The organism is Thermoanaerobacter siderophilus SR4, assembly GCF_000262445.1.
Lineage (GTDB): Bacteria > Bacillota > Thermoanaerobacteria > Thermoanaerobacterales > Thermoanaerobacteraceae > Thermoanaerobacter > Thermoanaerobacter ethanolicus.
In genome coordinates this window covers 138,844-196,514 of sequence record NZ_CM001486.1, presented here as the reverse complement: position 1 = coordinate 196,514, position 57,671 = coordinate 138,844, and the positions used below count along the sequence as shown (strand labels likewise).

At 34.9% G+C, this 57,671-nt stretch carries 55 protein-coding genes, 10 pseudogenes and 1 riboswitch (1 of these 66 running past the window's edge); of the genes and pseudogenes, 50 read left to right on the top strand and 15 right to left on the bottom strand.

The annotated features are described in order from the left end of the window. Both THESIDRAFT1_RS01025 and THESIDRAFT1_RS01020 read left to right on the top strand, forming a co-directional pair. A protein-coding gene (locus tag THESIDRAFT1_RS01025) for a beta-mannosidase (protein ID WP_006569231.1) crosses the window boundary here: on the top strand, positions 1-2,198 show its 3' portion. It extends 274 nt beyond the left edge of the window; only the last 2,198 of its 2,472 coding nucleotides appear in the window; its start codon lies off the left edge, out of view; its stop codon occupies positions 2,196-2,198. Positions 2,199-2,244: 46 nt separating this feature from the next. Next, complete coding sequence (locus THESIDRAFT1_RS01020) at positions 2,245-3,585, top strand: GH1 family beta-glucosidase (RefSeq protein WP_006569230.1); 1,341 nt, start codon at positions 2,245-2,247, stop codon at positions 3,583-3,585. A 66-nt stretch (positions 3,586-3,651) separates the two neighbouring features. Here the strand turns inward: THESIDRAFT1_RS01020 and THESIDRAFT1_RS01015 are convergent, their stop codons facing one another. From THESIDRAFT1_RS01015 to THESIDRAFT1_RS00995, 5 genes and pseudogenes are all read right to left on the bottom strand, one after another. After that, positions 3,652-4,446 carry a metal ABC transporter permease gene (locus THESIDRAFT1_RS01015; RefSeq protein ID WP_004399780.1) on the bottom strand — a complete coding sequence of 265 codons (795 nt, stop codon included), beginning with the start codon at positions 4,444-4,446 and terminating at the stop codon, positions 3,652-3,654. After that, positions 4,439-5,203, bottom strand: coding sequence for a metal ABC transporter ATP-binding protein (locus THESIDRAFT1_RS01010; protein WP_006569229.1), 765 nt, complete (start codon positions 5,201-5,203; stop codon positions 4,439-4,441). The genes THESIDRAFT1_RS01015 and THESIDRAFT1_RS01010 overlap by 8 nt, the downstream gene beginning before the upstream one ends. Positions 5,204-5,208: 5 nt before the next feature. Then, positions 5,209-6,093 (bottom strand): metal ABC transporter solute-binding protein, Zn/Mn family, encoded by an 885-nt coding sequence (locus THESIDRAFT1_RS01005; RefSeq protein WP_006569228.1) that lies wholly within the window; start codon positions 6,091-6,093, stop codon positions 5,209-5,211. 25 nt (positions 6,094-6,118) lie between these two features. Then, positions 6,119-6,969, bottom strand: a pseudogene (locus tag THESIDRAFT1_RS01000) (metal ABC transporter substrate-binding protein). A gap of 50 nt (positions 6,970-7,019) precedes the next feature. Further along, positions 7,020-7,435 (bottom strand): annotated as a pseudogene (locus THESIDRAFT1_RS00995) (Fur family transcriptional regulator). Between the two features lie 191 nt (positions 7,436-7,626). Between THESIDRAFT1_RS00995 and THESIDRAFT1_RS00990 the strand changes: the two are divergent. The 4 genes from THESIDRAFT1_RS00990 to THESIDRAFT1_RS00975 all read left to right on the top strand — a co-directional run bounded on the left by THESIDRAFT1_RS00990 (position 7,627) and on the right by THESIDRAFT1_RS00975 (position 11,684). Continuing rightward, complete coding sequence (locus THESIDRAFT1_RS00990) at positions 7,627-8,559, top strand: AAA family ATPase (RefSeq protein WP_006569226.1); 933 nt, start codon at positions 7,627-7,629, stop codon at positions 8,557-8,559. A 25-nt stretch (positions 8,560-8,584) separates the two neighbouring features. Beyond that, complete coding sequence (locus THESIDRAFT1_RS00985; RefSeq protein WP_003869864.1) at positions 8,585-9,727, top strand: DUF58 domain-containing protein; 1,143 nt, start codon at positions 8,585-8,587, stop codon at positions 9,725-9,727. Then, complete coding sequence (locus THESIDRAFT1_RS00980; RefSeq protein ID WP_006569225.1) at positions 9,711-11,036, top strand: DUF4129 domain-containing protein; 1,326 nt, start codon at positions 9,711-9,713, stop codon at positions 11,034-11,036. Before THESIDRAFT1_RS00985 ends, THESIDRAFT1_RS00980 begins: the two co-directional genes overlap by 17 nt. Before the next feature lie 75 nt (positions 11,037-11,111). Continuing rightward, positions 11,112-11,684 carry a LemA family protein gene (locus THESIDRAFT1_RS00975; RefSeq protein WP_003867171.1) on the top strand — a complete coding sequence of 191 codons (573 nt, stop codon included), beginning with the start codon at positions 11,112-11,114 and terminating at the stop codon, positions 11,682-11,684. A gap of 119 nt (positions 11,685-11,803) precedes the next feature. Here THESIDRAFT1_RS00975 and THESIDRAFT1_RS00970 read toward each other — a convergent pair whose 3' ends face one another. Beyond that, complete coding sequence (locus THESIDRAFT1_RS00970; RefSeq protein WP_003869861.1) at positions 11,804-12,688, bottom strand: selenium metabolism-associated LysR family transcriptional regulator; 885 nt, start codon at positions 12,686-12,688, stop codon at positions 11,804-11,806. Between the two features lie 394 nt (positions 12,689-13,082). Between THESIDRAFT1_RS00970 and asrA the strand changes: the two genes are divergently transcribed. The 8 genes from asrA (at position 13,083) to THESIDRAFT1_RS00930 (ending at position 20,125) form a co-directional block, all read left to right on the top strand. Next, positions 13,083-14,135: an anaerobic sulfite reductase subunit AsrA gene (asrA, locus tag THESIDRAFT1_RS00965; RefSeq protein ID WP_006569224.1), complete on the top strand. Its 1,053-nt coding sequence runs from the start codon at positions 13,083-13,085 to the stop codon at positions 14,133-14,135. A 27-nt stretch (positions 14,136-14,162) separates the two neighbouring features. Continuing rightward, positions 14,163-14,954, top strand: a complete 792-nt coding sequence (gene asrB, locus THESIDRAFT1_RS00960; RefSeq protein WP_003869858.1) for an anaerobic sulfite reductase subunit AsrB — start codon at positions 14,163-14,165, stop codon at positions 14,952-14,954. Positions 14,955-14,970: 16 nt separating this feature from the next. Continuing rightward, positions 14,971-15,984, top strand: coding sequence for a sulfite reductase subunit C (gene asrC / locus THESIDRAFT1_RS00955; RefSeq protein ID WP_004399788.1), 1,014 nt, complete (start codon positions 14,971-14,973; stop codon positions 15,982-15,984). A 78-nt stretch (positions 15,985-16,062) separates the two neighbouring features. After that, complete coding sequence (locus THESIDRAFT1_RS00950) at positions 16,063-16,824, top strand: TatD family hydrolase (protein ID WP_004399789.1); 762 nt, start codon at positions 16,063-16,065, stop codon at positions 16,822-16,824. An 87-nt stretch (positions 16,825-16,911) separates the two neighbouring features. Further along, on the top strand, positions 16,912-17,238 hold the full coding sequence (locus THESIDRAFT1_RS00945) for a DUF2250 domain-containing protein (RefSeq protein ID WP_003867166.1): 327 nt from the start codon (positions 16,912-16,914) through the stop codon (positions 17,236-17,238). Positions 17,239-17,408: 170 nt separating this feature from the next. Then, the gene (locus tag THESIDRAFT1_RS00940) at positions 17,409-18,638 is read left to right on the top strand and encodes a cysteine desulfurase (RefSeq protein ID WP_006569223.1); all 1,230 of its coding nucleotides are present in this window, start codon (positions 17,409-17,411) and stop codon (positions 18,636-18,638) included. Further along, positions 18,635-19,048: a Fe-S cluster assembly sulfur transfer protein SufU gene (gene sufU, locus THESIDRAFT1_RS00935; RefSeq protein ID WP_003869854.1), complete on the top strand. Its 414-nt coding sequence runs from the start codon at positions 18,635-18,637 to the stop codon at positions 19,046-19,048. The genes THESIDRAFT1_RS00940 and sufU overlap by 4 nt, the downstream gene beginning before the upstream one ends. Positions 19,049-19,324: 276 nt before the next feature. Beyond that, positions 19,325-20,125 carry a TPM domain-containing protein gene (locus tag THESIDRAFT1_RS00930; protein WP_006569222.1) on the top strand — a complete coding sequence of 267 codons (801 nt, stop codon included), beginning with the start codon at positions 19,325-19,327 and terminating at the stop codon, positions 20,123-20,125. A gap of 60 nt (positions 20,126-20,185) precedes the next feature. Here THESIDRAFT1_RS00930 and THESIDRAFT1_RS00925 read toward each other — a convergent pair whose 3' ends face one another. From THESIDRAFT1_RS00925 to THESIDRAFT1_RS00915, 3 genes and pseudogenes are all read right to left on the bottom strand, one after another. Continuing rightward, on the bottom strand, positions 20,186-20,758 hold the full coding sequence (locus tag THESIDRAFT1_RS00925) for a Uma2 family endonuclease (RefSeq protein WP_003869852.1): 573 nt from the start codon (positions 20,756-20,758) through the stop codon (positions 20,186-20,188). A 147-nt stretch (positions 20,759-20,905) separates the two neighbouring features. Continuing rightward, a pseudogene (locus THESIDRAFT1_RS00920) lies at positions 20,906-22,343 on the bottom strand (IS200/IS605 family accessory protein TnpB-related protein). After that, positions 22,324-22,879 (bottom strand): annotated as a pseudogene (locus THESIDRAFT1_RS00915) (IS607 family transposase). The pseudogenes THESIDRAFT1_RS00920 and THESIDRAFT1_RS00915 overlap by 20 nt, the downstream one beginning before the upstream one ends. 96 nt (positions 22,880-22,975) lie before the next feature. Between THESIDRAFT1_RS00915 and THESIDRAFT1_RS00910 the strand changes: the two are divergent. The 24 genes and pseudogenes from THESIDRAFT1_RS00910 to THESIDRAFT1_RS00805 all read left to right on the top strand — a co-directional run. After that, positions 22,976-23,200, top strand: a pseudogene (locus THESIDRAFT1_RS00910) (class I SAM-dependent RNA methyltransferase); the annotation flags it as partial. 286 nt (positions 23,201-23,486) lie between these two features. Beyond that, positions 23,487-23,678, top strand: a riboswitch (cobalamin riboswitch). A gap of 116 nt (positions 23,679-23,794) precedes the next feature. Next, positions 23,795-24,742: an ABC transporter substrate-binding protein gene (locus THESIDRAFT1_RS00905; RefSeq protein WP_006569219.1), complete on the top strand. Its 948-nt coding sequence runs from the start codon at positions 23,795-23,797 to the stop codon at positions 24,740-24,742. A gap of 1 nt (position 24,743) precedes the next feature. Beyond that, complete coding sequence (locus THESIDRAFT1_RS00900) at positions 24,744-25,736, top strand: FecCD family ABC transporter permease (RefSeq protein WP_006569218.1); 993 nt, start codon at positions 24,744-24,746, stop codon at positions 25,734-25,736. Positions 25,737-25,740: 4 nt separating this feature from the next. Next, positions 25,741-26,540, top strand: a pseudogene (locus THESIDRAFT1_RS00895) (ABC transporter ATP-binding protein). After that, positions 26,533-27,915, top strand: coding sequence for a cobyrinic acid a,c-diamide synthase CobB (locus THESIDRAFT1_RS00890; protein ID WP_006569216.1), 1,383 nt, complete (start codon positions 26,533-26,535; stop codon positions 27,913-27,915). The pseudogene THESIDRAFT1_RS00895 and the gene THESIDRAFT1_RS00890 overlap by 8 nt, the downstream one beginning before the upstream one ends. Position 27,916: 1 nt before the next feature. Further along, positions 27,917-29,439 (top strand): annotated as a pseudogene (locus THESIDRAFT1_RS00885) (cobyric acid synthase). Further along, positions 29,439-30,377: an adenosylcobinamide-phosphate synthase CbiB gene (cbiB, locus tag THESIDRAFT1_RS00880; protein ID WP_006569214.1), complete on the top strand. Its 939-nt coding sequence runs from the start codon at positions 29,439-29,441 to the stop codon at positions 30,375-30,377. The pseudogene THESIDRAFT1_RS00885 and the gene cbiB overlap by 1 nt, the downstream one beginning before the upstream one ends. Further along, positions 30,374-30,860, top strand: a pseudogene (locus THESIDRAFT1_RS00875) (ECF transporter S component). The gene cbiB and the pseudogene THESIDRAFT1_RS00875 overlap by 4 nt, the downstream one beginning before the upstream one ends. A 3-nt stretch (positions 30,861-30,863) precedes the next feature. Then, positions 30,864-31,594, top strand: a pseudogene (locus THESIDRAFT1_RS00870) (AIR synthase related protein). A gap of 23 nt (positions 31,595-31,617) precedes the next feature. Then, positions 31,618-32,703, top strand: coding sequence for a threonine-phosphate decarboxylase CobD (cobD, locus tag THESIDRAFT1_RS00865; protein ID WP_006569211.1), 1,086 nt, complete (start codon positions 31,618-31,620; stop codon positions 32,701-32,703). Further along, on the top strand, positions 32,703-33,257 hold the full coding sequence (gene cobU / locus THESIDRAFT1_RS00860; protein WP_006569210.1) for a bifunctional adenosylcobinamide kinase/adenosylcobinamide-phosphate guanylyltransferase: 555 nt from the start codon (positions 32,703-32,705) through the stop codon (positions 33,255-33,257). Before cobD ends, cobU begins: the two co-directional genes overlap by 1 nt. A gap of 22 nt (positions 33,258-33,279) precedes the next feature. Further along, positions 33,280-34,032, top strand: a complete 753-nt coding sequence (gene cobS / locus THESIDRAFT1_RS00855) for an adenosylcobinamide-GDP ribazoletransferase (RefSeq protein WP_006569209.1) — start codon at positions 33,280-33,282, stop codon at positions 34,030-34,032. A 16-nt stretch (positions 34,033-34,048) separates the two neighbouring features. Further along, positions 34,049-34,333: a sirohydrochlorin chelatase gene (locus THESIDRAFT1_RS00850; protein ID WP_006569208.1), complete on the top strand. Its 285-nt coding sequence runs from the start codon at positions 34,049-34,051 to the stop codon at positions 34,331-34,333. A gap of 70 nt (positions 34,334-34,403) precedes the next feature. Further along, the gene (locus THESIDRAFT1_RS00845) at positions 34,404-34,955 is read left to right on the top strand and encodes a precorrin-2 C(20)-methyltransferase (RefSeq protein WP_006569207.1); all 552 of its coding nucleotides are present in this window, start codon (positions 34,404-34,406) and stop codon (positions 34,953-34,955) included. 14 nt (positions 34,956-34,969) lie between these two features. Next, the gene (gene cobM / locus THESIDRAFT1_RS00840; protein WP_039929069.1) at positions 34,970-35,713 is read left to right on the top strand and encodes a precorrin-4 C(11)-methyltransferase; all 744 of its coding nucleotides are present in this window, start codon (positions 34,970-34,972) and stop codon (positions 35,711-35,713) included. Then, positions 35,710-35,937 (top strand): hypothetical protein, encoded by a 228-nt coding sequence (locus THESIDRAFT1_RS14480; protein ID WP_279625009.1) that lies wholly within the window; start codon positions 35,710-35,712, stop codon positions 35,935-35,937. The genes cobM and THESIDRAFT1_RS14480 overlap by 4 nt, the downstream gene beginning before the upstream one ends. Positions 35,938-36,043: 106 nt before the next feature. Beyond that, positions 36,044-36,175: a hypothetical protein gene (locus THESIDRAFT1_RS14475; RefSeq protein WP_279625035.1), complete on the top strand. Its 132-nt coding sequence runs from the start codon at positions 36,044-36,046 to the stop codon at positions 36,173-36,175. 34 nt (positions 36,176-36,209) lie between these two features. Next, a complete protein-coding gene (locus tag THESIDRAFT1_RS13620) occupies positions 36,210-36,458 on the top strand; it encodes a hypothetical protein (RefSeq protein ID WP_244262782.1) in 249 nt (82 codons plus the stop codon). After that, a complete protein-coding gene (gene cobK, locus THESIDRAFT1_RS00830; protein ID WP_341853117.1) occupies positions 36,425-37,057 on the top strand; it encodes a precorrin-6A reductase in 633 nt (210 codons plus the stop codon). Before THESIDRAFT1_RS13620 ends, cobK begins: the two co-directional genes overlap by 34 nt. Beyond that, positions 37,038-38,225, top strand: a complete 1,188-nt coding sequence (gene hemA, locus THESIDRAFT1_RS00825) for a glutamyl-tRNA reductase (protein ID WP_006569205.1) — start codon at positions 37,038-37,040, stop codon at positions 38,223-38,225. Before cobK ends, hemA begins: the two co-directional genes overlap by 20 nt. A gap of 15 nt (positions 38,226-38,240) precedes the next feature. Then, on the top strand, positions 38,241-39,140 hold the full coding sequence (hemC, locus tag THESIDRAFT1_RS00820; RefSeq protein ID WP_006569204.1) for a hydroxymethylbilane synthase: 900 nt from the start codon (positions 38,241-38,243) through the stop codon (positions 39,138-39,140). After that, on the top strand, positions 39,140-40,633 hold the full coding sequence (gene cobA, locus THESIDRAFT1_RS00815) for a uroporphyrinogen-III C-methyltransferase (RefSeq protein ID WP_006569203.1): 1,494 nt from the start codon (positions 39,140-39,142) through the stop codon (positions 40,631-40,633). Before hemC ends, cobA begins: the two co-directional genes overlap by 1 nt. A gap of 14 nt (positions 40,634-40,647) precedes the next feature. Continuing rightward, a complete protein-coding gene (gene hemB, locus THESIDRAFT1_RS00810) occupies positions 40,648-41,622 on the top strand; it encodes a porphobilinogen synthase (RefSeq protein ID WP_006569202.1) in 975 nt (324 codons plus the stop codon). A gap of 61 nt (positions 41,623-41,683) precedes the next feature. Beyond that, on the top strand, positions 41,684-42,175 hold the full coding sequence (locus THESIDRAFT1_RS00805) for a precorrin-2 dehydrogenase/sirohydrochlorin ferrochelatase family protein (RefSeq protein ID WP_244262780.1): 492 nt from the start codon (positions 41,684-41,686) through the stop codon (positions 42,173-42,175). Here the strand turns inward: THESIDRAFT1_RS00805 and THESIDRAFT1_RS00800 are convergent. Then, positions 42,167-42,568 (bottom strand): PIN domain-containing protein, encoded by a 402-nt coding sequence (locus THESIDRAFT1_RS00800; RefSeq protein WP_006569200.1) that lies wholly within the window; start codon positions 42,566-42,568, stop codon positions 42,167-42,169. The genes THESIDRAFT1_RS00805 and THESIDRAFT1_RS00800 overlap by 9 nt on opposite strands. Then, entirely contained in the window at positions 42,549-42,833 is a 285-nt protein-coding gene (locus THESIDRAFT1_RS00795; protein ID WP_003867142.1) for an AbrB/MazE/SpoVT family DNA-binding domain-containing protein, read from the bottom strand. Before THESIDRAFT1_RS00795 ends, THESIDRAFT1_RS00800 begins: the two co-directional genes overlap by 20 nt. A gap of 122 nt (positions 42,834-42,955) precedes the next feature. On the opposite strand from THESIDRAFT1_RS00795, the gene hemL reads away from it, so the two are divergent. Continuing rightward, the gene (gene hemL / locus THESIDRAFT1_RS00790; protein WP_006569199.1) at positions 42,956-44,245 is read left to right on the top strand and encodes a glutamate-1-semialdehyde 2,1-aminomutase; all 1,290 of its coding nucleotides are present in this window, start codon (positions 42,956-42,958) and stop codon (positions 44,243-44,245) included. A 263-nt stretch (positions 44,246-44,508) separates the two neighbouring features. Here hemL and THESIDRAFT1_RS00785 read toward each other — a convergent pair whose 3' ends face one another. Beyond that, positions 44,509-45,282, bottom strand: coding sequence for a slipin family protein (locus tag THESIDRAFT1_RS00785; RefSeq protein ID WP_006569198.1), 774 nt, complete (start codon positions 45,280-45,282; stop codon positions 44,509-44,511). Further along, positions 45,275-46,603, bottom strand: a complete 1,329-nt coding sequence (locus tag THESIDRAFT1_RS00780) for an NfeD family protein (protein ID WP_006569197.1) — start codon at positions 46,601-46,603, stop codon at positions 45,275-45,277. Before THESIDRAFT1_RS00780 ends, THESIDRAFT1_RS00785 begins: the two co-directional genes overlap by 8 nt. Before the next feature lie 60 nt (positions 46,604-46,663). Here THESIDRAFT1_RS00780 and THESIDRAFT1_RS00775 point away from each other — a divergent pair, with 60 nt between their 5' ends. Beyond that, on the top strand, positions 46,664-47,008 hold the full coding sequence (locus THESIDRAFT1_RS00775; protein ID WP_006569196.1) for a YIP1 family protein: 345 nt from the start codon (positions 46,664-46,666) through the stop codon (positions 47,006-47,008). A 249-nt stretch (positions 47,009-47,257) separates the two neighbouring features. Continuing rightward, positions 47,258-47,776, top strand: a complete 519-nt coding sequence (locus tag THESIDRAFT1_RS00770) for a GrpB family protein (protein ID WP_003870852.1) — start codon at positions 47,258-47,260, stop codon at positions 47,774-47,776. Between the two features lie 30 nt (positions 47,777-47,806). Here the strand turns inward: THESIDRAFT1_RS00770 and THESIDRAFT1_RS00765 are convergent, their stop codons facing one another. Then, positions 47,807-49,018, bottom strand: coding sequence for an NADP-dependent isocitrate dehydrogenase (locus THESIDRAFT1_RS00765; protein WP_006569195.1), 1,212 nt, complete (start codon positions 49,016-49,018; stop codon positions 47,807-47,809). A gap of 399 nt (positions 49,019-49,417) precedes the next feature. On the opposite strand from THESIDRAFT1_RS00765, the gene THESIDRAFT1_RS14470 reads away from it, so the two are divergent. Genes THESIDRAFT1_RS14470 through THESIDRAFT1_RS00750 form a run of 3 tightly spaced genes read left to right on the top strand, consistent with a single transcriptional unit; the run spans position 49,418 to position 50,383 of the window. Continuing rightward, on the top strand, positions 49,418-49,648 hold the full coding sequence (locus tag THESIDRAFT1_RS14470; RefSeq protein ID WP_003867135.1) for an ATP-binding cassette domain-containing protein: 231 nt from the start codon (positions 49,418-49,420) through the stop codon (positions 49,646-49,648). Next, entirely contained in the window at positions 49,644-50,063 is a 420-nt protein-coding gene (locus THESIDRAFT1_RS14465) for an ATP-binding cassette domain-containing protein (RefSeq protein ID WP_341853116.1), read from the top strand. Before THESIDRAFT1_RS14470 ends, THESIDRAFT1_RS14465 begins: the two co-directional genes overlap by 5 nt. Before the next feature lie 59 nt (positions 50,064-50,122). Next, complete coding sequence (locus THESIDRAFT1_RS00750; protein ID WP_244262696.1) at positions 50,123-50,383, top strand: hypothetical protein; 261 nt, start codon at positions 50,123-50,125, stop codon at positions 50,381-50,383. A gap of 43 nt (positions 50,384-50,426) precedes the next feature. On the opposite strand, the gene THESIDRAFT1_RS00745 is transcribed toward THESIDRAFT1_RS00750, so the two are convergent. Further along, the gene (locus THESIDRAFT1_RS00745; protein ID WP_003867132.1) at positions 50,427-51,110 is read right to left on the bottom strand and encodes a rhomboid family intramembrane serine protease; all 684 of its coding nucleotides are present in this window, start codon (positions 51,108-51,110) and stop codon (positions 50,427-50,429) included. A gap of 208 nt (positions 51,111-51,318) precedes the next feature. Between THESIDRAFT1_RS00745 and THESIDRAFT1_RS12800 the strand changes: the two are divergent. The 6 genes and pseudogenes from THESIDRAFT1_RS12800 (at position 51,319) to THESIDRAFT1_RS00710 (ending at position 56,944) form a co-directional block, all read left to right on the top strand. Then, positions 51,319-51,898: pseudogene (locus THESIDRAFT1_RS12800) on the top strand (IS607 family transposase). Further along, positions 51,879-53,315 carry an IS200/IS605 family accessory protein TnpB-related protein gene (locus tag THESIDRAFT1_RS00730; protein ID WP_006569194.1) on the top strand — a complete coding sequence of 479 codons (1,437 nt, stop codon included), beginning with the start codon at positions 51,879-51,881 and terminating at the stop codon, positions 53,313-53,315. The pseudogene THESIDRAFT1_RS12800 and the gene THESIDRAFT1_RS00730 overlap by 20 nt, the downstream one beginning before the upstream one ends. Before the next feature lie 145 nt (positions 53,316-53,460). Further along, positions 53,461-54,453 (top strand): ABC transporter ATP-binding protein, encoded by a 993-nt coding sequence (locus THESIDRAFT1_RS00725; protein ID WP_006569193.1) that lies wholly within the window; start codon positions 53,461-53,463, stop codon positions 54,451-54,453. A 135-nt stretch (positions 54,454-54,588) separates the two neighbouring features. Continuing rightward, complete coding sequence (locus THESIDRAFT1_RS00720) at positions 54,589-55,260, top strand: ABC transporter permease (RefSeq protein ID WP_244262695.1); 672 nt, start codon at positions 54,589-54,591, stop codon at positions 55,258-55,260. A 3-nt stretch (positions 55,261-55,263) separates the two neighbouring features. Continuing rightward, positions 55,264-56,061 (top strand): ABC transporter permease, encoded by a 798-nt coding sequence (locus tag THESIDRAFT1_RS00715; protein WP_006569191.1) that lies wholly within the window; start codon positions 55,264-55,266, stop codon positions 56,059-56,061. Positions 56,062-56,266: 205 nt separating this feature from the next. Further along, complete coding sequence (locus THESIDRAFT1_RS00710; protein ID WP_006569190.1) at positions 56,267-56,944, top strand: sigma-54-dependent transcriptional regulator family protein; 678 nt, start codon at positions 56,267-56,269, stop codon at positions 56,942-56,944. Positions 56,945-57,671 lie beyond the last annotated feature (727 nt).

Genomic DNA, 57,671 nt, shown 5'->3' with positions numbered 1-57,671 from the left:
TTTATTTAAATGACATACACTTAGGAAGAACACAAAATATGTTTATACCACATGAATTCAACGTTAAGGATGCTATAAGATATGGGGAAAATATATTAGAGGTACATTTTGATTCACCTATAAAGACGATAAAAGCTGTGGAACAAACAAGTTCTGTAAAACTTGAATGGTCAGGAGAAAGTGGCAGGCCTTATGTGAGAAAAGCACAATATTCATTCGGATGGGATTGGGGTCCAAGGATAGTCCAGGTAGGTCTTTGGAGAGGCGTGTATTTGTCTTTAGTAAAATATGCAGAGATAAAAAATCCATATTTCCATACAGAAAAAATTGAGCAAAACAAAGCTTACGTGGCAATAAATGCAGAAGTTGAAAGTTATACGCAAAAAGATCTTGAAGCTAAAATAGAAATAATGCATAAAGACATTTCATATGGGAAGAAGCGAGTAAAAATTCAGAAGGGCAAGATAAAAGCCTCAATGATTATAGACAATCCTAAATTGTGGTACCCAAATGGATTTGGAGAACAGCCTCTTTATGAAGTGAAAATAACACTTTTAGCGGATGAAGAAATAATAGATGAAAAAAGTTTTAAAAGCGGAATAAGGACAGTTAGATTAATAAGAGAAAAAGATGAAGAAGGAGAAAGTTTTATTTTTGAAATAAACGGTGTAAAAGTTTTTGCAAAAGGAGCCAATTGGATACCAGCTGACAACCTATTACCTAGATTAACCAAGGAAGATTATTACGAATATATAAGACTTGCAAAAGAAGCGAATATGAACATGCTACGAGTATGGGGAGGAGGGATATATGAAGATCCAGCATTTTATAATGCCTGTGATGAGATGGGCATAATGGTATGGCAGGATTTTATGTATGCCTGTGCCCAATACCCTGACCAACTTGAATGGTTTCAAAAATTAGCAAAAGAAGAATCCGAGAAAGTCATATTAAGTCTTAGAAATCATCCTTCAATTGTATTGTGGTGTGGGAATAATGAAAACAATTGGGGATTTCACTCCTGGTGGGATAATGGAGATCCAAAATATTTGGGCAATTACATTTATAAGGAAATATTACCTAAAGTGTGTGCAAAATTAGATCCGTCAAGGCCTTATTGGGTATCAAGTCCTTATGGAGGAGAAGATCCAAATAGTGAAACTGAAGGCGATAGGCATCAGTGGAATGTGTGGAGTGGATGGGTAGACTATGAAGAGTACACAAAAGATAAGGGCAGATTTATTAGTGAATTTGGATTCCAATCAATGCCAGATTGGAAAACAGTGCTCTCCTATACAGCTCCTGAAGATAGAAAGATATTAAGCCCAGTTATGATTTCTCACAACAAAATGGTAGAAGGAATGGAAAGATTAGTAAGGTTTATGGTAGGACACTTAGGATTTCCTAAAGACCTTAAAAGCTTTGTTTACTTAAGTCAATTTAACCAAGCGGAGGCTATAAAAACAGGTGTAGAACATTGGAGGTCAAGAAAATTTAAGACAGCAGGGACATTGTACTGGCAGTTTAATGACTGCTGGCCTGTAGCTAGCTGGTCTTGTATTGATTATTACAAGAGGAAAAAAGCATTGTATCACTATTCAAAGAAATTTTATGCAGAAATTTTACCATACATAAAAGAGGAAGATGGGGGTATCACAATCTATGGCATAAGTGATTTGGTGCATGATAAAGAAGTAGAGGTAACTATAAAAGTTTTCAAACTAAATGGTGAAAAAATTGCAGAGAAACAGTTAAAAACGAGATTAATAGCAAATGACGTTACAAAAATAGCTCACTATAAAATTGAGGAATTAAATATTGGGTACAGTGTAAAGGAAATGCCTATAGCAATACCGGGGTGTACATTGCCAGTAGAGAAAAATGGAGAACTACTAGATAGTGTTATATATGTAGAAATAATTGCTGATGGCAAGACTTATGAGAATTATAAAGTGTTTGATAAATTTAGAAATTTAAGTTTAATAGAACCCAAAATTAATTATCAAATAAAAAATGATTTAATAGTCTTAACAACAGATGTTCCAGCATTTGGAGTGTTTATAGAGCCCGAAAATGATATAGATTTATCTGACAATTGTTTAAATATGATGCCAGGTAAACAATATGAAGTAAAATTTTCACAAAAACCCGAGAGTGTTGAAGTTTTTGACATTACTCAATTAGTAGCAAATATATAAAGTAAAAAAGTTTCAACAATTACCATTAAAGATAGGAGTGATAATATTGATAAAATTTCCAAAAGATTTTCTTTGGGGAACTGCTACATCATCATACCAAATTGAAGGAGCTGTAAATGAAGATGGGAGGACTCCTTCCATATGGGATACATTTTCAAAGACAGAAGGGAAAACCTATAATGGCCACACAGGAGATGTAGCCTGTGACCATTACCACCGCTATAAGGAAGATGTAGAGATATTAAAAGAAATAGGAGTAAAAGCTTACAGATTTTCAATTGCATGGCCAAGAATTTTTCCTGAAGAAGGCAAATATAACCCTAAAGGAATGGACTTTTACAAGAGGCTAATAGATGAATTATTAAAAAAAGATATAATGCCAACCGCGACAATTTATCATTGGGATTTACCACAATGGGCGTATGACAAAGGAGGAGGCTGGCTAAATAGGGAAAGTATAAAATGGTATGTAGAATATGCCACGAAACTATTTGAAGAATTAGGGGATGTAATACCCTTATGGATAACCCATAACGAACCATGGTGTGCATCAATATTAAGCTATGGGATAGGAGAACATGCGCCAGGGCACAAAAATTACAGAGAAGCACTAATAGCAGCTCATCATATACTACTTTCCCATGGAGAAGCAGTAAAAGCCTTCAGAGAAATGAATATAAAAGGGAGTAAAATTGGTATAACACTAAACTTAACCCCTGCATATCCTGCCAGTGAAAAAGAAGAAGACAAATTAGCAGCCCAATATGCTGACGGATTTTCTAACAGATGGTTTTTAGATCCAATATTCAAAGGCAATTATCCAGAGGATATGATGGAATTATATAGTAAAATAATTGGAGAATTTGACTTTATAAAAGAAGGAGATTTAGAGACTATAAGTGTTCCGATAGATTTTCTTGGAGTTAACTATTATACTAGGAGTATTGTAAAATATGATGAAGATTCCATGCTAAAGGCAGAGAATGTGCCGGGGCCAGGTAAGAGGACGGAGATGGGATGGGAGATAAGCCCAGAGTCTTTGTATGACCTTTTAAAAAGGCTAGATAGAGAATATACAAAACTGCCTATGTATATCACAGAGAATGGAGCAGCATTTAAAGATGAAGTGACAGAGGATGGACGAGTACACGACGATGAAAGAATAGAATACATTAAAGAGCACTTAAAAGCAGCAGCAAAATTTATAGGAGAAGGAGGTAACTTAAAAGGATATTTCGTATGGTCGCTGATGGACAATTTTGAATGGGCCCATGGATATTCAAAAAGATTTGGGATAGTTTATGTGGATTATGAGACGCAAAAGAGAATATTAAAAGACAGTGCATTGTGGTATAAAGAGGTAATACAGAAAAATTCTATTGAGTAGTAAATGATAAAAAGCAAGAAGAGGCTGTTAAAAATTTGATTGTCAAACAGCCTCTTCTTCTTTTATTTACCTCTTCTTTAATGAAACGAGTCCCATTATTAAAAGCGAGACGAGAACTATACTTCCACCGGGGGATAAGTTTAAGTAAAAGGATAGAAATATTCCTGAAAAAACTGATATAAAGGAAAAGAGTATTGCATAAAATATTGTCTGTTTAAAGCTTTTGGCGATTCTTAAACTTGCGGCAGCCGGTATTACCATTAGGGCTGAGACTAAAAGCGCACCTACAATTCTCATGGCGAGGGCAACAGTTAAAGCTACTAGTATTGTAAAGAAGAAATTGATATAGCTTACGGGTATCCCTGAAATTTTTGCGGCTTCTTCATCGAAGGTGATGTACAATAACTCTTTGTACAGCAACATAATTGACGCCACTACAACGATACCGAGAGTTGAAATCAAAAGGACGTCAGTGTTTGTTACAGACACAATACTTCCAAACAGATAATTCATTATGTTGGCTGCGCCGCCACGAGATAAGCTCAAAAGAATTATGGCAATTGCCATTCCTGCAGACATTACTATGGCTATTGATATTTCTGAATACCTGAAATATGCCTTCCTCAGTCTTTCTATTCCAAAAGAAGCTAAAAGTACTACAATTATGGAACCTAATGTAGGATTTATTCCAAGTAAAATACCTGCTGCCACTCCTGCTAAAGCAACGTGAGAAAGGGTGTCTCCTATTTGTGAAAGCCGTCTTAGGACAAGAAAACTACCTGTTAAAGGTGCAATTATTGAAATAATGCTTCCGGCTATAAATGCTCTTCTCATAAATTCATAGGAAAAAATATCAATCATTTTTAACACTCCCATTGTGATGATGTTTTGTTATTTTTACTGGATATCCATATACTTCAGCTAATTCTCCTGCTGTAAGGTCGACGGCTTCACATTTTTCATTTATTTTACCTTCACTCATGCATATTATCCTTGATACTTTATCAGTAATTGCCCAAACGTCATGGGTTACCATTACTATAGTTATACCTTTTTCTTTATTTAATTTTTCAAGGATAGCGTATAAAGCCTTTTCAGACTTCGCATCAATTCCCGTTGTAGGCTCATCCAAAAAAAGTATTTCTGGTTTTACAACTAAAGAGCGAGCTATGAAGACCCTTTGTAGTTGTCCCCCTGATAATCTTCCTATTAGTCTGTGTTTATAATCCAACATGTCTACAATTCTTAAAGCTTCATATACTTCTTCCCAATCTTTTTTAGAAAGTCTTTTAAATATTCCTTTCTTTGCGTATAATCCCATTGATACTACTTCTTCTACACTGGCAGGAAAAGAGGCATTAAAGGAATAAGACTTTTGGGGTACATAACTTATAAAAGACCTACTTTTTATATTTTGCAGCTTTACTCCATCGTACAAAACTTCACCAGAAGTGGGAATGAGATTTCCTACCATAATGTTGACTAAAGTGCTTTTTCCGGACCCATTAGGTCCGATGATTGCAACAAATTCTCCTTTATTTATTTTTAAAGAGATATTATTTAATATTTTTTTAGTATCATAAGCAAAGCTGACATTCTTAAGTTCAATCAAATTCATTTTTATCACTCCAATGCTTTTTTTAAGTTTTCAAGATTGTCTTTCATTAAAGACATAAAGTCTGCCTTTTTCTTTACATCTTCTTGTGTTAAAGTACCTATAGTGTTAAGTTTTAAAACAGTGGCGCCACTTTCTTGGGCTATTGTTTCCATTGGTTTTGCGGCAGATAAGTTTTCAGCAAAGATGTATTTTATCTTTTCCTTTTTAATCAAGGCTACCAGCTCACTCATTCTGGCAGGAGTTGGCTCTGCTTCATCACTCATACCTACTAAGGCTTCTTGATTTAGCTCATAATCGCGTGCTACATAGGCAAAAGCACTGTGGAAAACTACAAAAGTTTTAAGTCTTGTTTTAGATAGCTCTTCTGTGTATTGTTTATCAAGATTTTCTAATTCTGTTTTTAGTTTTTGATAATTATTTTCGAAATAATTTTTGTTATTAGGGTCAATCTTTTGCAAAGCTTCATTTATATTTTTTGCCACAATTAAAGCCTCCTTTGGAGAAATCCACACATGGGGATTTATTGTATTACCTTTTGTGATAGGCTCTATCCCTTTTGAAACTTCAAAAAATTCAGCATGTGGAGCTGAAACCATGATTTTATTTATCCATGGGTCGTCTAAAGTAAGGCCTAAGTACAAAACAGCTTTTGCATTTGTTATTTCTGCTATTTCCTTTGCGGTAGGCTCCCAACCATGGGGGCTAACGTTAAAGGGTATTATGTTTTTTACTGTTACCTTATCTCCTCCTATTTTAGAAGCTAAATCGTAAATCGGATAAAAAGAAGCGTATACTAATGGTTTTGATGCTTCTGAAGTTTTTGAGCTACAAGCTGTTAAATTTAATACTAATGCAATAGTTAAAAGAGTGGTAATTACTACTTTTTTCATGTATTCCTTAACCTCCCGATGTTGATTATTCATTTAATGCTCTTTTTAAGTTTTCAAGATTTTGTTTCATTAGTGAAATATAATCTTCTTTTTCTTTACATCTTCTTTTGTAAGGCCTTCAATTGTATTAAGATGTAAGATTTGTACTCCTGTCTCTTTTGCTATAGTCTGTATAGGCTTTGGAGAAGTCAAGGGTTCTGTGAAAATGTATTTTATATTTTTACTTTTTATAAGATTTATAATTTCTGTCATTCTAGCAGGGCTTACCTCTGCTTCTTCATCTGAACCTACTAATGCTTCTTGCTTTAAGCCATAGTCTCTTGCTAAATAATCAAAAGCGCTGTGGTATACAATAAAGGTTTTGTGCTTTGCCTGTGAAAGAGTGTCAGTGTACTCTTTATTAAGAGTTTCTAATGTAATTTTTAAATTTTGATAATTTTTCTCAAAATAATCTTTATCATTAGGGAAACTTTTTTGCAAAGCCTCATGTATGTTCTTAGCCATTATCAAAGCTTCTTTTGGCGAAAGCCATATGTGAGGATTTGTTTGATTGCCTTCGACAATTGGAGTTATGCCTTTTGATACTTCATAAAATGTTACATTTGGAGCATTGGTTTTTATTTTGTCAATCCAAGAGTCCATTCCCAAACCTAAGTAAAGGATAGTTTTTGCCTTTGTCATTTCTGCCACGTCTTTTGTGGCAGGTTCCCAATCGTGGGGTTCGATTCCTGGCGGTATTATAGTTCTTACTGTTATTTTGTCACTACCAATTTTTGATGCAAGGTCATAAATTGGGTAAAAAGATGCATATACTACAGGTTTTGAAGATTCTACTGTTTTTGTGCCACAAGAGGTTATACCTAAAATTAAAGTCATGATAAGCAGTATAGCGATTAAAGTTTTTTCATAAATATTACCTCCTATAGTTAGTTTTTATTGCTCCTGCAATCTTTGCAATAACCAACGATTTCTATTTTGTGGTCTACAATTTCAAAGTCTTTTATCTGGTTTATCCAAAGTTCGAGAGGGCATATGTCTAGTTCAAAGATTTTGCCGCATTTTAAACATCTCATGGTATGACTGTGTATTTCTTTTCGCATTACATACATAATATTATTGCCAATTGTCGTTTCATTTAAAATATTTATATCTTTCAAAAGGCTTAAATTGCGATAAACTGTGTCAATACTTACTTGAGGAAAGACTTCTTTTACTTTTTCATAGATTTGTCTCACAGAAAGATACCCCTGCTGATTTAACATGATATCCAGTATTAATTCCCTTTGAGGAGTTAATTTGTAATTGTGCTCTTTTAATTTTTTATTGCCTCTTGCTTATGCATTTTAATCACAACCCTTTATTAAATAAGAAATATTTCTTAATTAAGATGATATTACAATTTAGCAAAAAAGTCAATAGGAAATTTGCATAAATTTAAATTAAATGTTAACTTTTACATATACTATTGAAATTTCAGAAAATGTTTTCTATAATAAAAAATAAGGTAAAATTTATTTGGAAAAAGGTGATAGGATGGAATATGCAAAAATATTAGAAGACGTAAGGAATAACATTGAAAAAGTGATAGTAGGGAAAAGAGAAGTAATTGATTTAATGCTTACAGCTTTAATATCTTCAGGACATATTCTTTTAGAGGATGTGCCAGGAGTTGGTAAAACTACTATTGCCAAAGCATTAGCTAAATCTATTAGTTGTGAGTTTAAGAGGGTGCAATTTACTCCCGATTTACTTCCTAGCGATTTGACAGGGATAAATGTTTACAATCAAAAACTCAATGAATTTGAGTTTAAAAAAGGCCCTTTGTTTACCAATATATTGTTAGCTGATGAGATAAATAGAGCGACACCCAGGACTCAGTCTAGCCTTCTTGAATGTATGGAAGAAAGGCAGGTAACTGTAGACGGTGTCACTTATCCTTTAGACAAACCCTTTTTTGTTATTGCTACGCAAAATCCTATAGAAAGTTACGGCACTTTTCCTCTTCCCGAGGCTCAAATAGATAGGTTTTTGATGAAAATAAAAATGGGATATCCCAAAAGAGAGGAAGAGCAGAGAATAATAGACCTTTTTGATAAAGGTAGTCCCTTAGAGAATATTCAGCCAGTTTGCAGCAAAGAGGATATAATAAAAATGCAAAAAGAGTATACCAATGTGTATGTGGAAAAAGATGTTGCCAATTATATTTTAGATATAATTGAAAGGACAAGAGAAGATAGGGAGATAGAATTGGGAGCAAGCCCAAGGGCTACATTGGCTTTTTATAAATCTTCTCAAGCTTATGCTTATATAAAAGGAAGAGACTTTGTGACACCAGACGATGTAAGGTATATTGCACCATTTGTGCTTTCTCACAGAATTATTTTAAAAGGGGTAGGTAAACTTAAAAATTTAAAGGCGGAAGATGTAGTGAAAAGAATCTTAGAAGAAGTTCCAATCCCTCTTTAAAAATAGAAATTAGGTGGTTTTGAAAATGAATGCTTTGTGGTTTATTCTTGTTGTGGCTTTTGTATTAGCCATGCAAGCTAATCTTTATAAAAAATACATTTTTAAGGATTTGAAAATAGAACGGAAATTTGAAAATCCAGCTATTTTTCCTGGAGAAAAGACAACGCTTAAGGTTACACTTGTAAATAAAAAAATTTTCCCTATTACTTATTTGAAGTTACAGCAAAAGATTCCTGTGGAACTTCAAATGGTAAAATCATCTATGGTGGAAAATAATGATAAAGTTAAGTATTTTCACACTACAGTGCTTTCTATGATGCCTTTTCAGAGGATTACAAGGAAATTTGAAATTGTAGGTATAAAAAGGGGAGTATACAATCTTTTTGACCCCGTTAAAGTTTTTTCTACCGATTTATTTGGCAGTGAGGAATATGAAAGTGAAATATTGGCTTATGCGAGACTGGTGGTTTATCCTAATCTAATAGATTTGAATAGTTCTTTTGTTGTGGCTGATTCTCTTCAAGGAGACGTGTTTGTAAGAAGATGGATAATAGAAGACCCTATTATGATAAGTGGAATCAGAGATTATACTCCTTCTGACAATTATAAAGACATAAATTGGAAAGCCACTGCCAAAAATCAGACATTAAAAGTGAATAAATATGATTATACAGCAGATAAAAAAATAATGATATTGTTTAACATTGATTTTCACAGGTATCTGTTTAAGACTATTGACCTACAAGAGTTTGAAAAGGCAGTGGAAGTAGCAGCTTCTTTATCAGTGGATTTATTAAAAAAAGGCATTCCTGTTGGATTTTCTACAAATGCTATCTGCCTTTTTGAGGGGGATTACAGTATTATAGAGCCTTCTGCAGGAGAATCTCAGATTTCAAAGCTTCTTGAGGTTTTTGCAGGTTTGTCTTTTTTTAAGAGATATGACCTTGAAGAAATTTTAAGGGTTATGACAAATCATTTGTCATGGGGCACAGATTTAGTGGTTGTAACGCCTTTTGTAGATGATAAAGTTGTAAATGCTCTTTCTGACATAGGAAATACAAAAATTTCAATTGTTTCAATAAAGCCTAATGAAATTGGTCATTTGCCAACAAATATTAAGTTATTCTTTTATAATGAAGAGGGGAAGCAACTTGAAACTGTGGGATAGAGAAAAGTTTGTGAGGACGTTTTTGACAGTTTTAGACGGCATGATGGTATTTTTAATTTACACCCTATTAAATGGGCTTTTTATTAGAGAAAAAGGTATTTCCTTTGGAATAATCCTTCTAGTTTCTTTAATAAGCGGGGTTTTTAACAATGCAGAAATTGAGATGAAAGAGAAAACTTATAAACAATTGAATTTAACTATAGGTGTTGTAATTAGCATTTTGTTGAGCGCAATAATTAGTGAAAATTATTATCAACTGGTGGCCATATTCATTGTGTTTTTGTATATTTGGTCAAGAGGAGTAAAAAACAGAGGAATCTTCGTTAATGATATGTTAAATGTGGAACAATTTTATAAGCAGTTAATAGGTCTATTTGTCATAAATATTGCGAACTATTTTATGCCTCCTGAAGATATATTGATAATCCCTAAATATAGCATTATTTATATTCTGCTCAGCATTTTTGTGCTTTTAGAAGTTAAAAATCTCAGATTCTCCGATAATAGGTCAAATAAAAGAGTTTCAACTTTTGAGTGGGCAGCAGTAAGCCTTATAATTTTAACTATGATTTTACTTTCTTCTCCTGCTGTGAGAGGATTTGTCTATCATTATTTGTATGAAGGCATTGTAAAAATTTTTGTTTATGGCGCTTCTTATTTAGCTTATGGTTTGTTTTTAATGTTGTCAAGGCTTTTTAGCCTGCTGCATATAGACGAAGAGTATTTTAAAAAGGCGATGGAGGAAGCCTTAAAACAAGATAATAGTAAGGAAAATATGTTTGAGGAGCAGATTCCTCAGGATTATGCTTGGCTTGTCCACATGATAAATGGAATAGCTACTTTATTAGCTGTTGTCATAATAATTGCTTTGATAGTATATATTGTAAAAGCAATAACAAAGCTACAAAAAGAAAAGCATGAAAGGGATTTTACAGAAGAAAAAGAGATTGATATAAAAATTGTGGATTTGCAAACATATAAAAAATTAAAAGGCATAAGCCAGAAAATAGCTGAAAATGTTCGAGAGCGAGTAAAAATTTATAGGGATTCGAGGGAAAGGGTAAGGTATTATTATAAAAGATTTTTAAAACACTTATACGAAAACAAAATTCTTGTAAAAGGCAACCATTCTAGTGAAGATGTTTATAAAAAAGTGGTGGAAGTTTTTCCTCTTGTGCATTCTGCAATGGAGGAAATTACAGCTCTTTACGAAAAAGTAAGATATGGAAATTATTATCCTCAATATGAGGAAGTAAAGGAATTTGAAATAAAGTTAAGAGAAATTATAAAAAATTTGAAACAAATTTAGATTTACTTTGTTGGAATAAATCGTATATAATAGTACTATAGAAAGTATTTAGAAAATAGTGAGAGGGGAATGGCAGTGAAAAATCCGCTAATTATTACATTGATTGTTTTGGCTGTAATAGCTGTATTAGTATTTGGGACAATTTATGGAACTTATAACCAATTAGTGGCGTTAGATGAAAATGTAAATAGTAAATGGAGTCAGATTGATAATCAGCTTCAAAGAAGGGCTGATTTAATTCCTAATTTAGTAGAGACTGTTAAAGGATATGCAGCACATGAAAAAGAGATTTTTGATAGTGTAAATAAAGCGAGAGAAAAACTTTTAAGTGCCAACACTGTTGCTGAAAAAGCAGCTTCAAATGATGAATTAAATACAGCATTGGGAAGGCTTCTTGCTATTGCAGAAAATTATCCTAATTTAAAAGCTGATGCAAATTTCAGGCAGTTAAGCGACGAACTAGCAGGAACTGAAAACAGAATAGCTGTAGCGAGAATGGATTATAACAATGCTGTTCAAGCTTATAACACCAAGATAAGGTCTTTTCCAACCTCTATCATCGCCAATATGTTTGGGTTTAAGGAAAGAGAGTATTTTAAAGCAGATGAAGCAGCAAAAACTGTGCCTAAAGTAGATTTTTCCAAATAAGCATTCCTGCAATAAATTAAAATAGCCTTTGCAAAAATGGTTAATATTTTACTTTGTCAAAATGTTGAAGCTGATGGGTGCATTTTAATCGGTGTGGCTGCAGGCTGTGCTTCGCGGCGCTACCTTATGCTGTAATTATAAAGGTGTCTTATAAACTCTTCGAACAGATTCGACTTGAACTTATCTTTATGATAAATAATGCTAAACTTCCTTTCAAACCTTATATTTTCAATGTCAACTTTTACGAGCCTACCGCCTCTTATCTCCTTTTTCACTGCCAGCCTGGATATGACCGAAACACCTATATTAGCTTCGACGGCCTTTTTTATGGCCTCCGTATTGTTAAGAACGTATTTTATTCTGTACCTCACGTTATTTCTCGCCATGGTCTCCTCAAAGATCTCCCTCGTCCCACTTCCCTTTTCTCGCATGATTATATCCTCATTTTCAATCTCTGCGGGGCTGATGCTTTTTTTCTCTGCCCACCTGTGGCTTTTTGAGCATACAAGATATAACTCATCATCTATATAGGGTGTTACAACAATGTCCCTTGAATGGACCGGACCTTCGACAATGCCAAGGTCTATAGAATTGTTAAATATCAGCTTTTCTATCTCTGCCGTGTTGCCAATCGTAAAGTAGACGTCGATACTGAACTTTTTCCTGAACTCGCCGATTATCTCCGGTAGCAGGTAAATTCCCACCGTTGTACTGGTTCCCACTCTCAGCCTTCCCATCCTCATGTTCTTCACATCATCAAGAGTACTCTCTGCTTCCTTGACAAGATTGAGTATCCGCTTTCCGTAACTATACAGGATTTCTCCAGCATACGTGAGACTGAGATTCCTACCTATCCTGTCAAAGAGTCTAACTTGGAGTTCTCCCTCCATCTGCGATATGGCCTGGCTGATAGCAGGTTGGGACATATAAAGTTTTTTTGCGGCAGCAGACATGCTCTTTAACTCGCAAACGGTTACGAAAATCTCTATATCCCTGAGGGTCACAACGATCACCTCATATAACCATAAAATTATCATTTTCATAATATCATAATACTTTACTAATGAAAAGATAAAAAACTCGGCATTCTTAAACTTTCTCAAGTCTTGTGTGTTGTTGGCCTTGTATAAATTATTATTATCATTGATATAACTATTTATTATTAGACTAAAATTTTTATGGGTGTTATACTTATATCAAAGTTAATTATTTAACGTTAATTATTTAACATAAAAATTTAAAAGAAAATTCTGAACATTCTGTTTGGACTTGAGGTACTGTTCCAGTTATTCAATCTGCCTTTTTTATTTGTCGAGTTCTAAGATTGATGGTTTTTGTCAATCTTTTTGTATCTGGATTATAAAGAATATCAAATGATGTATATTGAGGAGGAAGAAGATGAGTTATTGTGTAAACATTAAAAGGATGAATGAAATCTTAAAAGAATTGCAAAAAGAGTATAAGGTATATGCTCCTGTCCGCTTTGAAAAGCGTGGTCGTTATTCAGACACTGATTTGATTCGATATGCAGAAATTAACTCAATTGAGGATGTAGTCTACGATGAGAAATCAGATTTTTCACCAAAAGAAGTGATTTATCCGATTACCCAGGCGCTATTCTACTTTACCGAATATGAATATATGGAAAGCAAGGTAGATGACAAAAAGATTCTGATATTTGCACGCCCCTGTGATATAAATGGCTTTAGACGACTTGATACTATCTTTCTCAAAAACGGAGGAACAGAAGATATTTACTACAAGCGTTTACGGGAAAAAGTAAAGTTTATTTTAATGGAATGCAAAGAAGGAGGTTGGGATAGTTGTTTCTGCGTCTCAATGGGCTCCAATAAAACCGACGACTACAGTTTAGCAGTTAGATTTGGCGATGATAAGATATTGGTAGAAATAAAAGACGATGAATTTACCAATTTATTTGCCGATGAAAGAGAAGTAGAATTTACCCCTGAATTCGTTACCTCTAACCCGACAAAAGTTAACATCCCTGAAATTGATAGCCATGAATTATTAGAAAAAATTTACGATCTCGATATGTGGAAAAGTTATAATTCAAGATGTATAAGCTGTGGAGCCTGTACCGCTGTGTGCATAACCTGCAGCTGTTTTAACACATTAGACGTAATATACACAGAAAACGGAAAAGTTGGTGAGAGGAGAAGGGTTCAGGCTAGCTGTATGCACGAAGATTTCACGACAATGGCAGGTGGACTGAGTTTCAGGAAAACCGCGGGAGAGCGGATGAGATTCAGAACTCTGCATAAAATTTATGACTATAAACTTCGTTTCAAAGACGAGCACATGTGTGTAGGATGCGGGCGATGTGATGAAAGATGTCCTGAACTAATATCTTTTCCGGCTACCATTAATCGCCTGTATGATGAAGTGGAAAAACTCAAAAAAACGGAGACAACAAATAAAGATATAAGGTAAACAGCATCAATCGAGGAGGTAAAGTAAATGAGTGAAAATATAATGCTTCCAGTTCCCCATAAAATAATCGATATTATACACGAAACAGAAAATGAATATACTTTCAGAATAGAAACCAATGCAAAGGTAAAACATGGACAATTCTTTCAGGTGTCTTTACCTAAAATCGGAGAAGGCCCTATATCTGTAAGTTCGATGGGAGATAATTGGGTAGAACTCACCATACGGAAGGTAGGAAAACTTACCAATGAAATATTTAATTTAAAACCCGGTGATAAGATATTTATGCGAGGCCCTTATGGTAATTCATTCCCTGTAGATGATTTTAAGGGTAAGGATCTAGTTGTCATCGCCGGTGGAACTGGGGTTTCTCCTGTTAGAAGCCTTTTAAAGTATTTTTATGAACATCCAGATGAAATACACTCTCTGTATTTCATTGCGGGATTTAAGGACGAAAAGAGTATACTGTTCAAAGAGGATTTAAATAATTTTAGAAGCAGGTTTAACACAATTTATACTCTTGATAAAGATAAGATAGAAGGCTTTGAGGTCGGCCTTGTTACAGAACACATTAAGAAAATACCATTTGACAGCTTTGAAAATTACAATGTAGTAATTGTGGGTCCTCCTGTTATGATGCACTTTGCCGCTTTAGAATGTTTAAAGAACGGTGTAGCCGAAGATAAAATCTGGTTATCTTTTGAAAGGAAAATGTCTTGTGGCGTCGGCAAGTGTGGCCATTGCAAGATAAATGAGACATATGTTTGTCTGGAAGGGCCTGTCTTTAATTATACTAAAGCAAAAAATCTGTTGGATTAATCGGAGGGATAATTATATGAGTTACGATATAGATGTAAAAAAGGTTCGAAGAAATTGTTATCGTCAGTCAAAAGTGCGGGGGGAGTTCATGCTCCAGATACGCGTTCCCGGCGGTGTTATAGATGCTAAATATCTGTCATTTTTTCAGCATATTGCGGAAACTTGGGGAAACGGAGAATTTCACCTGGGAGTCAGACAGACAATTTCAATACCAGGGATCAAATATGAATATATAGATGAGGTTAACAAATATATAAGACCATATATCGAAGAAATTGAAGTAAATTTATGCGGCGTTGATATGGCAGTTGATGACAACGGGTATCCGACCATAGGAGCTCGTAATATAATGGCTTGCATAGGTAATCGTCATTGCATATATGCTAACATTGATACAACCGACCTGGCCAGAAAAATAGAAAAGATTATATTCCCCAGCGATTATCATATAAAATTAAATATATCAGGATGTCCTAACGACTGTGCTAAAGCTCACGTTAGTGATATCGGTATAATTGGTATTACAAAGCCGGAATACGATTATGAGCGCTGTATAGGGTGTAAAAAGTGTGTAGAAGCGTGTGCTCATCATGCAACGCGTGTTTTATCTGTAGAAAAAGGAAAAATCGTGAAAGATACCTGCTGCTGCGTCGGCTGTGGCGAATGCGTCCTAGTGTGTCCAACTGGTGCTTGGACCAGGAACCCTAAAAAATTCTACAGAGTATTGATCGGCGGCAGAACAGGAAAGCAAACACCTCGTATGGGAAAAATCTTTTTAAACTGGGTTACAGAAGATGTGGTTTTAGGTGTACTTAAAAACTGGGAGACATTTTCTGCTTATGTTATGAACAACAAACCTGAATACATCCATGGTGGACACCTTATTGACAGAGTGGGATATAACAAATTTAAAGAAATGATATTAAAAGATGTTAAACTAAACCCAGAAGCTATGGTGGCTGAAAGGGTATTATGGACAGAAACCGAATACAGGTCTAATTTTAATGTAAAACCCGTAACCCAACGTTAAGGTGGCATGGAATAGTGAGGAATCAAGACGTGCATAGGTGCACGAAAAGATCTAGAATAAGGCAGGCGAATAGGATTGATGAAAGAAATTGTAGATTCTCATGTACATGTTTCATTACTTCCATTCGAAGGATGGAAGAGTATGGCGCTGGCCGGAGTAAGGAAAATTATTGGCTGTTCCCTATTTTTTGGGGCAAAACATGCAGAAACACTCTTTGATCATTTCCATCAGATGTTAACTCTTTCTATAAGTAATGCCGCTAAAAATGATATTAAGCTTTACGTGGCCATTGGCATTCACCCCATGGGAATACCGGACGACTGGCCCAGGGTGATCGACGCTCTTCCATCCTACCTTAAAATGAGTGGTGTCATTGGACTTGGTGAGATCGGGCTACATGAGGGAAACAAGCGGGAACAGGAGGTTCTCCATGAGCAATTGAAGATTGCCAAGGAATACAGGGTTCCAGCAATCATTCATACTCCGCCACAGAATAGAGTTGAAATTACCGAAAAAATAATTGAGATTGCTGCTACTGTGGGGATGGAACCCGGAAAAATGATTATAGACCATGCTAATTTAGATATTATTGACTTAATCGAAGACTTTGGGGCCGTTCCCGGGCTTACTATTCGCCAAGAGGGGTTCACTTCTCAACTATTGATGAATCATCTGGAACGCTTCCAACGAGGTGTACTAAATAGCGATTACAGCAATCTAAAACCCAATGATCTGCTGAGCGTACCCAAGACCGTGTGGTACTTAGAATTGAACGGAGCTTCTCCTGAAGTCATTGCTCGAATTGCGAGATACAATGCTGAAGAAGTTTTTGGTATTTAAACGCTCAGCAATATGATTTATTACTAAGTCATAGTATTTAAAAACCAAACTACTTAGTGGTAAATCCATAATAAAGGAGAGAAGAGTATGCCACTCAACAATGACCAAGATGAATTTCTTGATTTAACAATCCTCACCTACCTCAAAAAGCTTGGGCCGGAATATGCGAAACTTTTGGCGAGGCGCCTAGGTTTATCATTAGAAGAAAGCAGAAAGCGACTTCAAAGTTTGGAGGAGAGAGGACTAATCAAGCGAGTGGAAAGAAGAATAGTTAAATATTACCATCGACGACGAAAAAGTGTTAAGCATCGCAATCACACATATTATGAGCTCACTAGGGAAGGGGAACTTTTTCTAAGACAGGCGAGGAAGGAAATTGATATTAATTTTGACATCGAATACCCTAACAGATAAAATGACTTATTTGTGTTTGTTAAAGCTTGTTGGCCCTCAAGCGAAGTGGACTAAAATGCACAATATGATAAAATTTCTCTATGTTATTGTGAAACCTCAAAAGGCTCTAAAAATAATTTGTTTCACAATAAATTAACCTAAAAGGGTCATATATGGAGGAGGATTTTAAAGTGAAATATGTTGATGTAGAAAAGATTAAAAAAGACTTTCCTATATTGAATGTTAAACCTCATGGTAAAAAGCTTATTTACCTTGACAATGCTGCCACAACTCAAAAGCCAATTGAAGTCATAAAAGCTATGGATAAATATTATGAAGAATTAAACGCCAATGTATACAGAAGCCCACACTATTTAAGCGCTCTTTCCACACAGGCTTATGAAGAGGCAAGAGAAAGAGTAAAAAAATTTATTAACGCAAAAAGAGAAGAATCCATAATATTTACGAGAAATACTACAGAATCAATAAACTTTATAGCATATACGTGGGGAATGAAATATATAAACGAAGGGGACGAAATAATACTGACAATAGCCGAGCACCACAGCAATATGCTTCCATGGCAAATGGTAGCGGAAGCTAAAAAGGCGAGACTCAAATATGTCCACCTTGATGAGAATTTTAGGCTTTCTATGAAAGACTTTAAAGAAAAAATGTCTGACAAAGTAAAATTGGTTGCTGTGCAACACATGTCAAATGTTTTAGGTATAATAAATCCTGTGGAGGAGATTACACATATTGCACACAAATACGGCGCAAAAGTGTTAATAGATGGAGCACAAAGTGTACCTCATATGCTGATTGATGTACAAAAAATAGGCTGTGACTTTTTTGCTTTTTCTGGTCACAAGATGCTCGGACCTATGGGAATCGGTGTACTTTATATAAAAGAGGACTTGCTTTCTGATGTGCCTCCTTTTTTAAGAGGTGGAGAGATGATAGACGAAGTCTTTGAAGACCGTGCAACTTTTGCTCCCCCACCTCTTAAATTTGAAGCAGGTACTCCCAACGTAAAAGGGGCTTGTGTGCTTGTTTCTGCAATAGATTATATAGAAAAAATTGGGCTTTCCAATATTCATAATCACGAAGGCGAGCTTTTGGAGTATGGCCTTCAGAAAATGAAAGAATTAGACTTTGTAAAATTGTATGGCCCCAACGATGCGAAGGAAAGGGGAGGCTTAATTTCCTTCAATGTAGAAGGTGTCCATCCTCACGACGTTGCTACAATACTAGACGAAGAAGGAATTGCTGTAAGAAGTGGGCACCACTGTTGTCTGCCTTTAATGAGGTACTTAGGTGTTCCTGCAACTGTAAGAGCAAGCTTTTACCTCTACAACGACTTTGACGATATTGACGCACTTGTTGAAGGACTTAAAAAAGTCAGGAAGTGGTTCAAATGAGCGATTTAAATCAGCTTTATTCTGAGGTTATAATGGAACATTACGAAAACTCTCCCCATGAAAAAGAACTTAAAGATGCTACCCACAAAGAAAGAGGTTACAATCCTCTTTGCGGCGACAATATTACTCTTTATTTAAAAATGAATGGTGACATTATAGAAGATGCTTCTTTCACGGGCCATGGGTGTGCCATAAGCCAAGCCTCAACCTCTATGATGATAGACCTTATAAAAGGGAAAGACAAAAAAGAAGCTTTAAGGCTTGTGCAACAATTTATAGACATGATGCACAAAAAAGATGTAAATCTTGATGAATTAGGTGATGCTCAAGTACTGCAGGGAGTATCTGACTTTCCTGCCCGCGTAAAATGTGCTTTACTTGCGTGGAAAACGCTTCAGGAAATTTTGTAAAAAAGAGATAAAAGTTTGATAATGTTCTTTTGACATGAATGCGAATATTTTTAAAATATGCCTCTTCCTATTTGAAGTCTAACGATTCTCAGGATAATAGTATAACTTTTTTTAAAAAGCCAGCATATTTTAAAAATTTGTGTTGATACTTATTATTATCTATGCTAATATACTAGACATGAACAGTAATACATTAAAATAGTTTAAATTTAGCGAAAGAATGATATTTTTAAAGCATTAAGTTAATTACAAAATATTAAGATAGGAAGAGGCAAAATGAAAAAGGGAATTTTTTTAATTGCAATTGCCTTTTTATTATTATTTAATTCCATAGCTTTTTCTGCTGCTCCTGATGTTCCATCTAAACCTATTCAGTTTAAATATGTATATGATTATGCGGGGCTTATGTCTCAAAATGATATAGAAGAGATCGAAAAAGTAGGGAAAGCTTTAGATGATGCCACAAAGGCACAAATAATAGTTGTTACAGTTGACAGCATTGGAGATTACCCAATTGAGGAATATTCTCTTAGCCTTTTTAGAAAATGGGGAATAGGAGACAAGGAGAAAAACAACGGTGTTCTCCTTTTAGTGGTAAAAGACAGACTTTTAAAAGGTCAGGCTGGAAAAGTGAGAATTGATGTAGGTTATGGCTTGGAAGGGGCAATACCGGATTCTGTTGCAGGAAGGATTTTAGACGATTTTGTTTTAACTTCTTGGGCAAAAGGCGAGTACTCTAAAGGCATATACGCTGGTTATATGGCTATAGCCTCAAGGGTTGCAAAAGAGTACAATATAGACCTTCAGGGATTGGATGCTTCCAAATACAGTGTCAATACAAGTAGCAATGATAGCGGGATATCCTGGGAAGATATTGCTGTAGTGATTATACTTATTTTAATATTTATTATCTTTGGAAGAGGAGGAAGAAATATAAGAAGGGACTGGTGGGGTCCAGGAAGCTTTGGCTCAGGAGGATTTGGAGGCTTTAGAGGTGGTGGCTTCGGCGGTGGAGGTTTTGGCGGCGGAGGAGGCTTCGGCGGAGGTTCTGCCGGAGGCGGAGGAGCTAGCCGCTAAACTAGATATCTTAGTTTTTATCAAACTGAGGGAACTTTAGAAACACCCTCAGTTTGTTTTTTAAATTCTCTCAAATACAGGTTTTAACTCAATTACAAGGTTATCAAATATACTAACTTTTACTTTATCCTCTTCAGAATACATTTGAGGCCTTCCATAACGTCCTTCTTCAAGTGTGAATACCATAACCACCTTTTCATCGGGTTCTACAATCCAATATTCTTTTACCCCTGCTTTTTCGTATAAATTAAACTTTTCTATTTTATCTTTTTGACCAGTTGAAGGAGAAACTACTTCTATAATCAATTCTGGAACTCCATAATAACCTGTCTTTTTAAGTCTTGAATTATCACATATAATGATTATATCAGGCTGTACTACATTGGTAGTTTCTTCATCTTTTTCATTTGCTTCTGGTATTCGCAAATCGAAAGGAGCAGTAAATACTCTGCAAGATTTATCCTGCAGATAGTTTGCAAATTGCCTTGCTAGTTCTAACAATACTGCTTGATGTTGCCATGTTGGAGCTGCTTGTAGATAGGGAACACCATTAATAATTTCCCATCTTTCTTCTTCAGACCAGGTTAAATAGTCGGCATAAGTATATTTTTTATTTTTTTCGGGCAATGGCATAAAATACCCTGGTTACCCAAACTGTACAAAAGTGTACAGTTTAGATAGCTGGGGTATTTATAGTCCGCCTTTCAGGCTTTCCCAGCCCCAGCAGGCGGTATTTGGGAAAGCCATAGCCCCTGCCCCAAGAAGCAGGAACTCACGTCCTTACGGGTCTCCCCACTTGCCCCGAATGTAATACACCCTTCAGGGCAGAGACATCTCTTAATACCCTCTCAGGGGAGAGTGGCGTTACCACCGCTACCTTGAGAACTCGCCAGAAATCATAGGTACTAAAACTTGTTCCATCCAGAGGTTCTAGCACCCTTCCTGGCTTACTCTCAAGGCTTTGTAAAAATTCTATTGCTTTGTTTATTTCTCTTAAATGTTTTTTCTTTAAATGCTTATTTCTAACTGTTTTCTTTACATGTTCTTTTAATTCTTCTAATTCATCTACAGTCAATGCGTTGAGAAACTTTATATAATTATCTGGTATCTTTTCTTGCAGTCCCAACCCTCTTCTTGCTATTACATAGGCTGCTGCTATATCTTTCGTTATCATGTATTGCGGTGCATATTTTAACATTCCTATTATTGATGTGTAAGAAGGGTCTACCTCTATTACTTCTATCCCTTCTCTTTTTGCTAGTGTTTTTATTTTTGAAAGAAGTGATTTGTAGCTAAAGTTATGTCTTATCCTTCTTGATTTTCTCCCTGAAAAATCTCCTCTTTTACCTTTTTCTTTTATTTCTAATTCTTCAATTATTATTGCTTTTCCTTTCTCTTTTGCTATTTTTACTATCTCATGAGCATATTGCCATCTGAAATATTCTTTTTTGTCCTTACTGCCACTTGCAAGCTCTGGCATTGGTATACTGCCATAGCTTATTAGATTACCTTTTTCATCTGTCTCTGCCCATGATATGTTGTCTGGATATGCATTTAAATCTATTCCTATGACTCCTTTTCCTTTTGTTATTTTTATTTTTGGATATTCTTCTTCAATAGCAAAATAGGCGTATATACTGCCGTTTTTAAGTTTTAATTCTACAGAGTAGGGTATGTTTGATTGGGCAATTTCCTGTAGAAGTTCTCCTCTGCTCTTATTCTTTTTGTAGCCTGCTTCTATTCTGGCGTATAAGTATTTTCTTTCCCCTACATTTATCCTTAAGAAAGTGCCATTTTCTTTTATTTCTATTCTTGTGTTGAGATTTCCTTTTTTGCTTTTATCTCCTCTTGAATAGAGATTCCCTTTTCTTCTTTCTTGCCACTTTGTTTTTAGCTTTTGATATTCTTTCCCATTTATATGGCGCTTTTGAAGTTTTCCAAACAAGTCTCTTCCTCCAAAAATGACTTTCTTTGGATTACTCCTTAATTCTTTGGATGATTCTAATACGCTTCTTGCTTTCATTATTGCATCATCTACATACCTTGAGTTTAAATTGAAAGTTCTCGGAAGGTCCCTTTTTAATGTTTTTCTATCATAACCTTCTAGAAGCCTTTTGTATGCAAATCTCATGCAGGATGACCATCTTCTCATTAAGTTTAATATTATTTGTTTGTCTTCTTGATTTAGAAAAATGAGTTTAGCCTGTATCACTATCATGTTTTTTGCCATCCTTTTCCCCGTAAATTCTTGCTGCGAAAGATGTTACTATTGCTATTAAGTCTTCTGCTAGTTCTTTATTTGCATCTTCCTCGTTTTCTTTCCCGTTTAAAACTATAAGTTCCACCCCAAAGCTTTCCATGAAAAATTTGAGATATTCAAAACCAAACCTCGCAAGTCTATCAGGATAATTCTATTACAACTTTTTCAACTTCTCCTCTTTTTATCTTGTTCAAAAGCTTTAATAAACCTCTCCTGTTTTCATTTACCCCACTTGCTATCTCATGTATGACTTCATACTGCCATCCTTGGGAATTAGCGTATTCTTCAAGCCTTCTAATTTGATTCTTAAGATATTCTTCTTGTTTCTTTGTGGACACTCTTGCATACAAAATTACTTTAGGTTTCGGTTTTTCTTCCAGCATGCCTAATAACTTCTCTATATCTTCTTTTTTGTACCTTCTTCTTCCTTTTGGTGTTCCAACTGGGGTTATTAATCCTTCCTTTTCCCAGTTTATTAATGTAATTCTGCTTATATCATATAGCTATTTAACCTTTTTTATAGTTAATAACATTCATCATCACCCAATTAAAATTATATCATTTTTTACTACTAATTCCAACTGTTTTGACCTCCTTATGGTGAAAGGATGGGGGAATTGGAAGAAGTAGAAAAACTTTATAAAGAAATGGGAAAAGTTTTCAAAAAACTTGATACGTGGTCTTTTTATATACTGACTTCCCATGAAAGATTTGAGAAACTCTTTGGAAGAGAGGCTTCTAAAAAAAGAAAGCTTTACAATGGCATGTTAAAAGCTTACTATTATCAGTATTATGGACCAAAACCAGAAAACTAATTTTTATTGAGTTTTTTCTATGTGAGGGTTATAATAAAATATAAGATTATCGATAAAAATTGGTGGTGGAGTTATGGATAATGCAGTGAGGAAGAAAGCAAAAGAATATACATGCTAATTATGCTGTAGATGTTGAACGCATTGAATCGCTCATTGGTTCTCTTAGAGGAGATATCCTTGACTCTATTATAAGAAACTTGATACATATTTTTCAAGGTAAATAGATAGTCATGAATAAGGGAATTGACTTAAATGATAAATAGATGTAAAATATAGGTGTACAAGTGAATACAAAAAATCTTATGGTCCGAAAGGTTAAAAGGGAAGACGGGTGAAAATCCCGCGCAGCCCCCGCTACTGTGAGCGAGGATGAAGCCCTAATAAGCCACTGCTTGGCGTTCAAGAGATGTGCCGGGTGGGAAGGCAGGGTGGAAGATGAATCGCGAGCCAGGAGACCTGCCATAAGATTTCGGAAGTTCGCCTTCGGAGGGAAGGTGGAATGGAATTTTTATGCTTAATTTTGGCAAAAAAGGTCTACCTCCGTGGGGTAGACCTTTTTTTGATACTTGAAAAATTTAAATTAGGAGGGTACTTATGAGAAAATTTAAAGGTTTACTTGCTTTATTGGTAGTCTTTGCTTTAATGTTTTCACTGGCGGCTTGTTCAACAAACAATGCTACAAAGCCACAAGATACATCTCAAACAGCAACTGAAATTGTAAAAACACAGTTTCCTTTAAAAGTTACAGACTTTTTAGGAAGAGAAGTAACTATAGAGAAAGAACCCCAAAGGATAGTTTCTCTTGCGCCTTCTACAACAGAGCTTATATATGCTTTAGGAGCAGGAAATAAAGTAGTGGGTGTTACAGACTTTGACAATTATCCGCCTGAGGTCAAGGATGTACCCAAAGTGGGGGGGTTTAAAGGGCCAAATGTAGAAGCGATTACTGCTCAAAAGCCTGATATAATATTTGCTTCCACTCTTTCCGGTAAAGAGCAAATGGAATCTTTAGAAAAAATGGGTATACCCGTCGTGATGCTAGAGGCTAAAGACATTGACCAGATATACCAATCTATAAAAATAATAGGCCAAATAACAGGTACTGAGAAAAAAGGTGAAGAAATAATCAAAGAAATGCAGGACAAAATAAAAGAAATAAACGACAAAGTCAAAAACCTTCCGAAAGTCAGCGTATTTTATCTTGTCTCTCTTGACGGAAACTGGACATCTGGAAAAGGGACTTTTATTGATGAGCTCATAAACCTTGCAGGTGGCAAAAACGTTGCAGAGGATGTAAATGGTTGGGCGCAGTACAGCGTAGAAGAATTAGTCAAGAAAAATCCTGATGTGATAATAACTTCTCCTCATGCAGGGGATGTGAAAGACATTAAAAACATGGCAGGATATAAAGATACTAATGCTGTTAAAAATGACAAAGTATTTGTGATAAGCAATGACGACATAATATCAAGAGCTTCTAATAGAATTGTTTTAGGACTTGAAGAAATCGCAAAATTCTTACATCCGGAGGCATTTAAGTAAAGTGGGAGTAAAAAAAGGGATATATTTTGGTACAGCCTTTTCACTGCTTGTCTTTACCATGATTTTATCAATTTCTGCAGGGGCGGTAAAAATACCCCTGCAGGAGATTTTAAATGTTTTTTTGTGCGGTGGCAGTGAAACCTCTAGGACAATAATCCTTAATTTAAGACTTCCAAGAGCTATTGAATCTGCGATTGTAGGAATGGGACTTTCTGTTGTTGGGACATTTTTTCAAGGGCTTTTGAGAAATCCAATGGCAGACCCTTATGTATTGGGTGTATCATCAGGAGCGGCTTTTGGAGCTACTATTGCGATAATATTAGGACTTGGAATATTTGGACTTAGTTTTATGGCATTTATTACTTCTTTAATGACTGTATTTTTTGTATACACTATTTCTAAAACTGGCACAAGAGTATCTATGACTACAATGTTATTGGCAGGTATAGCTATAAGTGCTTTTATGTCTGCAATTATCTCTCTCATGATGCTTTTAAACCATGATGAGTTTTCTCGAATTGTTTTTTGGACTATGGGAGGATTTAGCCTCATAAATTGGAATAGTGTGGTCTTTACTACTCCTATAATAGTAATTGGCTCTTTTGTGATGTATGTATTTTCAAGGGATGTAAATGCTATATTGACAGGAGAAGAAGTTGCCGAACATTTAGGTGTCAACACAGAACTAGTCAAGAAAATAATTCTTATTACAGGGTCTTTGGTGACTGCAACTGCTGTGTCAGTTGGTGGAATTATAGGTTTTGTGGGACTTATTGTGCCTCATATATCAAGGCTTATTGTAGGACCTGACAATAGAATTCTTGTACCTTTTAGTGCTATATCAGGAGCGATATTTTTAACTTTTGCAGACTTATTAGCACGAATTATTTTAAAGCCAATGGAAATTCCAATTGGGATAATTACAGCAGCATTTGGAGGACCATTCTTTTTATATCTGTTAATAAAGAGCAAACAAAAAAGTGAAGGAATGTGATGATATGGCTATTTTACAGGTGGATAATTTGCACTTTTCTTATGAAGAAAAGGAAGTTTTAAAAGGAATAGATTTTACCATAAACAAAATATGGTTTTAGGAATAATAGGAGCTAATGGCAGTGGTAAGACTACTCTTTTAAAAAATATATCAGGCTATTTAAAGCCAGCAGCTGGGGATGTCTTTATATTAGGGAAAAATATCAAAGACTTTACTATAAAAGAAAAGGCAAAATATATAGGGTATGTGCCTCAAGATATAGTTTACGACTTTGAATTTAGCTGTTATGACGTGGTAATGATGGGAAGAATTCCTTATCTTAAAAGGTTTCAGTCGGAGAAAAAAGAGGACAGAGATATTGTAAGAGAGTGCATGGAAATTACAAATACATGGCAGTTTAAAGACAAAAGCATAAAAGAGTTAAGCGGCGGTGAGAGGCAAAGAGTGTATATAGCAAGGGCATTAGCACAAAAAGCTCGAATTTTACTCATGGATGAGCCAGTTTCTCAACTTGATATAAAATACCAAGTTGAAATACTGTCTCTTGTAAAAGATTTATCCTTAAAAGGGATACTTGTAATTATTGTGCTTCACGATATTAACCTCGCTTCACAGTTTTGTGATGAGATTTTCATAATGAAAGAAGGCAAAATAATAGCATCTGGGTCTCCCGGAAATGTTTTAACATTGAACAACATAAAATCAGCCTTTTCAATAGATGTGGAAGTGTTTGAAAATCCCATCACCCATACTCCTTACGTCATTCCATCGCTAAATGGAAAGGAGCAACTCAAAGTTGTGTAAAGCTTTAATGATTGCAGGCACCCATTCAGGAGCAGGTAAAACTACTGTAAGCCTTGGAATTATGGGAGTGCTGTCAAAAAGGTATAAAGTTCAGCCTTTTAAAGTAGGTCCAGATTATATAGATGCTGCTTATCACCGATATGTCACAGGGAATTTTTCCTGCAATCTCGACTTGTACCTGTTGGGGGAACAAAACCTTAAGTCGCTTTTTTACAAAAATGCCTGCAATGCTGACATTTCTATAATTGAAGGTGTTATGGGAATGTACGATGGGATTGATACTACAAAAAAGGGGAGCAGTGCTGACATTGCGAAAATTTTAGATATTCCTGTGATTTTAGTTGTAGATGCTTCTTCTATGGCGACAAGTGTATCAGCTTTAATAATGGGTTATATGCACTATGACAGGGAAGTAAAAATTAAAGGGGTGATATTAAATAAAGTTGGAAGTGAAAAACACTATGCCCTTTTGAAAGAATGCATAACAAGAGATTTAGGTATTGAGGTTTTTGGCTATCTTCCAAAGGATCCAAAATTAGATTTGCCAGAAAGACACTTAGGCCTTGTACCGATATATGAGATGCCAGAAATTAAACACAAGTTTGATACCTTATATGATTATATTGAAAAATACATTGATATAGAAAAAATTCTTAATGTAAGTGTAATTGACTGTTCAAATACATTTAGAAACACGATTGGTGAGGGCCATGATTTAAAAAGGGTAAAAATAGGGTATGCGTTTGATGAGGCTTTTAATTTTTATTACAAAGAGAGTTTGGAATTTTTTGAAGAAATGGGAGCAGAGCTTGTACCCTTTAGTCCTCTTAAAGATTATAAATTACCAGATGAAATATCGGGTTTGTACATAGGGGGAGGATTTCCAGAGGTTTTCGCGGAGAGGCTTAATAAAAACAAAAAAATGTTGAAATCGGTTAAAGATGCAATAGATTCAGGTATGCCTGCATATGCAGAGTGTGGCGGCTTTATGTATCTTACAAAAAGCATAACAGATTTACAAGGAAATACTTTTGAAATGGCAGGAATTTACGATTTTGAAACTGTCATGACAAAAAGGCTTCAGAGATTTGGCTATGTTGAGGCAGAAGTTATTGAAGATAACATCCTTTTTAGAAAAGGGGATAAAATAAAAGGGCATGAGTTTCACCACTCAATAATAAAAGGTTTTTCACAGAAAGCCTCATACGTTGTGCATAAACCGGGAAAAGAAAACGCTTGGGAATGTGGATTTGTGCATAAAAATTGCCTAGCGACGTATGTTCACATAAATTTATACACATATAAAGAGGCTGTCAAGAGGTTTGTTGACAAATGTGTTCAATACCGAAACTCAAATGCTTTTCAGGAGGATTAATATGGCACTTAAATTGATGATACAAGGGACCGCATCGTCTGTTGGCAAAAGCTTGTTGGTTGCCGCTTTTTGCAGAATTTTCAAGCAAGATGGTTACAGAGTAGCCCCTTTTAAGTCTCAAAATATGGCTTTGAATTCCTATATAACCGATGAAGGACTAGAAATAGGAAGAGCACAAGCTATGCAGGCGGAAGCGGCAGGAGTTAAGCCTTCTTATCACATGAATCCAATACTTCTAAAGCCCAGTTCTGATAAAAAAAGCCAAGTTGTTTTAAGAGGCAAAGTTTATAAAAACATGTCTGCAGCCGAATACCACCAATTTAAGCCACAGCTTTTAAAGTTTATTAAAGAGGACTTTGATTTTCTTGCAAGTCAAAATGACATTGTAGTAATAGAAGGCGCTGGAAGCCCTGCAGAAATAAATTTAAGAGATAGAGATGTCGTAAACATGGGTATGGCAGAGATGGTAAATGCACCAGTACTTCTTGTAGGAGATATTGATAAAGGAGGTGTATTTGCTTCAATAGCTGGCACTTTGCTCCTTTTAAAAGAAAATGAGAGAAATCGCATTGAAGGTGTACTTATAAACAAGTTTAGAGGAGACATTGAAATATTAAAGCCAGGTTTGGAGATGTTAGAAAACATTGTACACAAAAAGGTTTTAGGTGTTGTCCCTTATATGGATGTGCACATTGATGAAGAGGATGGGGCGACGGAGAGATTTTATCGTAGGAATACAGAAGGAGATATAGAGATTGCAGTTATAAATCTTCCCCACATATCGAATTTTACGGATTTTGAACCTCTTGCTAAAGTTCCCGGAATAAAGCTTCGCTATGTGAATAAAGGGGAAAGGATTGGAGATTGTGATGTTGTTATAATTCCGGGAACAAAAAACACAATTGGAGATTTGCAAGCATTAAAAGAATATAGGATTGATAAGGAAATTTTTGAAATGAGAAAAAAGGTAAATTTATAGTCGGCATTTGTGGAGGATACCAAATGCTGGGAAAAGTCATTAAAGACCCGGGAAGAATTGAAAGTACAACTTCAGAAATTGAGGGACTGGGACTTTTGGATATAGAGACTGTAATTGAAAATGAAAAGACAACAACCCAAATTAAGGCGGTTATTCGCAATAATTTACCATCAATATTATCACCTCTTAGAAATATTGCTGTAGAGGGATATGAAATACACATGGGGCAAAGTCGAATTTTGGGAGATTGTCAGCCTTTTTCAGTAATAACTCATAGAAATGGAGAAAAAATCGAAGTCTATGACGGTTGTATAAGCGATGATGGAAAAGTGTTTGGAACTTACATACACGGAATTTTTGAAAACAGAGAGTTTGTCAGGGAATTTATAAATATTGTGAGAAAATCAAAAGGACTTTCTCCTATAGAGGAAATTATTGATTACAAAGAATTTAAAGAAAGAGAATATGATAAGCTTGCAGATATTGTGAGAAAAAGTATCGACATGAAAGAAGTCTATGAAATTATGGAGAGGTATAAAGATTAATGGAAGTGGTATTAGCCTACTTATTAGATTTGTTGATAGGAGACCCTGAAGGATATCCTCATCCTGTAAGAATTATAGGGAGAGTGGTATCACATTTAGAGAGTATACTTAGAAAATATGCTAAAAGTGACAGAGCTTTAAAAATAGCAGGTTTTATACTGTGTGGACTTACAGTAACTTTGGCATTTGCAGCAACATATGTACTACTTTATATTGCAGGACTTATACATCCATATTTAAAGTATGCTTTAGATGTTTTAATTATATATACCTGCCTTGCTACAAAAGACCTTGGTAAAGCTGCTGGAAGAGTATACGAAGCGTTGGCAAAGGGTGATATAGTTGAAGCAAGAAGAAGATTATCTTATATAGTCAGTAGGGATACAGATAGGCTTGATGTTGAGAATATATCCAGAGGAGCGATAGAAACAGTTGCAGAGAATATATCAGACGGTATAATAGCCCCTATGTTTTACGCGTTTATAGGAGGTGCGCCGCTGGCTATCTTTTATAAGGCAGCAAGCACTCTTGATTCTATGGTAGGCTATAGAAATGAAAAGTACCTCGATTTAGGATTTGCTTCTGCAAAACTTGACGACATATTAAATTTTATCCCTGCTCGCATAACAGGTTTTTTGATTGTTATAGCTGCTTTTCTCTTAGGCTATGATTATAAAAATAGTTGGAGGATTTTTTTAAGAGATAGGTTTAAACATCAAAGTCCAAACAGTGCTCACGGAGAAGCAGCAGTTGCCGGTGCTTTAAATATACAACTGGGAGGGCTTAATTATTATTTTGGAAAGCCTGAAATTAAACCAACTCTTGGGGATGGAAAAGAAAAAATTACCCCCCAACATATAAAAGACAGCATCAAAATAATGTACATGACTTCATTTTTGGGGCTTGTAGTATTTTATATAGGGAGGAGATTGATGTGAAAGAAAAAGCAAATACATTAAAAAATGTAAAGACTCTTACTCTTGTTGCTATGCTTATAGCCTTAAGTGCAGTAGGTGCTCTCATAAAAGTTTTTAACACAGTTGCTTTCGATTCAATGCCAGGATACTTTGCCGCATTATACCTTGGAGGTTGGTATGGAGCCCTTGTGATAAGTTTAGGGCATATGCTTACAGCAATTACTTCTGGATTTCCTTTAGGGCTTACAAATCACATATACATAGCAGTGCAAATGGCATTATATGCCTATTTGTTTAAATTTTTTTATCGAAAATTTAACATCTATATTGCAGTAATCGCTGCTACGATATTAAATGGTCCTGTTGCAACCCTTTTGTTTGTGCCTATATTTGGATGGGGATTTTTTTGCGGCATGGGTACTTCCCCTAACAATTGCGTCATTTGCAAATGTATTTCTTGCAGCATTGGTTTACAAAGCGATACCGAAAAGGAGTAGGGAATAAAAAGTGATTGAGAGATACAGAGATTTAGTTGTAATTTATGAAAATGATGTAGCATATGTGATATCTTGTGACAGCCTCGGAGCAATAGGGAATAAAGAGCATGATGTGTTAAAAGTTGATGAAGAGATTGTAGGAAGGACTACTGTAAAAGTGGCTCTTTCGGAAGTACTATGTGTAGGAGCAAAACCCTTAGTCATATCCGATACTTTATCCGTTGAAATGAATCCAACAGGGCAAAAAGTTTTAAGAGGCATAAAAAGCGAGCTTGAAGAGAACGGACTTTCAGACGTAGTTTTTACAGGAAGTACTGAAGAAAATTTTCCCACATCTATGACAGGTATAGGAATCACTGTAATAGCAAAAGCAAATATTGGGGACTTAAAAATAAAAAAGTCAAAACAGGTATGCATGTTTCTATTTTAGGTTATCCACGTGTAGGAAGTGAAGTTTTAAGCTCAAACGATGTGCTTACATTGAAAGACTACGTAAAAATTTCCAACTCAAAAGAAATAGTGGAAGCAATACCTGTGGGTTCAAAAGGGATAAAATATGAAATTGGCATATTAGAGAAGATATCAGGATTAAAGGTGGAGGCGAATTTTCCACAACATCTTGATGTATTAAAATCAGGGGGGCCTTCTACCTGCTGCCTTGTAGTCCACAGTGAGGAAGATACAGCCTCTATTAAAGGACTGACAGATAAACCCTTAACATATGTCGGAGTGCTGATTTAGCGTAAATGAAAGAAGGTGTTTAAATGAGGCCTTATGAGCATGGCGGAAATGTTTATGACTATGAAGGAGAAATAATCGATTTTAGTTCAAATATAAATCCTCTTGGGGTGCCGGAATGGATTTTTGATATTATCAAAAAAGTTGATTTAACGAAATATCCGGATATAAAATATCGAAAACTTAAAGAGGCTATTTCACAGCATGTGGGGTATTCACAAGAAAATATAATTGTTGGGAATGGTGCGACAGAGCTCATACATCTTTTTGTGAGAGCATTTAAGGTGAAAAGACCCCTCATTCCGTCTCCTGCTTTTTTGGAATATGAAAGGGTAGTCTACATAAACGGTGGTGAACCGATATATTTCAGGCTGGAAGAAGACTATGGGTTTAAAGTAAATCTCGCAAAGCTTCTTTCACAAATGGAAGAGGCGGATTCTTTAATCATTGGGAATCCTAACAATCCTACAGGACAAGCCATAATTAGAGAGGAAATAGGAATTTTATTAAAAAAAGCGGAGATTTTGAATATACCTGTCATGATAGATGAAGCTTTTATTGAATTTATGAAAGACTATAAAAATTATGAAGCTTTACCTCTTGCAAAAGAGCATGATAAATTGTTTATTGTAAGAGCTGTCACAAAATTTTTTGGCATGCCAGGGCTGAGATTGGGGTACGGGATTGGAAGTCCTTCTTTGATACAAAAGTTAGAAGAATACAAAGAACCTTGGACAGTAAATGCTCTTGCAGATGCTGTGGGGAGAGAAATATTTAAAGATGAAGCTTATATAGAAAAAACAAGGGAATATGTAAATAAAGAAATAGAGTATATGCTTTATGCTTTAAGAAAAATTGATTATTTAGTTGTTTTTGATACAAAAGTAAATTTTATATTGTTAAAGTTAAGAACAGGAAGGGTAAATGACCTTAAACAAATACTTTTAAAAAAAGGAATTCTCATAAGAGATGCTTCTAATTTTAGGTATCTTGATAAAAGCTTTTTTAGAGTTGCTATAAAAAGACATGAAGACAATGAAAAATTGATACAGGCTTTGAAAGAAATAGATATAAAAGATTTAGTAGAAGATAAAGAAAGGGTTGTAATATAATGAGCCTTGTTATGATCACAGGTGGTGCAAGGTCTGGCAAAAGTGAATTTGCTGAAAAATTGGCTTTAGAAAAAGGAGGAAACAGTGTCCTTTATATAGCTACTTCTATTCCTTTTGACGAAGAAATGAAGGAAAGAGTCAAAAGGCATAAAGAGAGAAGATCTTCTGCTTGGCAGACGAAAGAGGTCTATAAAAATCTATACAGTGTAATTGCAGAAAGCAGTGCGAAAGTCGCATTGATTGACTGCCTTACAGTTATGATTACAAACCTATTAATGGAAGTTGACTTAACATGGGAGAAAGTAGAGTTGAAGGAGATTGATAACATAGAAAAGCAAATTGCTGACGAAGTAGATAAGATATTAAGTGCTAAGAAGGATTTTAAAGGGGATATAATTCTTGTGACAAATGAAGTGGGAATGGGATTAGTGCCCGAATACAAACTGGGCAGGATATTTAGAGATATAGCAGGCAGGATGAATAAAAAAGTGGCAGATGCTGCAGATGAAGTTTATTTAATGGTTTCAGGAATACCTCTTAAAATAAAGGGATAATTGAAAGGGATGCAATATCCTTATGGATGAAATTAAAAGATTGGTACTTGCGATGCAGTTTATGACACGCCTTCCTATACCAATAGAAATTGATGTTGAAAAAAGAGAGTTTTATAGAATAGCATCTTATTTTCCAATAGTCGGAATTGTTATAGGAGGTATCCTTTCACTTTTGTATATTGCTTTAAAGGATTTCTTTTCCCGGGAAATTGTAATGACTTTTATTGTAGCTTTTTCTTATGTTTTAACAGGAGCAATGCATATTGACGGGCTTGCAGATACCTTTGATGGTCTTTTCAGCAATAAAGATAAAGAGAGAATGCTTGAGATAATGAGAGATTCAAGGCTTGGCACAAATGGAGTCTTAGTTTTAGTTTTTATGGTTATTTTAAAGATATTATTTCTCACCAATATACACGAAAATATTACTTTAACAGCACTTTTAATTACCCCAATTATTGGGAGATTGTCAATTGTGTTTTCTATGATGATAAGTAAATCTGCAAGAGGTGGAGAAGGCCTTGGAGGACTCATGCTGGGGAAAGTAGGGATAAGGGAATTTGCCATAGCTTTTGTTATTTCAATTGCTACAAGCTATTTTATACTGCCTTTAGCGGTTTTTGTAAAAATACTTACTATATCGCTTTTTGTTACTTATATTGTTTCAAAATATATTTCGCTGAGAATAGGTGGTATGACTGGGGATACTCTCGGTGCAGTAAATGAATTGGCAGAGCTTACTGCACTTATTTGCTTTGTAAGTGTGTCATTATAAAAAAGGAGAGATTTTTATGGGAAAAGGATTATTAATAATAGCACATGGAAGTCGTGTTGAAGAGACTAAAGATGTAGTTACTATGGTTGTAGAAAAAATAAAGAGCCTAAAAAATACCAAAGATGTAAAGGCAGGTTTTATGGAATTTAACGAGCCTGATATATCTACTTCCATAAGAGAATTTGTCGAAGAAGGAATTTACGATATCATAGCAGTTCCTATGTTTTTATTTGAAGGAAACCATGTGTTACATGATATACCTGAGGTTTTTGGAAAAGAAAAGAAAAATATCCGGGTTTAAAGATTAAGTTTGCAAAGTCTATAGGGTATGATGACAGGATCGTAGGCCCACAAGCAAAGGAGAAGGAAGTATTGCTTATGAGATTGCAAAGCCTTATATAAAAGGCGATGTAGTATTTATGGAATTTCCCATGACCTACTCAAAAGAAGACCTCAAAACAAAGTGGGAAGAAAATGTTAAAAAAATCAAAGAGTTGCTTGATGAGGGGAAAGACGTAGCTTTTATAACAATAGGAGACCCCATGATTTACAGTACCTACATATACATTTTAAAAGGAATTGAGGATTACGAAGTAGAGACGATTCCTGGAATTACCTCCTATAGTGCAGCTGCCTCAAGGTTAAATATCCCAATTGCGGAGGGAAACGAGACTTTTGCAGTGATTTCATCAGGAGATGTGACGGAAATTTCAAAAGCTCTTGATATGTTTGATAACGTGGTATTAATGAAAATTTCGAGAAGATACGAGGAAATAGTAAATCTTCTAAAAGAAAAAAGCTTCAAAGGATACCTTGTGATAAAGTGCGGCCATAAAGAGGAAAAAATATCCTACGACCTTGATAGATATATAGGGAAAAAGATAGATTATTTGTCACTCATTATTACAAAGAAGGTGAAGTAGCTGTAGTTTATTTTATTGGTGCAGGACCAGGTGACCCTGAACTTATAACATTAAAGGGGATGAAAATAATACAGGCTTGTGATGTCATCATATACGCAGGGTTACTTGTCAATAAAGAGATATTGAAATACGCAAAACCAGAGGCTGAAATTTACGATAGCGCTTTAATGAATCTTGATGAAATAATTGAGCTTATGGTAAAATCTTATAATGAGGGGAAAGATGTAGCGAGAATACACACAGGAGATCCTGCTATTTACGGTGCCATACATGAACAGATTAGAAGGCTGGAAGAAGAAAATATAGATTATGAAGTAATTCCCGGTGTTAGTTCTTTTTTGGCAGCAGCGGCAGTTTTGAAAAAAGAGCTGACGATTCCTGAAATAACCCAGACGGTTATTATAACACGAATAGGCGGAAGGACAAAAGTACCTCCAAAAGAAGACTTAAAAGATTTATCCCGCCACAAAGCTACAATGGCGATATTTTTAAGCGTGCAGGACATTGACAAAGTTGTTTTAGAGTTGAAAGAGGGTTATGAAGAGACTACACCTGTATCAGTTGTGTACAAAGCTACTTGGGAAGACCAAGTGATTGTTACAGGCACTCTCAATGACATTTCACAAAAGGTCAAATCAAAGGGAATAAATAAAACAGCCATGATACTTGTAGGAGATTTTTTAAAAGATGTAACGTCTTATTCAAAGCTTTATGATAAGGAATTTTCTCATAGCTTCAGGAAGAAGGAAGATTTATGAGAATAGCGATAATCGCTCTTACAAAAAACGCATCAAAGTTGGCGAATGAGATTGGCCAAAAATTAAAAGGGGATGTGTATGTAAAAGAAAAATACACAATCCCTGAAGGCTACGCAATAGAAGGAGATTTTATAGACTTTGTCCATAAAATATTCAGAAAATATCAAGGGTTGGTCTTTGTAATGGCTACAGGGATTGTGGTAAGGGCAATGCAGGGGTTGTGAAGGATAAATTTACTGACCCTGCTGTTGTGGTAGTAGACGAAAAGGGAAGTTTGCCATAAGCCTTTTGTCCGGACATGTGGGAGGTGCAAACAGGCTTGCGCTCAAAGTGGCTTCTATAATTGGAGCGCAGCCTGTCATAACAACTGCAACAGATGTAGAGGGAGTCATATCCCTTGACGTTATTGCTAAGGACTACGGGTACCAAATTGAAAATAAAGAAGATTTAAAAAAAGGTTAGCGCCGCCTTTGTAAATGGAGAAAATGTACGTTTTATCCTTGATGAAGATGTAGAGAAAATACCTTTGCTAAAAGATTATGTAAAAAACGAAGATGACCGTCAAGTTGACGCTTTTGTTTACATAACTGACAAAGAAATAAAAAAACCGTTAGAAAAACCTTATGTCATATTAAGGCCTAAAAATATAGTTATTGGTTTAGGATGCAAAAAAGGAATAGCTTTTGAGAATTTGTTCCTCTTAGTGGGGGAATTAAAGTTCACAAAGGGGCACTGGATGAACTAAGCCTCATTGATTTTATTTATAAAAACAACATAGACATTGTAGTTGATGCAACGCATCTTTTTGCAAAAGATATAAGCATAAATGCTATAAATGCCTATAACAAAACTGGCATCAAGTATATAAGGTATGAAAGAAAAAACCTATATTACTACAATGCCATTGTAGTTGAAAGTTTTGAAGAGGCAGCAGAAGAATGTAAAAAATACGGCAGCATTTTTTTGACTGTAGGTAGTAAAAACCTCGAAAAATTTAGGGTTCTCTGGGAAATAGGAAAAAAGGTGACGGCAAGAGTGCTTCCTTTAAGTAGCGTCATAAAAAAGTGTGAAGATTTGGGATTAAAACCCAAAGATATAATAGCGATGGAAGGCCCTTTTACCAAAGAGCTTAATTATCAAATGTTTAAAGAAAGAAATGCGGAAGTGGTTGTGGCAAAAGAAAGTGGCATTGTGGAAGGAGTATTAGAAAAATTTGAAGCTGCTAAAATGCTGGGTATTCCTGTAATTTTAATAAAAAGGCCTGATATAAATTATCCTGTTGTAGTAACAGATGTTGATAGTCTCATAAATGAGGTGACAAAAAGTGGACATAAACAATATTAAAATGGTGGGAGTAGATAAGGATACTCCTTTAGAATTGAGAGAAAAAGTTTCTTTTAAAGATATTGGAGAGGCATTAATAAAATTAAAAGAGTTGGGACTGGAGGAGGTTGTAATACTTTCCACCTGTCACAGAAGTGAAATTTACTTCTATTCACAAAAAATATCCACGGATGAAGTAAAAGATTTTTTCATAAATTACTTTGGCTTAAAAGAAGATTTCATAAAATATTTAAGGCAAATTTACGGACTTGATGCAGTGGAACACATTTTTAGAGTTGCCTGTGGACTTGAATCTATGGTAGTAGGTGAAGACCAAATATTGTCACAGGTGAAGGAAGCTATAGATACCGCACAGACTTTCAACTCTTCCGGAAAGATACTTTTTAAACTCTTTAGAGATGCAGTAACTCTTGGGAAAAAAGCTCGTACAGATACGGGTATAAAAGATCTGGCTTTGTCTATAAGCTATATTGCAGTTAAATTTGTTCAAGAAGTATTTAAGGATATAAAAGGCAAAAAGGCTTTTGTGATAGGTCTTGGCGAGATGGGGCAAAATGCTATGAAAAATCTCATAGATAAGGGTGCTGATGTATTTGTTACAAACAGGACTTTTTCAAAAACCATCCAATTAAAGGAGCAAATTCCAGAGATACATGTTGTGCCTTATGAACAAAAATATCTTTACATTGCCAGTAGTGATATTGTAATAAGTGCCACAAATGCTCCTCATTATACGATAAGTTATGAAAAGTTCAAAGAAGTTTACAATGGAAGAAAAATTTGCATGGTAGATATAGCTCTTCCTAGGGATATAGACCCAAGAATAGGACAAATAGAAGGGGTAAGTCTTTATACTATTGACGATTTAAAAAAGACAGCGGAGGAAAACAAAAAAGAGAGGCTTTTACTCATTCCCGTTATTGAAAAAATGGTGAAAGAGGAAGTGGATAAATTTGAAAAATGGTACAAAACACTTGAAATAGAGCCTTATATAAAAGAAGTAAGTAGATATGCCAATGAAGTTTATAACACAGAATTTCAAAGAATTGTAAATAAATTGACTGACGTATCTGAAAAAGACAAGGAAAATATAAAAATCGCTTTAAAAAGAGTTGCAAATAAAATGGCTAATAAAATGATAACGTACCTTAAAGAAAACGCCTATTAGAATCTGGAGGTAAAGATGAAAAAAGTTATAAAAGTCGGCACAAGGTCAAGTGAATTGGCTTTAAAGCAAACTGCAATGGTTATAAATGAAATAAAAAAGTTTAGGCAGGATTTTGAATTTGAAATAGTAAAGATAACCACACAAGGGGATGCATTAATTGACAAACCTGTTAGTGAAATAGGGGGAAAAGGGGTTTTTGTAAAAGAAATAGAAAGTGCATTGCTCAAAGGCGAAATTGACATGGCAGTCCACAGCATGAAGGACATGCCTTATGAAATACCTAAAGGGCTCAAACTCATGGCAGTTTTAAAAAGAAAAGACCCAAAGGATGTGTTTGTTTCAAGAGATGGTACGCAATTTATGGATTTAAAAGAAGGGGCTAAAATTGGGACCAGCAGTTTAAGAAGGCAAGTGCAGCTTAAAGCTTTAAAGCCAGACATACAGATTGTTCCAATAAGAGGTAATGTGAGGACGAGGCTCAAAAAAATGGAAGAACTAAACCTTGACGGCATTGTTTTGTCAGCGGCGGGTTTGCACAGGTTAGGATTGGAGAATATTATTACTGAGTATTTTCCACCTGATGTAGTTGTACCAGCACCTTGTCAGGGAATTCTTGCAGTAGAAATTGCAGAAAGTTTTGATAATATATTTCAAGAGTTTTATCCCTACATTGTTGATAGAAAAACATTTTTTGAGGCTTCTGTTGAAAGGGAACTTCTAAAAGCCTTTGGAGTTAATTGTAGACAGCCTTTTGGTGCCTATGCCCAATACAGAAAAGAGGAAGACGAAGAAAAAATAAACATAAAAGTTGCTTATCAAAAAGAGAATAAGCTTTTAAAAAGTGAAGTGACTGGCTTAATTGAAGAAACCGATAAAATGATAGAAAAGCTTATTGAAGAATTTGGAGGTATATGATGTCAGGGACTGTATATTTGATCGGAGCAGGACCTGGAGATATTGGGCTTTTAACATTGAGAGCAGTCGAACTAATAAAAAATGCAGATGTGCTGGTGTATGATAGGCTCATTAATGAAGATATTTTAAAAATGGCAAAAAAGGATGCAGAGCTTATTGATGTTGGAAAGTTTCCGGATAATCACAAAGTACCTCAAAATAAAATAAACGAAATAATTGCGAAAAAGGCCCTTTCTGGCAAAAAAGTAGCGAGAATTAAAGGAGGAGACCCATTTGTATTCGGAAGAGGTGGCGAAGAGGCTGAATACCTTTCACAAAAAAGGATACCTTATGAGGTAGTGCCAGGCATAACATCTGCAGTGGCTGTCCTATCCTATGCAGGAATTCCTGTAACTCATAGAGATTTAAGCTCTTCATTTCACGTAATAACGGGTCATGAATGGGAAGGGAAAGATAAAAACCTCGATTGGGGGGTCATATCAAAACTCGAGGGGACACTTGTATTTCTCATGGGGATAAAAAATATAGAAAAAATTGTGCAAAAACTTCTTAATTACGGCAAAGATCCTCATACACCAGCAGCAGTAGTAATGGAAGGCACTACTCCAAAGCAAAAAGTTGTAACTGGGAAACTCATTGATATTCCAAGTCTCGTCCGAAAAGAAGGAATAAAAAATCCGGGAGTTTTTGCTGTAGGAGATGTTGTGGCATTAAGGGATAGATTAAAATGGTACGAAAACAAAAAGCTTTTTGGAAAAAGGATTTTGCTTACAAGGACCTATGAACAGTCACAGCAGATGAAAAAAATTTTGAGCGAAGAGGGAGCAGATGTTGTTGTTTGTCCTACTATTAAAATCACGCCGTTTTTAGATAATATAGTAAAGTTTTTGGAAGAAATACATAAATTCGATTATGCTGTATTTACAAGTGTAAATGGCGTTTGGAGTTTTATTGAAGCTTCCCGAGAAAAAAGGTTTGATTTAAGAAATTTAAGTATTAAAGTAGTAGCGATAGGAAGTAAGACTGCGGAAGCTTTAGAAAATATTTTTATATATCCAGATATAATTCCTGAGGAATACACTTCATACTCTTTGGCAAATGCACTTAAAAAACATGTTGAAGGAAAAAACATAGCGCTTTTGACTTCTCAGATAGGTGGGGATATATTGATGGAAAGCCTAGGAAATTGCGCTAACGTACAAAAAATTGTCGCATATAAAAATGAACCAAATTATGAAATAAAGGGAAAGCTTATAAGTGAACTCCGCAAAGGAATAGATATTGCTGTATTTACAAGTTCCTCTACTTTTAATTATATGCATCAATTAATAGGAGACGAAATAAATCTTCTAAAAAACTCTAAAATAGCTGCAATAGGACCTGTAACAAAGAAAGCTATACAGGATAAAGGATTTAATGTAGACATAATGTCAAGTGAATACACAACGGAAAAACTTATTGAAGAAATATTAAAAAACTATCAAAACCAATAGAAAGAGGAGATAAAATGGATTTGGTAAAAAGGCCAAGAAGGCTTAGGATGAACAGCATTTTAAGGGATATGATAAGAGAAACTTCTTTAGATGTAGGCGACCTTATATATCCTCTTTTTGTTGTGCCAGGAGATAATATAAAAGAAGAGATAGATTCAATGCCGGGTGTTTACCATTTTTCTATAGATTTGCTTGTAGAAGAGGTTAAAGAAGTGCGTGACCTTGGAATTCCTGCTATTTTACTTTTTGGTGTGCCTTCATATAAAGATGAATTGGGGTCAGAGGCTTACAGTGAGGAAGGTATCGTTCAAAAAGCCGTAAGAGAAATAAAAGAAAAAGTGCCAGAAATTGTGGTAATAACAGATGTGTGTATGTGTGGGTATACAACTCATGGACACTGTGGTATTGTTGAAAATGGCCAAGTTCTAAATGACAAAACAGTAGACTACATAGCTAAAATAGCCTTGTCCCATGTTGAGGCAGGGGCGGATATTGTAGCGCCTTCTGACATGATGGATGGAAGAGTAGCTGCCATAAGAAAGCTTTTAGATAGTAAAGGATTTGTAAATACACCTATTATGGCTTACAGTGCTAAATACGCTTCCTCTTTTTATGGACCTTTTAGGGAAGCAGCCCATTCTGCTCCACAATTTGGCGATAGAAAGTCTTATCAAATGGACTATGGAAACTCCAATGAAGCTTTAAGAGAAATAGCTCTTGACATTGAAGAAGGAGCAGATATTGTCATGGTAAAGCCGGCACTTTCTTATCTTGATATTATAAGGCGGGTAAAGGATAATTTCAACATTCCTATTGCTGCTTATAATGTAAGTGGAGAATATTCAATGGTAAAGGCGGCAGCTAAGATGGGTTGGATTGATGAAAAATCGGTAGTCTTAGAAATACTCACTTCAATTAAAAGGGCAGGGGCAGACATAGTTATAACCTACTTTGCAAAGGATGTTGCGAAATGGCTTATTACCCTGTAATGCTTAATGTAAAAACAAAAAATGCCTTGTTGTAGGGGGTGGCAAAGTTGCTCTTAGAAAAATTTTATCTCTTGTTGAAGGAGAAGCTTTAGTTACTGCCATTTCTCCTTCTTTTGATGAAGGAATAATTGAGCTTGCAGCAAAAGAAAAGGTGGAACTTATAAGACGTGAGTATCAACAAGGAGATGTAAGGGGATTTTTTGTTGCGATTGCTGCTACAGATGATGAGAAGGTAAATAAATTTGTGGCGTCAGATGGAGAAAAATACAATGTGCTTGTAAATGTGGTTGATGATAAAGACCTTTCTTCTTTTATTGTACCTGCCATTGTAAAAAGGGGAGACTTAATTATTTCTATATCTACAAGTGGCAAAAGTCCACTTCTTTCGAGAATGATAAAAGAAAAATTGGAGTCAATTTTCAATGATGACTATGAAAAACTATTACAAAAACTATATCAGAAGAGGATGGAATTAAAGGAAAAAGATTTTGCTGAAGAAGAGAAAATGGCTATTTACAGAGAAATTATTGAAAAAAGCGGGCTGTTAAAATAATTCTACGTTAAGCCTTGAGAAATGTTTTTTATCAAAAGTAAATACTTTTTTGTTTCCTGAATTTATTGCGTGGGCAGCTATATACGCATCAATAAAATCAACATTATTTTCTTTATAGCTGTTTAGAGATAGAATTAATGTGTCCCGTTCTTCTGCTTCCACAGCTTCAGAACATATAAAGGTAATAAGCGTATCAGCTATTTGATCCTTTGATATCTTGTAGAAAGACTCAAGTGTCCATACTACTTCTGCAATAGTGAGAGGAGATACGAGAAGTTTTAATTCTCCGCTGTCCGCTTTTTTCATAATTTCATACGCTTTTGCATAAAATTCTTCATTGTCCTTTAAAAGGTATCTCAAAATGACATTGGCGTCAATCCATATTTTCTCCATTGTTATTTCTCCTTACTCTTTTATTTACCCAAATTTCTTTTGTATTTTCTGTTTCTTCATCAATGCTTTTGAATTTTACTTGAGATTTTAACGTTCCACCTAATTGTGAAAGCTTTTTCTTTTTTATTAATTTCAACACTATTTCTTTGTTGTCTTGTACTATGAAGATGACGTTATCTCCTATATCAGCGCCAATTGCTTTTCTGATTTCTGCAGGCAATTGAATTTGTCCTTTGCCTGTAATTGTAGACGTAGCATGTATCATTTTTTCACCTCCACATATCTTTTACTTAGATTATAATACATGATTTATTATTTTTCAATTACTTATGATTTATTCATGAAATTTAAACAGAGAATGATAAAAATTTAGGAAGAGGTGATTCTGTGAAAACTGATAAATCGCAAAAGCTTTTTGAAAAGGCTAAAAAACTTATGCCGGGTGGTGTCAATAGCCCTGTAAGGGCTTTTAAATCAGTAGGAGCTACTCCTGTTTTTATAAAAAAGGGGCAAGGAAGTCATATTTGGGATGAAGATGGCAATGAATACATAGACTACGTTCTTTCATGGGGACCGCTAATACTTGGGCATTCACATCCACAGGTGGTAGAAGCTATTAAAAAGCAGGCACAACTTGGGACCAGTTTTGGAGCCTGCACAGAGTTAGAAGTTAAGATGGCAGAAAAAGTAATTGAGGCTGTTCCATCTGTAGAAGTTGTCAGAATGGTAAATTCAGGCACAGAAGCCACTATGAGTGCTATAAGATTGGCAAGGGGATATACGGGCAGAGACATCATTGTAAAATTTGAAGGATGTTATCACGGACATTCTGACAGCTTACTTATAAAAGCAGGCTCAGGGGCACTTACTTTTGGAATGCCTGATTCAAAGGGCGTGACAAAAGAGGTAGCAAAGAACACAATTATAGCGAGATACAATGACATCAAAATGGTAGAAGATATTTTTAAAGTTTATGGTGAAAATATCGCTGGTGTCATTGTAGAACCTGTTGCCGGAAACATGGGTACTGTTTTGCCTGATGAAGAGTTTTTAAAGGGATTGAGAGAGATTACTACAAAGTATAAATCACTTTTAATTTTTGATGAAGTGATGACAGGTTTTAGAGTGTCTTATTCAGGGGCACAAGGACTTTACAACATTATGCCTGATATTACTACGCTTGGTAAAATTATTGGTGGAGGTCTTCCTGTTGGTGCCTATGGAGGAAGAGAAGAGATTATGAGAATGGTTTCTCCTGATGGACCGGTGTATCAAGCAGGGACTTTGTCTGGCAATCCTCTAGCAATGATAGCAGGCTTTGAGACTTTAAAAATATTATCTGAAACTTCCAATATTTATGAAGAGTTAGACAAGAAAGCAGAAAAATTGTGTAAAGGGCTAAAAGAAAGCATGGTTCAAAATGGAATTGATGTTACAATAAATAGAATAGGCAGCATGATGTGCATGTTTTTTAATAAACACGAAGTAAAAGACTATGAGTCTGCGCTAAAATCAAATACTACTTTGTACGCTAAATATTTTAGAGAGATGCTTAAAAGGGGAATATACATGCCGCCTTCGCAATTTGAAACCTTCTTTTTGTCAACTGCTCACACAGATGAAGACATTGAAAAAACGATTGAAACAAGTTTTGAAGTGGCGAAAATTATAAGTTAGCAATTAGAATAAAGGCATATTCACATTTATTGACAACTATTTGCAAAATGCTCGCTCTCAGACTCCGGCGGGGTTCCGGCCACATTCGACATCCTTGTCTCAGGTGGCCGCTTCCGCCATCCATGGCTCCAGCCCCGCCTCTGTCATCACACTTGCTAAGTTTAGTTACTGCTTTGTCGCGAGTCGCATTCCTTCACAAAATGCCAATCTTGCAAAATAGTTTGTTTACAGTTTTAAGCTGCTGAAAACTCAGCAGCTTAAAACTATTCATTTTTACTTTCTTTTTGTCCTTGAGGGAAAAATTGATGTAGAATATCCAAAGATAGAGGGAAAACTACTATGTTTGACCTGTCATTAGCTATTTCTCTTAAAGTTTGAAGATACCTAAGTTGCAGAGAAACGGGTTGTGAGGCTATGATGCGGGCAGCTTCAGCAAGTTTTGCCGCTGCTTGATATTCTCCATCAGCATTTATAATTTTAGCACGGCGTTCCCTTTCTGCTTCTGCTTGTGCTGCCATGGCCCTTTGCATGCTTTGTGGTAGTTCTACATCCCTTATTTCCACAAGATTCACTTTTACTCCCCATGGCTCTGTTCCCTCATCTATAATCTCGCGAAGCCTCTTGTTTATTTCTTCTCTGTGAGATAATAATTCGTCTAAGTCAGACTGACCTAAAACGCTTCTTAGTGTAGTTTGTGCCAGCTGAGATGTTGCTCTTATGTGGTCTAAAACTTTTATAACAGCGTTGGCAGGGTCTATTACTCTGAAGTATACTACTGCATTTACTTTAACAGTAACGTTGTCTCTTGTAATTGCCTCTTGTGTTGGTACTTCCATTGTTATGACTCTCAAATCTACTTTTTGCATTCTCTCTATTATAGGAATCAAGAAAAATATTCCTGGTCCTCTTACACCTACGTAGCGCCCGAGACGAAAAATTACGCCCCTTTCGTATTCCTGTACTATTCTAATGGATGCGGAAATTAAACTTATAAGGATTATTAATAAGGTGAATAGAAATGCAAAACTCTCAATCATTTTTTTTACTGCCTCCCTCTTTTATTTTTTCAACTTTAACTGTCAAACCCTCTACTGCTGTAATGACCACCTTTTCGCCTTTTGCAATATACTCTTTAGATTCTGCCTGCCACCTTTCTCCTTCTACCAAGACTATGCCATTTGGATTAATATCACTTACTGCAATACCTATTTCACCAATTAGACCTTCTACTCCTGTGACTACTTTTCTCTTTTGAGCTTTTATAACAGCAGCTAAGAGGAAAGAAACAAAAGCTGCCATGAAAAAGGCTGTTGCGAAAACTACTCCTTTGTTTATAGTGAGCCCCATTTGGTTTCCACTAAATAACATTAAAGAGCCAAGTACGAAGGAAGTTATACCGCCCACTGCTAAAATTCCATGGCTTACCACAAAGGCCTCAGATGCCAAAAGCACAAGCCCTAATATGACAAGAAGCATTCCACTTAATTGAGCATTTAATGTTCCAAGTGTGTAGAGGCCTAAAAGTAAGCTTATTCCTCCTGCCACACCGGGAAAGATAGCCCCAGGATGATAAAGCTCCAATACAATGCCCAAGATACCAGCGCTCATGAGAAGATAAGCAATATTTGGATCGCTTATTGCAAAGAGAAATTTTTGAGCTGAAGACATTGGGAAGTATTTGATTGGACCATCAGTTTGCAAAGTTGTAATTGTGCCGTCAAAATTTTTGACTGTAAGGCCGTTTATTTTTTTTAGAAGGTCATTTAAATTAGTAGCTTTAAAATCGACTAAATGGGCATTTAATGCTTCTGTGTCAGTAAAAGATTTGCTTTCAATAACTGCCATTTCAGCATTTTTGGGGTCTCTCCCTCTGTTTTCTGCGATGCTTCTTATCCAGGCAGCAGCGTCATGAGTGAGTTTTTGCCTTTGTACATCTGATAAAGCAGAGTCGTCTTCCATTGACACAGGATGGGCAGCGCCTATTCTACTTCCAGGAGCCATTGCAGCGACATTTGCTGAAAGTGTTATGAAAGTACCAGCAGAACCCGCCCAAGCTCCTGCGGGGGAGACATATACTACAACAGGAATAGGAGAATTTAGTATTTTTGTGACGATTTTTTGAGTAGTAGAATACAAACCGCCAGGTGTGGAAAGTTCTATGACTATACAACTTGCACCATTTTTTTCTGCTTCCTGAAGACCGCTTTCAATGTAATCTGCGACAACTGGTACAATAGGGCCATCAATGGATAGTACATAAACGGGGCTTTGGGGCGGAACTGCTTTTAAAGAAGAAAGTGGCAGTATAACAAAAATTAACAAGATTATAAATAGTAAAATTTTCCTTAAATTAAACACTTTTTGTTCCCCCTTTAATAACATTTTAACATAACTGAAAAATTTTATATAGTATTTTATGTGATTGACAGAAATTTTTTTGAAAGATTTACGCCACATGAAATAGATTTAGCTATTAAGTTGGCGCCAAGATCTGTAATAACTTCTACGCTTATAAATAATACACTTTCGTGGATTTTTATCGTATTAGCTCTTTATGCTATAATCAAATGGGTATTTAGAGGAAAAGCGGATGTAGTACAATTATTTTCAATTACTGGTTATGCCTATACTCCTGTTTTAATATATTTTCTAATATGCTTTATTGCATCCTTTTTTACGGGACAACTTTATGTGAATATGTCTTTAGCTATATTTATCCCTTCTAAAAGGAACTACAATATATGGCTTTTTGAGAAGTATTGATCCCTTCATGGTGTGGCAGTTTGTTATAATAGCTATAGGAATAAAAATGTCAAGTGGAATGAAGGAAGAGCGATGTTTATTGGGTTACAGTTTTTGCGTTTCTTGTGACGGTGTTTGTGAATATTGATTATTATAAACTGCTGGATTGATATGCAAGAAATGACAGGAGGAAAGCTCGAAATCACTGACAAAAGCCCTATTTTTACGCAGCATGCTAACAAATTTATTCTTAGGGGTGAAGAAACTTAAATGAAAAATAAGAGAAAAGTAGAAGTTATTGATTATCAATCAGATTGGAAGAAAAAATTTGAAGATGAAGCAGAAATATTAAGGGAAATATTGAAAGATATAATCGTTGATATTCACCATATTGGTAGTACAGCTATTCCGAATATAAAAGCTAAACCGATAATTGATATTTTAATTGAGGTTAAAGAAATAGATAAAGTAGACCAATTTAATGACAAGCTAATTCAACAAGGCTATATTCCTTTAGGAGAAAACGGAATCCCAAATCGGAGATTTTTCATAAAAGGGGATGAGATTAATCGTACACATCATGTTCATATTTTTCAAACTGGAAATCCCGAAATTGCACGTCATATTCGATTTAGGGATTATCTAATAAATCATCCAGATGAGGCAAAAGCCTATTCTGACTTGAAAGACGAATTAGCCAAAAAGTATCCCTATAATATTGAGGAATATATTAAAGGGAAGGATCACTTTATCAAAGAGATTGATCAAAAGGCAACGAAAGAACGATAGACAAGGGGACGGTTCCCTTGCCTATCCTTTTTATAATATTTCTTCTAATGTCTTTTTAATTTCAATGAGGAAACTTTCTGTATTTACAACAGTTTTATTTGGCAAGTCAGAAAGCATAGCTAAGTCTTTTGTCATTATGCCCTTTTCAATTGTCTGAAGGGATGCTTTTTCAAGTTTATCTGCGAAGTTTACAAGGTCTTCTATTCCGTCAAGTTCTCCTCTCTTTTTCAAAGCACCTGTCCATGCGAAAATTGTAGCAATAGAATTTGTAGAAGTTTCTTCTCCTTTAAGGTATTTATAATAATGCCTTGTAACTGTTCCATGAGCTGCTTCAAATTCGTATTTACCATCAGGAGATACCAGTACAGAAGTCATCATGGCGAGGCTTCCAAATGCTGTTGCTACCATATCTGACATCACATCGCCGTCATAATTTTTGCATGCCCAAATCATTCCGCCTTCAGACCTTACAATTCGAGCTACGGCATCGTCAATAAGGGTATAAAAATATTCAATTCCTGCTTCTTCAAATTTTTCTTTATATTCATTTTCATATATTTCCTGGAATATGTCTTTAAATCTGTGGTCATATATTTTTGATATGGTGTCTTTGGTCGCAAACCACAAATCCTGCTTGGTGTCTAAGGCATAGTTAAAACATGCTCTTGCAAAACTCTTTATTGATTCATCAGTGTTGTGCATGCCGAGGATAACTCCAGGACCTTCAAATTCATGTATTGTCTGCTTTGACACTTCACCACTTTTTGATACGAAAACAAGTTCTGCTTTTCCTTTATTTTCGACTCTGTATTCCACATCTTTATAAATGTCTCCATAGGCATGCCTTGCAATTGTAATGGGCTTTTTCCATGTTTTTACGAGAGGTTTGATACTTTCTACAATAATAGGTGTGCGAAAAACTGTTCCGTCAAGTATTGCTCTGATTGTACCATTAGGGCTTTTCCACATTTTTTTAAGATTGTATTCTTCAACTCTCTGGGCATTGGGAGTAATTGTTGCACATTTTACACCAACACCATATTTTTTGATGGCATATGCCGCATCAACTGTGACTTGGTCCTCTGTTTCGTTTCTGTTTTTAATTCCAAGGTCATAATATTCCGTTTTGAGGTCTATATAGGGCTCTAAAAGTATTTCTTTTATCAATTTCCATATGATTCTTGTCATTTCGTCCCCGTCCATTTCAACGAGGGGAACCTTCATTTGAATTTTATCAGCCATTTATTTCTCTCCTTTGTTTAAAATATAACAAAAACTTCGAAAATTTATCAATACAAATTGATAAAGCATAACTTGAATATTATTATATAGGATAAGTCATATTTTCGCAACAGAAAAATTATTTTATCCTTTTCGTTCCAAATTCCACAAATTTAATTTTAAATATTGTATAATATTTTATGGAATTAATAAATTTTTAAAAATGTTTATAGCATTTTGGGGGTATTAAAAATGGACTTTTTATGTCCACAAAAGGAATTACTTTCTTCTTATAAACGATGCAGTAAAATGGGTATCGACACTTCAATAACTGCACCATTAATAATGCTAAAATCAAGCAGGTTTAGAAAATGATGTAATTATACTTTCGATAGACAATAACAAGGAAGGATAAAAGATTTGCTTACTGTTAAAAATTTATACAAAAAATACAATAAAAGCAAGGTTATAGTTTTAAACAATATATCTATGGATATAAATAAAGGGGAAATAGTAGGACTTCTCGGCCCGAATGGAGCAGGGAAAACCACTTTACTCAAAATAATATGCGGTTTAACAATTCCTGATTCAGGTGAAGTTATTATGAAGTTATTATATCTAATATCAAAATGGAAGACAAAACTCGATTAAAAATAATGAAAAAATAGGCGTAGTACTTGAAGGCAACAAGAATTTATACTGGGCTATTTCTGTCCTTGATAATTACTATTATTTTGGAAGTATAAAGGGGAAAACAATGGGAGAATTAAAGAAAAATATAGAAAAATATGCAGACGTTCTAAAAACGAAAGAATTATTAACACGAAAAGTAAACACTCTTTCAATGGGTCAAAAAGAAAGGGTAACAATAACTGCTTCTTTACTTCACGAACCGGAGCTTTTAATTTTGGATGAACCTTCCAATGGATTAGATATAGAATCACGTATCTTACTTACCAGTGCTATTAAGACTTTGAGAGAGGAGATGAAGATAACAGTATTGATTGCTTCCCATGATACTGACTTTTTAAGAAAAACAGCTGATTCCTCCTTTTGGGGTATATGATGTATGCCATGGGACTTATTTTGGGAGGACTTTCTCTAATAGCAAAAAGAATTAATTAATTGACGCTACTTATACAAATCCTGCTTCTTTTTGTAACAGACACATTGAGTAAAACATCTCCTTCTAGCGCAATTAGTTGCATTATACCTCTTACAGTGGGAAATGATATAGCAAGAAAATCCGTAAGTAATATTGCTATTTCTTACAATGAGTGGCTGATGCTTATACTTGTGAGTATGCTGTGGTTTGTAGTTGGTTCGGTAGTTTTTGGCATGAGTAGTAGATACGCCAGAAAAAATGGATTATTGGGTACATATTAGCTTTCTTTGGACTGGAGGAATCGCCATTGTGAGCACGAGTTAATTAATACCTATCTCTAAGGAAGAACCTATTTAACAACACACCACTGATAAATCCTCCTATGTGCGCCCACCAGGCTATTCCACCAACCGTTGTACCACCAATGACAGAGTAGACCGTGCCGGAATAGAGCTGGGTCAGGAACCATAGGAAGAGATAGACTACGGCGTGTATTGGGAGGAAGACTGGAACCAGGAAAAAGGTTGGTACCAGGGTGATTATCCTTGCCGACGGGAATAATATGAAGTAAGCACCCATAACGCCTGCAATAGCTCCAGAAGCCCCTACCACCGGCACTGGTGAGATGGGATTAAAAACCAGGTGAAATACACCTGCGATTACCCCACTAAGGATGTAGAAAATGAGGAATCTTATATGACCCATTCTATCTTCAACATTATCTCCGAACAGCCAAAGTATCCACATGTTGCTAATTAGGTGAAATGTGTTACCGTGAAGAAACATACTGGTGATAAAAGGGTATAAGTCGCTGCCGGAAAACGGTACACCGGATATAACCAGTTTTGTAATTTTTGCCGGTATAAGCCCGTATTTGTAAACAAACCCGGCAAAAGTGCTGTATGAAGCACTTGAAAGAGTGAAGAAGATGATCGAATTTATTATTATGAGCAGGAGCGTAATGAGGGGTGGTCGTCTGCTTGGTATATTATCCCTGATTGGAAACATCTTTAACCCTCCACTTTTTTTATTCTACCTTTGCAGGAAAACCGAGTTCCGTATCAAATCAAAATTATATTAAGATTATAGCACAAGTAATTCTGAAAAAGTAATATTGTAATGATTAAGTAAATTTATTAAGTGCCAGGAAAAGAGGAGGTTAAAACAGTTGAAATTAGTAGTAAAAAATGACATAATTTTGATTGGGTGATGATAAATGTTATTAACTATAAAAAAGGTTAAAGAGCTGTATGATATAAGCAGAATTACATTAATAAACTGGGAAAAGGAAGGCTTAATAACCCCAGTTAGGACACCAAAAGGAAGAAGAAGGTACAAAAAAGAAGATATAGAGAAGTTATTAGGCATGCTGGAAGAAAAACCAAAACCTAAAGTGAGTGTCCACAAAGAAACAAGAAGAATATCTTAAGAATCAAATTAGAAGGCTTGAAGAATACGCTAATTCCCAAGGATGGCAGTATGAAGTCATATCCGAAATAGCAAGTGGAGTAAATTAAAATAGAAGAGGCTTATTAAAGCTTTTGAACAAGATAAAAAGAGGAGAAGTTGAAAAAGTTGTAATAGAATATCCTGATAGACTAGCGAGATTTGGCTTTGAATATCTCAAATTTTTCATGGAAAGCTTTGGAGTGGAGCTTATAGTTTTAAATGGGAAAGAAAACGAAGAAGATGCAAATAAAGAACTAGCAGAAGACTTAATAGCAATAGTAACATCTTTCGCAGCAAGAATTTACGGACAACGGGGTGGCAAAAAGCATGATAGTAATACAGGCTAAACTTATTTTTCTAACTCAACAAGACAAACAAATAGTATTAGATTTAATGAAAAGATGGTCATCCTGCATGAGATTTGCATACAAAAGGCTTTTAGAAGGCTATGATAGAAAAACATTAAAAAGAGACCTTCAAGGAACATTTGATTTAAACTCAAGATATGTAGATGATGCAATAATGAAAGCAAGAAGCACATTAGAATCCTCTAAAGAATTAGGGAGTAATCCGAAGAAAGTAATCTTTGGAGGAAGAAAATTATTTAAAAAACTACAAAAACGCCATATAAACGGGAAAGCATATAAAAAATTAAAAATTAGGTGGCATGAGAAAAGAAAAGGGAATCTCTATTCAAGAGGGGATAAAAGCAAAAAAGGAAATCTCAACACAAGAATAGAAGTAAGAAAAAATGGCACTTTTTTAAGGATAAATGTAGGGGAAAGAAAGTACGTATATGCGAAGATACAGGCGGGATGGAAGAAGAATAAAAACAGAGAAGAGATACTTCAGGAAATTGCCAAATCAAACATGCCATACTCTGTAGAATTAAAACTTAAAAATGGCAATATATACGCTTATTTTGCTATTGAAGAAGAATATCCAGAAATAAAAATAACAAAAGAAAAAGGAGCAATAGGGATAGATATAAATGCATATCCAGACAACATATCATGGGCAGAGACAAATGAAAAAGGGAATCTAATAAGCTATGGGAATATGTCAATGCCAGAGCTTGCAAGTGGAGATAAAGACAAAAGAGAATATTTCAGATGGCAGTATGCTCATGAAATAGTAAAAATAGCAAAAGAGAAAGGAAAAGCAATTGTAATTGAAGAATTAGAAATAAAAGACAAAGGCAAAAGAGGGGACTTTTCAGGGAGAAAATCAAGAAGGATAAGACATAATTTTAGCTATAAATCACTTCTTTCAAAAATAAAAACACTAGCAAGAAGAGAAAGGATAGAAGTAACAGAAGTCAATCCTTCTTACACCTCAATAATAGGGATGTTAAAATATGCACCGCAGTATATGATAACAAAAGATATAGCAGCGGCCTATGTAATAGCAAGAAGGGGGTTGGGACTACAAGAAAAGATACCAGATAATTATATAAAGTTTCTCAACACATTGACTGAAAAGGAATTAGAAGAATTAAAAGAGCATATAAAAAACACAGTCAAAAACAGACATTTAAAGAAAAAGCATTTGAGAGAAATAGACAAAGCAATAGAATTTTTACAAAGCCTTGAGAGTGAGTCAGAAAGGGTATTGAAACCTCTGGATGGAACAAGTTTTAGTACCTATGATTTCTGGCAAGTTCTCAAGGTAGCGGTGGTGACTCCATTCTCTCCTGAGAAGGTACCAAGAGACTTCTCTACCCTGAAAGGATTACTAATTCAGGGCAAGTGGGGAGACCCGTGAGGGCGCAAGTTCCTGCTTCTTGGGGCAGGGGCTATGGCTTTCCCAAAAACCGCCTGCTGGGCTGGGAAAGTCTGAAGGGCGGACTACAAATACCCCAGCTATCTAAACTGTACATTTTTGTACAGTTTGGGTGACCAGGATACAAATGAGAGTTATTGAGGTTAAGAATTTAACAAAAGTTTATTGCGCTTATGAAGGGAAAAGTCTTGGAAGGATTTTTAAAAGACTATGGAGTAGGGAAAGTGTAAAAGAAGTTAAAGCATTAGATAATGTCAGCTTTTCTATTGATTTGGGTGAAAGTGTAGGGCTAATTGGAGTAAATGGGGCTGGAAAATCCACAATCATAAAAATTTTAACAGGGATTTTAGAGCCTACAGAGGGTGTGGTCAGAGTATTTGGCAATATTCCTTCAAAACATAGAATGAAAAACAATTATAGAATTGGGGCAGTATTTGGACAAAGAACCCAGTTAAGATGGGACCTGCCAGCTTATGAGTCTTACAGCTTGCTGAAGGAAATTTATAATGTAGATGATAAAGTTTTTAAAGAAAGGCTTGATTATTTTTCTGAAGTGCTTGATATAAAAGAAATTATGCATAGACCAGTAAGGACATTGAGTTTAGGTGAAAAGATGAGGGCTGAGTTATGCGCTGCTTTTCTACACGGGCCGGAGATTGTGTTTTTAGATGAGCCTACCATAGGTTTAGATGTTTTTAGCAAAGAGGCCTTACTTCATTTTTTAAAAGAAATCAAGAAAGAGAAGAAAGTTACAATTATTCTCACTACCCACGATTTATCTGACATTGAGGAGGTAAGTGATAGAATAATAATTTTGGATAGAGGTAAGATTCTCCTTGATGCTTCAAAAGATGAAGTTTTAAACACATTAGAAGTTGGAAGCCAAATCATCTTTACACTGAAAAACAAAGAAGCAGTAATACCACAAAGTGTAAAAAGTTTGCTTTTTAGTATATCTAAAAACTTTTTAAAGGTTGACAACGTTTCTAAAGATTTAGTGCCTCAAGTGCTTACAGATGTATTTAGTTACAATACTGTGTTAGGAGTAGAAATAAAATATCCTGACTTTAAAGATATTGTAAAACAAATTTGTCTTCAAAATAAAGATAGGGGCAGGTAAAATGGAGACAATCTCTACAAAGGCAAAATTGGGTTTTAAATTGATAAAAATAGGGTTTGAAAGCCAATACATTTACAGATTAGGTACCTTTTTAGTTTTTTATCTGGTCTGCTTTACCTAATTATGCAGTATTTTTTGTGGCGGGCTATATATCATTCCGGCGATATAAAACAGTATAGTTTTAATGATATTATTTTTTATATCTTTTTAGCCCAGATTATAAGTTACGTGTTTCCAACGGATGTAAGTAGTAAAATAGCTTTTCATGTTAGAACAGGAGACATCATTCATTTACTTTTAAAACCAGTTAAAATTGAAACACAGCTATTTTATGAATCTCTGGGCAAAAGTGCATATAGGTTATTAATAAATGGGGGATTCATCTTTATAGTTCTGTTGGTTCTTCTTCCTTATAAATTAGAACTGACAGTTTTAAGATTTTTTCAATTTGCACTTATACTTTTACTGTCATATGTTTTTGTGTTCTTTTTTGAACTGCTGATGGGGATTATAGCTTTTTATACCACCAGTACTTGGGGAATACAAAGCTTTAAATATGTCATAGTGGGAATATTTTCAGGAAGATTGATGCCAATATCTCTCTATCCTCCTGTTTTTAGAAAGATAGTTGATTGGCTTCCTTTTAGAATAATTTATTTTACACCCATAGAGTTTATTATGAATAAAGCCAATTATGATTTTTGTAATGTAGTAAAATATCAAACTGTATCAATTGCTTTATTGCTTTTATTGTATGTTCTTGTCTATAGAAATGCCTTAAAGAAAATAAAGGTACAAGGTGGTTAATATATGAAAAATATGCTTTTGAGGTACATAAAGCTTTATATTCACTTTACAAAGATAAATATAAGCTCTTTTATGGAATACGATGCTGATTTTCTTTTTGGAATTGTTGCCTTGATTTTAAAGAACTTGATAAACCTTTTAATAATCTTTTTTATATTTCACCTTATTGACAATATTAAAGGATGGGACTTCAATCAAATTTTATTTTTATACGGTTTTTCAAGTACAAGTTTTGCAATTTGGCACTGCTTTTTTATAAATACTATTTCACTGCCTTTCTATACGAGGACAGGTTTATTAGATAGTTTTTTATTAAAACCGGTTGATGTCATATTTCAGATAATGGCAGACTCTTTTGATGAAGATGGGATAGGAGATTTAATATTTGGCATAATTGTTCTTATAATTGCCATTGTTAGGCTGAAAATAGTGTCAATAAAATTAATCTTTTTGCCTGTATTACTTCTTTCAGGAAGTTTAATATATGCTTCCTTGGGACTAATATCTTCTTCAATTTCTTTTTTTACAATTGGCGAAACAGGTTTATCCAACCTTGTAATGGATTTTTTTGAATTTTCAAAATATCCAATCACAATATACAACGATATCCTCAAAATTGTTTTTACAGTTTTGATTCCAATTGGTTTTACAGCTTTTTATCCCAGTTTGTTTTATATAGCAAATTATAAATATGGTTTGATGCTAGTATTAATAACTCCTGTAGTTTCGATACTCTTTTTCTTAATTTCATACAAAGTTTGGAACTTGGCTTTAAGGCATTATTCAAGTGCTGGCAATTAAGCAGAAATTTTTTATTTGACTTTGTCTACAGCCTAAGAGGAGAGTATTCTCCTCGATTTTTTTATAATTACCAATTGTAAAATATTAGGTAAAAAATGCATTTTCGTTCCCCAAAATGAGACTTTTGTTCCAAATTTCACAAATTTTATTAAAAATATTGTATAATATTAAAAAAGCCGTTTTAAAATTTTAGGGGGTATAAAAAGTGAATTTTTCATGTCCACAAGAGGAACTAATTTCTTCATATAAGAGGTGTAGGAAAATTGGTATTGACCCTTCAATAACTCTGCCATTGGTGATATTAAATCCAGAAGATTTGCAAAAGAAAATACATAAAAATAAAGAACTCATAGAAGCTTTTCATATGAGTGTAGAAGAGGATTGGGTAAAAGGTGAGTATCTATTTTTGCTTACTGACATTGAAGGATATTTGTTGGATGTAAGATGCAATACAGAAGAGAAAAAGTGTATAAAAGATTCAGGCTTTGAACCGGGGGTATCCTTTAGAGAAGAAAGCTGTGGGACAAATGCGATTTCAATGGCAATGCGATTAAAGAGAGAAGTGTATATAAGACCTAAGGAGCACTACTGTGACATATTCAAAAAATGGCACTGCATTGCTTCACCTATAATAGTAGAAAATGGGGAAATAGTAGGCTATGTGGATATATCAACTATTGATAAAAAGATTGCGGATGAAGTATCAATGGTAATAAAACTGCTAGCTGAGAAAATAGCAACTGAGTATGAAAAGATAGTAAAAGAAAAAGAGCTAAATAAAATAAAGATAAAATTAAATGACAGCCAGACAAAAATACTGGCATTAGAGGCAAAGGGATACAGAGAATTAGACATAGCAGAAGCTCTGGGGATAGATAAATGACATCCACTTCATGACAGAAAGAATTAAGAACTAAGTTCCAGTAAAACATGGGAAGGTAAACTACATGAGATATGTGTTAAAGCATTTTGCTATAATATGGAAATATGATATAGGGCTTATTAAACACATCCATTTAATGGTTAAATAAGTAATAAATTATAATATAAGCTATAAGGTGTTCTAGTTGTGATGAGAAATTTAAAAAACTAAGATATAAGAAAAATAAAAGGATAACAGAAGGAGGGAGGTGACGTGATCGAGTATTTGATTGACCACTAAATTCTAGGAATTCTAAAGATATTGTAAAACCGGATTCTGTACAAGTGGATCCAGGACCAGTAATGGGGTGTTCAATTTATTATTGCCCTTTGGACTGGATGTGTGGTGGCAAGGTAAAAGTGCGATCCTTATTGTGCATCATACTGTTATTACAGCTGGTAAATTTTAAAAAATAGAAATTACGATAAAGTGTTATTGCGGTATAGATACCGCATATTTTTTACAAGAATGGGTGGTTAGAGTGATAAATAGATTAACTAAATTAATCTTAATATTTCTTATATTTAATACAGGCTTTGTATATGGAACACGATTTATAATTGGAAATATACTGCGAATTATCTTTAAAATTTTTGATATTCACAATCCCCCTATTATAGGAATGATCAGTACTTTAACATATAATTATACATCACAATTTTTGTTGTTATTTATAACGCTATATTTG

What these genes read in the sequence shown, in the direction of transcription:
- THESIDRAFT1_RS01015 (WP_004399780.1), bottom strand. Translation starts at nt 4,446, where the DNA reads ATGATTGATATTTTTTCCTATGAATTTATGAGAAGAGCATTTATAGCC.
- THESIDRAFT1_RS01010 (WP_006569229.1), bottom strand. Translation starts at nt 5,203, where the DNA reads ATGAATTTGATTGAACTTAAGAATGTCAGCTTTGCTTATGATACTAAA.
- THESIDRAFT1_RS01005 (WP_006569228.1), bottom strand. Translation starts at nt 6,093, where the DNA reads ATGAAAAAAGTAGTAATTACCACTCTTTTAACTATTGCATTAGTATTA.
- THESIDRAFT1_RS00990 (WP_006569226.1), top strand. Translation starts at nt 7,627, where the DNA reads ATGGAATATGCAAAAATATTAGAAGACGTAAGGAATAACATTGAAAAA.
- THESIDRAFT1_RS00985 (WP_003869864.1), top strand. Translation starts at nt 8,585, where the DNA reads ATGAATGCTTTGTGGTTTATTCTTGTTGTGGCTTTTGTATTAGCCATG.
- asrA (WP_006569224.1), top strand. Translation starts at nt 13,083, where the DNA reads ATGAGTTATTGTGTAAACATTAAAAGGATGAATGAAATCTTAAAAGAA.
- asrB (WP_003869858.1), top strand. Translation starts at nt 14,163, where the DNA reads ATGAGTGAAAATATAATGCTTCCAGTTCCCCATAAAATAATCGATATT.
- asrC (WP_004399788.1), top strand. Translation starts at nt 14,971, where the DNA reads ATGAGTTACGATATAGATGTAAAAAAGGTTCGAAGAAATTGTTATCGT.
- THESIDRAFT1_RS00950 (WP_004399789.1), top strand. Translation starts at nt 16,063, where the DNA reads ATGAAAGAAATTGTAGATTCTCATGTACATGTTTCATTACTTCCATTC.
- THESIDRAFT1_RS00945 (WP_003867166.1), top strand. Translation starts at nt 16,912, where the DNA reads ATGCCACTCAACAATGACCAAGATGAATTTCTTGATTTAACAATCCTC.
- sufU (WP_003869854.1), top strand. Translation starts at nt 18,635, where the DNA reads ATGAGCGATTTAAATCAGCTTTATTCTGAGGTTATAATGGAACATTAC.
- THESIDRAFT1_RS00930 (WP_006569222.1), top strand. Translation starts at nt 19,325, where the DNA reads ATGAAAAAGGGAATTTTTTTAATTGCAATTGCCTTTTTATTATTATTT.
- THESIDRAFT1_RS00925 (WP_003869852.1), bottom strand. Translation starts at nt 20,758, where the DNA reads ATGCCATTGCCCGAAAAAAATAAAAAATATACTTATGCCGACTATTTA.
- THESIDRAFT1_RS00905 (WP_006569219.1), top strand. Translation starts at nt 23,795, where the DNA reads ATGAGAAAATTTAAAGGTTTACTTGCTTTATTGGTAGTCTTTGCTTTA.
- cbiB (WP_006569214.1), top strand. Translation starts at nt 29,439, where the DNA reads ATGGAAGTGGTATTAGCCTACTTATTAGATTTGTTGATAGGAGACCCT.
- cobD (WP_006569211.1), top strand. Translation starts at nt 31,618, where the DNA reads ATGAGGCCTTATGAGCATGGCGGAAATGTTTATGACTATGAAGGAGAA.
- cobU (WP_006569210.1), top strand. Translation starts at nt 32,703, where the DNA reads ATGAGCCTTGTTATGATCACAGGTGGTGCAAGGTCTGGCAAAAGTGAA.
- cobS (WP_006569209.1), top strand. Translation starts at nt 33,280, where the DNA reads ATGGATGAAATTAAAAGATTGGTACTTGCGATGCAGTTTATGACACGC.
- THESIDRAFT1_RS00850 (WP_006569208.1), top strand. Translation starts at nt 34,049, where the DNA reads ATGGGAAAAGGATTATTAATAATAGCACATGGAAGTCGTGTTGAAGAG.
- THESIDRAFT1_RS14480 (WP_279625009.1), top strand. Translation starts at nt 35,710, where the DNA reads ATGAGAATAGCGATAATCGCTCTTACAAAAAACGCATCAAAGTTGGCG.
- hemC (WP_006569204.1), top strand. Translation starts at nt 38,241, where the DNA reads ATGAAAAAAGTTATAAAAGTCGGCACAAGGTCAAGTGAATTGGCTTTA.
- cobA (WP_006569203.1), top strand. Translation starts at nt 39,140, where the DNA reads ATGTCAGGGACTGTATATTTGATCGGAGCAGGACCTGGAGATATTGGG.
- hemB (WP_006569202.1), top strand. Translation starts at nt 40,648, where the DNA reads ATGGATTTGGTAAAAAGGCCAAGAAGGCTTAGGATGAACAGCATTTTA.
- THESIDRAFT1_RS00800 (WP_006569200.1), bottom strand. Translation starts at nt 42,568, where the DNA reads ATGGAGAAAATATGGATTGACGCCAATGTCATTTTGAGATACCTTTTA.
- THESIDRAFT1_RS00795 (WP_003867142.1), bottom strand. Translation starts at nt 42,833, where the DNA reads ATGATACATGCTACGTCTACAATTACAGGCAAAGGACAAATTCAATTG.
- THESIDRAFT1_RS00785 (WP_006569198.1), bottom strand. Translation starts at nt 45,282, where the DNA reads ATGATTGAGAGTTTTGCATTTCTATTCACCTTATTAATAATCCTTATA.
- THESIDRAFT1_RS00770 (WP_003870852.1), top strand. Translation starts at nt 47,258, where the DNA reads ATGAAAAATAAGAGAAAAGTAGAAGTTATTGATTATCAATCAGATTGG.
- THESIDRAFT1_RS00765 (WP_006569195.1), bottom strand. Translation starts at nt 49,018, where the DNA reads ATGGCTGATAAAATTCAAATGAAGGTTCCCCTCGTTGAAATGGACGGG.
- THESIDRAFT1_RS00745 (WP_003867132.1), bottom strand. Translation starts at nt 51,110, where the DNA reads ATGTTTCCAATCAGGGATAATATACCAAGCAGACGACCACCCCTCATT.
- THESIDRAFT1_RS00730 (WP_006569194.1), top strand. Translation starts at nt 51,879, where the DNA reads ATGATAGTAATACAGGCTAAACTTATTTTTCTAACTCAACAAGACAAA.
- THESIDRAFT1_RS00725 (WP_006569193.1), top strand. Translation starts at nt 53,461, where the DNA reads ATGAGAGTTATTGAGGTTAAGAATTTAACAAAAGTTTATTGCGCTTAT.
- THESIDRAFT1_RS00715 (WP_006569191.1), top strand. Translation starts at nt 55,264, where the DNA reads ATGAAAAATATGCTTTTGAGGTACATAAAGCTTTATATTCACTTTACA.